This is a genomic window from Anaerococcus faecalis (assembly GCF_013371425.1).
GTDB classification, from domain to species: domain Bacteria; phylum Bacillota; class Clostridia; order Tissierellales; family Peptoniphilaceae; genus Anaerococcus; species Anaerococcus porci.
Window position 1 is genome coordinate 1 of record NZ_JABVBA010000001.1, and the last position, 57,671, is coordinate 57,671.

General features: G+C 29.1%; 57 protein-coding genes, 1 tRNA gene, 1 other RNA gene, 3 pseudogenes and 1 riboswitch (1 of these 63 running past the window's edge). Of the genes and pseudogenes, 50 read left to right on the top strand and 12 right to left on the bottom strand.

What is annotated here, in order from left to right; genetic code table 11:
• Positions 1-591 (top strand): annotated as a pseudogene (locus tag HV819_RS11920) (IS256 family transposase); the annotation flags it as partial.
• A 176-nt stretch (positions 592-767) separates the two neighbouring features.
• Here the strand turns inward: HV819_RS11920 and HV819_RS00010 are convergent.
• Positions 768-1,130 carry an IS3 family transposase gene (locus HV819_RS00010; protein WP_176269237.1) on the bottom strand — a complete coding sequence of 121 codons (363 nt, stop codon included), beginning with the start codon at positions 1,128-1,130 and terminating at the stop codon, positions 768-770.
• A 23-nt stretch (positions 1,131-1,153) separates the two neighbouring features.
• Entirely contained in the window at positions 1,154-1,747 is a 594-nt protein-coding gene (locus tag HV819_RS00015; protein ID WP_176269238.1) for a helix-turn-helix domain-containing protein, read from the bottom strand.
• A gap of 561 nt (positions 1,748-2,308) precedes the next feature.
• Between HV819_RS00015 and HV819_RS00020 the strand changes: the two genes are divergently transcribed.
• Positions 2,309-3,148 (top strand): PrsW family intramembrane metalloprotease, encoded by an 840-nt coding sequence (locus HV819_RS00020; RefSeq protein ID WP_176269239.1) that lies wholly within the window; start codon positions 2,309-2,311, stop codon positions 3,146-3,148.
• Positions 3,149-3,613: 465 nt separating this feature from the next.
• On the opposite strand, the gene HV819_RS00025 is transcribed toward HV819_RS00020, so the two are convergent.
• Positions 3,614-4,072: a MaoC/PaaZ C-terminal domain-containing protein gene (locus HV819_RS00025; protein ID WP_154538946.1), complete on the bottom strand. Its 459-nt coding sequence runs from the start codon at positions 4,070-4,072 to the stop codon at positions 3,614-3,616.
• Positions 4,073-4,179: 107 nt separating this feature from the next.
• On the opposite strand from HV819_RS00025, the gene HV819_RS00030 reads away from it, so the two are divergent.
• The 15 genes and pseudogenes from HV819_RS00030 (at position 4,180) to HV819_RS00100 (ending at position 19,151) form a co-directional block, all read left to right on the top strand.
• Complete coding sequence (locus tag HV819_RS00030) at positions 4,180-4,953, top strand: DODA-type extradiol aromatic ring-opening family dioxygenase (RefSeq protein ID WP_176269240.1); 774 nt, start codon at positions 4,180-4,182, stop codon at positions 4,951-4,953.
• Positions 4,954-5,139: 186 nt separating this feature from the next.
• Positions 5,140-5,805 carry an L-serine ammonia-lyase, iron-sulfur-dependent subunit beta gene (gene sdaAB / locus HV819_RS00035; RefSeq protein WP_176269241.1) on the top strand — a complete coding sequence of 222 codons (666 nt, stop codon included), beginning with the start codon at positions 5,140-5,142 and terminating at the stop codon, positions 5,803-5,805.
• A complete protein-coding gene (gene sdaAA / locus HV819_RS00040) occupies positions 5,805-6,689 on the top strand; it encodes an L-serine ammonia-lyase, iron-sulfur-dependent, subunit alpha (RefSeq protein WP_176269242.1) in 885 nt (294 codons plus the stop codon). The genes sdaAB and sdaAA overlap by 1 nt, the downstream gene beginning before the upstream one ends.
• Before the next feature lie 258 nt (positions 6,690-6,947).
• Positions 6,948-7,634, top strand: coding sequence for a hydroxyacylglutathione hydrolase (gene gloB / locus HV819_RS00045; RefSeq protein WP_176269243.1), 687 nt, complete (start codon positions 6,948-6,950; stop codon positions 7,632-7,634).
• 313 nt (positions 7,635-7,947) lie between these two features.
• A riboswitch (Fluoride riboswitch) is annotated at positions 7,948-8,019 on the top strand.
• 47 nt (positions 8,020-8,066) lie between these two features.
• Positions 8,067-9,257 carry a cation:proton antiporter gene (locus HV819_RS00050; protein WP_154538942.1) on the top strand — a complete coding sequence of 397 codons (1,191 nt, stop codon included), beginning with the start codon at positions 8,067-8,069 and terminating at the stop codon, positions 9,255-9,257.
• 386 nt (positions 9,258-9,643) lie between these two features.
• On the top strand, positions 9,644-10,546 hold the full coding sequence (locus HV819_RS00055; RefSeq protein ID WP_176269244.1) for an alpha/beta fold hydrolase: 903 nt from the start codon (positions 9,644-9,646) through the stop codon (positions 10,544-10,546).
• 346 nt (positions 10,547-10,892) lie between these two features.
• Entirely contained in the window at positions 10,893-12,197 is a 1,305-nt protein-coding gene (locus HV819_RS00060; protein WP_176269245.1) for a citrate transporter, read from the top strand.
• Positions 12,198-12,205: 8 nt separating this feature from the next.
• Positions 12,206-14,335 carry a hydantoinase/oxoprolinase family protein gene (locus HV819_RS00065; RefSeq protein ID WP_176269246.1) on the top strand — a complete coding sequence of 710 codons (2,130 nt, stop codon included), beginning with the start codon at positions 12,206-12,208 and terminating at the stop codon, positions 14,333-14,335.
• Positions 14,335-14,952, top strand: a complete 618-nt coding sequence (locus tag HV819_RS00070) for a hypothetical protein (protein ID WP_176269247.1) — start codon at positions 14,335-14,337, stop codon at positions 14,950-14,952. Before HV819_RS00065 ends, HV819_RS00070 begins: the two co-directional genes overlap by 1 nt.
• Positions 14,942-15,955, top strand: a complete 1,014-nt coding sequence (yiaK, locus tag HV819_RS00075) for a 3-dehydro-L-gulonate 2-dehydrogenase (RefSeq protein WP_154538937.1) — start codon at positions 14,942-14,944, stop codon at positions 15,953-15,955. The genes HV819_RS00070 and yiaK overlap by 11 nt, the downstream gene beginning before the upstream one ends.
• The gene (locus HV819_RS00080; protein WP_154538936.1) at positions 15,948-16,229 is read left to right on the top strand and encodes a DUF1294 domain-containing protein; all 282 of its coding nucleotides are present in this window, start codon (positions 15,948-15,950) and stop codon (positions 16,227-16,229) included. Before yiaK ends, HV819_RS00080 begins: the two co-directional genes overlap by 8 nt.
• 675 nt (positions 16,230-16,904) lie before the next feature.
• Positions 16,905-17,180: pseudogene (locus HV819_RS00085) on the top strand (glycine betaine ABC transporter substrate-binding protein); the annotation flags it as partial.
• A 61-nt stretch (positions 17,181-17,241) separates the two neighbouring features.
• Positions 17,242-17,769 carry an NUDIX hydrolase gene (locus HV819_RS00090; RefSeq protein WP_176269248.1) on the top strand — a complete coding sequence of 176 codons (528 nt, stop codon included), beginning with the start codon at positions 17,242-17,244 and terminating at the stop codon, positions 17,767-17,769.
• A gap of 79 nt (positions 17,770-17,848) precedes the next feature.
• Complete coding sequence (locus HV819_RS00095; RefSeq protein ID WP_154538934.1) at positions 17,849-18,787, top strand: L-lactate dehydrogenase; 939 nt, start codon at positions 17,849-17,851, stop codon at positions 18,785-18,787.
• Positions 18,788-18,848: 61 nt separating this feature from the next.
• On the top strand, positions 18,849-19,151 hold the full coding sequence (locus HV819_RS00100; protein ID WP_154538933.1) for a DUF4298 domain-containing protein: 303 nt from the start codon (positions 18,849-18,851) through the stop codon (positions 19,149-19,151).
• A 616-nt stretch (positions 19,152-19,767) separates the two neighbouring features.
• Here the strand turns inward: HV819_RS00100 and HV819_RS00105 are convergent.
• The 3 genes from HV819_RS00105 to HV819_RS00115 all read right to left on the bottom strand — a co-directional run bounded on the left by HV819_RS00105 (position 19,768) and on the right by HV819_RS00115 (position 21,829).
• The gene (locus tag HV819_RS00105; protein WP_176269249.1) at positions 19,768-20,505 is read right to left on the bottom strand and encodes an ECF transporter S component; all 738 of its coding nucleotides are present in this window, start codon (positions 20,503-20,505) and stop codon (positions 19,768-19,770) included.
• Between the two features lie 297 nt (positions 20,506-20,802).
• Positions 20,803-20,878 (bottom strand) — tRNA-Lys (locus HV819_RS00110).
• A gap of 60 nt (positions 20,879-20,938) precedes the next feature.
• Positions 20,939-21,829: a C39 family peptidase gene (locus HV819_RS00115; RefSeq protein WP_176269250.1), complete on the bottom strand. Its 891-nt coding sequence runs from the start codon at positions 21,827-21,829 to the stop codon at positions 20,939-20,941.
• 630 nt (positions 21,830-22,459) lie between these two features.
• Here HV819_RS00115 and HV819_RS00120 point away from each other — a divergent pair.
• Entirely contained in the window at positions 22,460-22,960 is a 501-nt protein-coding gene (locus HV819_RS00120) for a QueT transporter family protein (protein WP_176269251.1), read from the top strand.
• A 97-nt stretch (positions 22,961-23,057) separates the two neighbouring features.
• On the opposite strand, the gene HV819_RS00125 is transcribed toward HV819_RS00120, so the two are convergent.
• The 3 genes from HV819_RS00125 to HV819_RS00135 all read right to left on the bottom strand — a co-directional run bounded on the left by HV819_RS00125 (position 23,058) and on the right by HV819_RS00135 (position 26,351).
• Positions 23,058-23,480, bottom strand: coding sequence for an Asp23/Gls24 family envelope stress response protein (locus HV819_RS00125; RefSeq protein WP_176269252.1), 423 nt, complete (start codon positions 23,478-23,480; stop codon positions 23,058-23,060).
• Between the two features lie 64 nt (positions 23,481-23,544).
• The gene (locus HV819_RS00130; protein WP_176269253.1) at positions 23,545-23,817 is read right to left on the bottom strand and encodes a metal-sensing transcriptional repressor; all 273 of its coding nucleotides are present in this window, start codon (positions 23,815-23,817) and stop codon (positions 23,545-23,547) included.
• Positions 23,817-26,351: a heavy metal translocating P-type ATPase gene (locus HV819_RS00135; protein ID WP_176269254.1), complete on the bottom strand. Its 2,535-nt coding sequence runs from the start codon at positions 26,349-26,351 to the stop codon at positions 23,817-23,819. Before HV819_RS00135 ends, HV819_RS00130 begins: the two co-directional genes overlap by 1 nt.
• 113 nt (positions 26,352-26,464) lie before the next feature.
• On the opposite strand from HV819_RS00135, the gene HV819_RS00140 reads away from it, so the two are divergent.
• Complete coding sequence (locus HV819_RS00140; protein ID WP_176269255.1) at positions 26,465-26,731, top strand: acylphosphatase; 267 nt, start codon at positions 26,465-26,467, stop codon at positions 26,729-26,731.
• A 165-nt stretch (positions 26,732-26,896) separates the two neighbouring features.
• Here HV819_RS00140 and HV819_RS00145 read toward each other — a convergent pair whose 3' ends face one another.
• Positions 26,897-27,250: a phage holin family protein gene (locus HV819_RS00145; RefSeq protein WP_176269256.1), complete on the bottom strand. Its 354-nt coding sequence runs from the start codon at positions 27,248-27,250 to the stop codon at positions 26,897-26,899.
• Between the two features lie 138 nt (positions 27,251-27,388).
• Between HV819_RS00145 and HV819_RS00150 the strand changes: the two genes are divergently transcribed.
• From HV819_RS00150 to HV819_RS00200, 11 genes are all read left to right on the top strand, one after another.
• Positions 27,389-28,078 (top strand): DeoR/GlpR family DNA-binding transcription regulator, encoded by a 690-nt coding sequence (locus tag HV819_RS00150; protein WP_176269257.1) that lies wholly within the window; start codon positions 27,389-27,391, stop codon positions 28,076-28,078.
• A complete protein-coding gene (pfkB, locus tag HV819_RS00155; protein ID WP_176269258.1) occupies positions 28,075-28,989 on the top strand; it encodes a 1-phosphofructokinase in 915 nt (304 codons plus the stop codon). The genes HV819_RS00150 and pfkB overlap by 4 nt, the downstream gene beginning before the upstream one ends.
• On the top strand, positions 28,980-30,857 hold the full coding sequence (locus tag HV819_RS00160; RefSeq protein ID WP_176269259.1) for a PTS fructose transporter subunit IIABC: 1,878 nt from the start codon (positions 28,980-28,982) through the stop codon (positions 30,855-30,857). The genes pfkB and HV819_RS00160 overlap by 10 nt, the downstream gene beginning before the upstream one ends.
• A gap of 108 nt (positions 30,858-30,965) precedes the next feature.
• Positions 30,966-32,342 (top strand): aldehyde dehydrogenase family protein, encoded by a 1,377-nt coding sequence (locus HV819_RS00165; protein WP_176269260.1) that lies wholly within the window; start codon positions 30,966-30,968, stop codon positions 32,340-32,342.
• A gap of 82 nt (positions 32,343-32,424) precedes the next feature.
• Positions 32,425-34,077, top strand: coding sequence for a DNA primase (gene dnaG / locus HV819_RS00170; protein ID WP_176269261.1), 1,653 nt, complete (start codon positions 32,425-32,427; stop codon positions 34,075-34,077).
• 26 nt (positions 34,078-34,103) lie between these two features.
• Entirely contained in the window at positions 34,104-35,966 is a 1,863-nt protein-coding gene (gene rpoD / locus HV819_RS00175) for an RNA polymerase sigma factor RpoD (protein WP_176269262.1), read from the top strand.
• Positions 35,967-36,674, top strand: a complete 708-nt coding sequence (locus tag HV819_RS00180; protein ID WP_176269263.1) for a tRNA (adenine(22)-N(1))-methyltransferase — start codon at positions 35,967-35,969, stop codon at positions 36,672-36,674.
• Positions 36,640-37,407, top strand: a complete 768-nt coding sequence (locus tag HV819_RS00185; RefSeq protein ID WP_154538918.1) for a Nif3-like dinuclear metal center hexameric protein — start codon at positions 36,640-36,642, stop codon at positions 37,405-37,407. The genes HV819_RS00180 and HV819_RS00185 overlap by 35 nt, the downstream gene beginning before the upstream one ends.
• 36 nt (positions 37,408-37,443) lie before the next feature.
• An RNA gene (gene rnpB, locus HV819_RS00190) (RNase P RNA component class A) lies at positions 37,444-37,777 on the top strand.
• 265 nt (positions 37,778-38,042) lie between these two features.
• Positions 38,043-39,839, top strand: coding sequence for a C40 family peptidase (locus HV819_RS00195; protein WP_154538917.1), 1,797 nt, complete (start codon positions 38,043-38,045; stop codon positions 39,837-39,839).
• 47 nt (positions 39,840-39,886) lie between these two features.
• Positions 39,887-40,684 (top strand): bifunctional 5,10-methylenetetrahydrofolate dehydrogenase/5,10-methenyltetrahydrofolate cyclohydrolase, encoded by a 798-nt coding sequence (locus HV819_RS00200; protein WP_176269264.1) that lies wholly within the window; start codon positions 39,887-39,889, stop codon positions 40,682-40,684.
• 284 nt (positions 40,685-40,968) lie between these two features.
• Here the strand turns inward: HV819_RS00200 and tpx are convergent, their stop codons facing one another.
• Complete coding sequence (gene tpx, locus HV819_RS00205) at positions 40,969-41,481, bottom strand: thiol peroxidase (protein ID WP_154538915.1); 513 nt, start codon at positions 41,479-41,481, stop codon at positions 40,969-40,971.
• Between the two features lie 154 nt (positions 41,482-41,635).
• Between tpx and HV819_RS00210 the strand changes: the two genes are divergently transcribed.
• From HV819_RS00210 to HV819_RS00270, 13 genes are all read left to right on the top strand, one after another.
• Positions 41,636-42,283: a 50S ribosomal protein L25 gene (locus tag HV819_RS00210; protein ID WP_154538914.1), complete on the top strand. Its 648-nt coding sequence runs from the start codon at positions 41,636-41,638 to the stop codon at positions 42,281-42,283.
• Positions 42,284-42,395: 112 nt separating this feature from the next.
• A complete protein-coding gene (tmk, locus tag HV819_RS00215) occupies positions 42,396-43,025 on the top strand; it encodes a dTMP kinase (protein WP_154538913.1) in 630 nt (209 codons plus the stop codon).
• The gene (locus HV819_RS00220; protein WP_154538912.1) at positions 43,022-43,351 is read left to right on the top strand and encodes a cyclic-di-AMP receptor; all 330 of its coding nucleotides are present in this window, start codon (positions 43,022-43,024) and stop codon (positions 43,349-43,351) included. Before tmk ends, HV819_RS00220 begins: the two co-directional genes overlap by 4 nt.
• 3 nt (positions 43,352-43,354) lie before the next feature.
• Positions 43,355-44,182, top strand: a complete 828-nt coding sequence (locus tag HV819_RS00225) for a DNA polymerase III subunit delta' (protein WP_154538911.1) — start codon at positions 43,355-43,357, stop codon at positions 44,180-44,182.
• Positions 44,157-44,969, top strand: a complete 813-nt coding sequence (locus tag HV819_RS00230) for a PSP1 domain-containing protein (RefSeq protein WP_154538910.1) — start codon at positions 44,157-44,159, stop codon at positions 44,967-44,969. The genes HV819_RS00225 and HV819_RS00230 overlap by 26 nt, the downstream gene beginning before the upstream one ends.
• 79 nt (positions 44,970-45,048) lie before the next feature.
• Positions 45,049-45,225 (top strand): indolepyruvate ferredoxin oxidoreductase subunit alpha, encoded by a 177-nt coding sequence (locus HV819_RS00235; protein WP_154538909.1) that lies wholly within the window; start codon positions 45,049-45,051, stop codon positions 45,223-45,225.
• Between the two features lie 117 nt (positions 45,226-45,342).
• On the top strand, positions 45,343-46,608 hold the full coding sequence (gene uraA / locus HV819_RS00240) for a uracil permease (protein ID WP_176269265.1): 1,266 nt from the start codon (positions 45,343-45,345) through the stop codon (positions 46,606-46,608).
• Positions 46,609-46,897: 289 nt separating this feature from the next.
• A complete protein-coding gene (locus HV819_RS11490; protein ID WP_235942745.1) occupies positions 46,898-47,137 on the top strand; it encodes a hypothetical protein in 240 nt (79 codons plus the stop codon).
• Entirely contained in the window at positions 47,130-48,440 is a 1,311-nt protein-coding gene (locus HV819_RS00250) for a hypothetical protein (protein WP_176269266.1), read from the top strand. Before HV819_RS11490 ends, HV819_RS00250 begins: the two co-directional genes overlap by 8 nt.
• The gene (locus tag HV819_RS00255; protein WP_176269267.1) at positions 48,437-48,622 is read left to right on the top strand and encodes a hypothetical protein; all 186 of its coding nucleotides are present in this window, start codon (positions 48,437-48,439) and stop codon (positions 48,620-48,622) included. The genes HV819_RS00250 and HV819_RS00255 overlap by 4 nt, the downstream gene beginning before the upstream one ends.
• 64 nt (positions 48,623-48,686) lie before the next feature.
• Entirely contained in the window at positions 48,687-48,998 is a 312-nt protein-coding gene (locus tag HV819_RS00260; protein ID WP_176269268.1) for a DUF6275 family protein, read from the top strand.
• Between the two features lie 24 nt (positions 48,999-49,022).
• Positions 49,023-49,190, top strand: a complete 168-nt coding sequence (locus tag HV819_RS00265; RefSeq protein WP_176269269.1) for a hypothetical protein — start codon at positions 49,023-49,025, stop codon at positions 49,188-49,190.
• Positions 49,191-49,258: 68 nt separating this feature from the next.
• Positions 49,259-49,987 (top strand): hypothetical protein, encoded by a 729-nt coding sequence (locus HV819_RS00270; RefSeq protein WP_235942746.1) that lies wholly within the window; start codon positions 49,259-49,261, stop codon positions 49,985-49,987.
• A gap of 208 nt (positions 49,988-50,195) precedes the next feature.
• On the opposite strand, the pseudogene HV819_RS11925 reads toward HV819_RS00270, so the two are convergent.
• Positions 50,196-50,488 (bottom strand): annotated as a pseudogene (locus HV819_RS11925) (transposase); the annotation flags it as partial.
• Positions 50,489-50,834: 346 nt separating this feature from the next.
• On the opposite strand from HV819_RS11925, the gene HV819_RS00285 reads away from it, so the two are divergent.
• The 7 genes from HV819_RS00285 to HV819_RS00315 all read left to right on the top strand — a co-directional run.
• A complete protein-coding gene (locus HV819_RS00285) occupies positions 50,835-52,277 on the top strand; it encodes a PucR family transcriptional regulator (RefSeq protein WP_154538904.1) in 1,443 nt (480 codons plus the stop codon).
• 79 nt (positions 52,278-52,356) lie between these two features.
• Positions 52,357-53,913, top strand: a complete 1,557-nt coding sequence (locus HV819_RS00290) for an OPT/YSL family transporter (RefSeq protein WP_268234508.1) — start codon at positions 52,357-52,359, stop codon at positions 53,911-53,913.
• A 9-nt stretch (positions 53,914-53,922) separates the two neighbouring features.
• On the top strand, positions 53,923-54,588 hold the full coding sequence (locus HV819_RS00295; protein WP_154538902.1) for an aspartate/glutamate racemase family protein: 666 nt from the start codon (positions 53,923-53,925) through the stop codon (positions 54,586-54,588).
• Positions 54,572-55,621 (top strand): S-methyl thiohydantoin desulfurase domain-containing protein, encoded by a 1,050-nt coding sequence (locus HV819_RS00300; RefSeq protein ID WP_176269271.1) that lies wholly within the window; start codon positions 54,572-54,574, stop codon positions 55,619-55,621. Before HV819_RS00295 ends, HV819_RS00300 begins: the two co-directional genes overlap by 17 nt.
• A 7-nt stretch (positions 55,622-55,628) precedes the next feature.
• Positions 55,629-56,561: a DUF1177 domain-containing protein gene (locus HV819_RS00305; protein WP_154538900.1), complete on the top strand. Its 933-nt coding sequence runs from the start codon at positions 55,629-55,631 to the stop codon at positions 56,559-56,561.
• Positions 56,562-57,230, top strand: coding sequence for an AroM family protein (locus HV819_RS00310; protein WP_154538899.1), 669 nt, complete (start codon positions 56,562-56,564; stop codon positions 57,228-57,230). It abuts the gene before it with no gap.
• Positions 57,231-57,234: 4 nt separating this feature from the next.
• Positions 57,235-57,671, top strand: the beginning of a protein-coding gene (locus tag HV819_RS00315) for an aminopeptidase (protein ID WP_216629198.1). 493 nt of this gene lie beyond the right edge of the window; only the first 437 of its 930 coding nucleotides appear in the window; the start codon lies at positions 57,235-57,237; the stop codon falls past the right edge of the window.

Here is a 57,671-nt window from a genome sequence, read left to right on the forward strand (position 1 = left end):
GAGAAAACGAATCAAGCAAATATTGGCTCTTAGTATTAAACCAGCTAAAAGAAAGAGGGCTAGAAGATGTATTAATATTCTCAACAGACAACCTTCCAGGATTTAGCCAAGCCATAGAAGCAGTATATCCAAAAGCCGAAATACAAAAATGTATAATCCATCAAATAAGAAACTCAACTAAATATGTATCCTACAAAGATATAAAAGAATTAATGAAAGACTTAAAAACAGTATACAAGGCACCAACAGAAGAACTAGCTTTAACAAACCTAGAAATATTTGAAGAAAAATGGGATAAAAAATACCCAATGTGTGTAAGCTCTTGGAAAAATAACTGGGCTTAAACTTCTCACATATTTCAAATACCCAGAAGGAATAAGAAAACTAATATATACAACAAACGCGATGGAAAACTTCAATAGACAACTAAGAAAAGTAACCAAAAATAAAACAATATTTCCAAATGACTACGCACTACAAAAAAGCCTATATTTAGCAATGGTAGATGCCTCAAGCAAATGGACAAGTAGAATTCGTGGCTGGGATCAAATCTTATCCCAATTATCAATATTTTTTGAAGGGAGGTTTTAAAAACAGGTAAAAAAACTATAAAATCAGCTGCAAATTTTCATGAAAATTTGACAGTTTATTAAGTTCGTATAAAATTAAGATAAGCTCCATTCCTATAGGAATGGACAGATATTGATACATAAAAAATTGTATCAACCCTTACCCTTTTTCAGGATTTGGTTGATACACAAAACTATTTACAGACCCTCTGTTGTGTCTGTTGTTATTTTTGTGTATGGTTTTTCTACTTTGAAGTTTCTTTTTATTTTGTTGTCTGATATTTTTCCTACCTGTCCTTTGTAGGATGAGTATTTTCTAGATTTTCGTGAATAGCTTTTTACTTGAAGTTTTAACTTTTGAACTAATCTTTGTACTTTCTTTTTGTTTATTATCAGTCCTGCTCTTTTTAACATGGCTGTTATTCTTCTGTAGCCATAGTTTGGATTGTCTTTTCTTATCTTAAGTATTTTCTTTTCTATCTCTATATCTTTATTTGGTATATTTAAGCGTTTTTGCCAATACATGTATGTTGATTTGGCAATATTAAAGTATTTTAACAAGTCTTTTAGTTTGTATTCACTTCTTAAGACTTCAATTGTTTCAGCAATTGTCTTATTTCTGTATCTGTCATTTGAGACAATTCTATCTTTTTTTTTATTGCATCATTTTCTAGTTGGAGCCAATAGTTTTTTTCTTCTAATTTCTTTATTTTTTCTTTTAGTTGTGCTTGTGTTAATGATTCATTTTCTAAATTAGTTATGTTTGCTGATGTTTCTATTTTAGTGTATTTTGATTTATTTGGGGATTTTGACATTTTTGAAGGTCTTCCTCTCTTTTTAGATTTCAGTCCTTCTATGCCTTTTTCTCTAAAGTCTATTACCCATCTTGCTATTATTGATGGGTTGTTTATCTTTAATTCATTTGCTAGGCTTTGATAGGACATTTCTCCTGTTAAATACAAGTTTACTACTTTTAACTTAAATTCCAAAGTATATTGTGTATTTTTTCTTTTTACTTTTAGTCCTTCATAGCCTAGCGACTTGTATGCATTTACCCGTCTTTTTACTATTTCCTGATGAGAAAGTTTATATTTTTCTGATAAAGATTTATATGAGATATTTGATCCTAAATATTCTTTTACTACTTTCATTTTGAATTCTGTACTATATTTTGCCATTTAAAAACTGACCTCCTTAAGTTAGTTTTTAGGTCTAACTTTTGGGGGTCAGTTCATTTTTCTTTGAAGTTTTATATAAAATATATAAATTATTATTTTAACTATTTATATTGGAAATAATAATTATCATATATTTTATTCTGCTTATAAGGAATAAGAATTTCCTTTAGGAATAAATCAAAAATAAGAAAGGCAGAATATTATTATTTGATAATTTAGTAAATTCTAAAATTAAGGATGTTTTTAAACAACACTAAAAAAATTTAGTCATTTTAAATATCAAAAATAAGATGTAGGTTTAGAAGACAAATCTTATTTAGTAAATATTTAAGTATATATTTTAGATTATATAGTAAAAATTTACTGATTTTTCTATTAAATACTCAATATATTTAAATAATCTGATGGTTGAAATAATATCTAAAAAATGATATAATTATTGTGAAAATTTTACTATTTTAATAAATAATATAATTCTAAATAATATATTTTTTACTATGAAATAAATTATATTATATTAAAAAATAATTCAATTATATTATTAAATATGGAGGATGATATATGAAAAAATTTATTAGTAAATATGGGCGTAATTTGTTAGTCGCGATAACTTTAGCATTAGTATTTGTGAGTTTTCGTGATTTTTTTATTCAGTTTTCAGAAAAAGATAAAGATGTAGCTTTATTTCCTAGCTTTTTAATTGCATCAAGTATAGTTTTATTATATGCTATACCAATTGCATTTTTAATATACTATTTAGTAAAAAAATTAAATGTTTCATGTAAAGTAGTTATGTTGAGCTTTATACTTGGATTTACATTGCCATTATATTTAGGAAGTCTAGGAAATTCCTTGATTTCAATGTTCTTATTTTTTATAAAAGCACCACAGACATTACTTGATGAGTGGGGAGCTGCTTTAACTGCTCCTTTTGCAGAAGAGATAGCTAAAGGTATAGTTGTACTTTTAGTATATTTATTGTGTAAAGGAATTTCATTGAAAGAAGCTTTTATATCTGGAATGATTTCAGGATTTGGATTTCAGGTTTTTGAAGATTGGGCATATATTTTTCAAAGTACTTTTGGGGAGACAAATAGTGGATTTACAATAGCTTTTGAGAGGGTTTCTAATGCCCTTGGTAGTCATATGGCTTTTGCAATAGTTTTTGGAGTTGGACTTATAGCTCTTATAAAAAAGAGTTCTGTAATTTCTAGACCTAAAGCTTTATGTTTTATTATAGCTCCAGTTATCTTGCATTTCATTTGGAATTCTCCACTTGAAGGTGATTGGGTATTTCTTTTGATTGGAAGTATAAATTTAAATCTTGCTTATTATGTATTTACAAATGTTAATAATTTAGATAATAATGATAAGCTACCTAGGAATGTGTTGGTTGAATAAAATTGCAATTTAATTACAATCAATAATATAAGTATTATATTTAAAATAATGATAGAAATAATAAAATGATTATTGATTATATATTAATAAATATATTTAATTAAGCAGATATCAATTTGATAAATGCTTATTCAAGAAACAGTAAATCAGATTAGTTTTACTGTTTTTTGTTGCTTAAAATTAACAAGATAGGGGAAGAAAATAGACATATTGTCAAAAATTAAATCTTTCAAAGACTATTTTATAAAGATAATAAATTTATAAAAGATTAATTATTAACTTAGCACATTTTAAAAACTATAAAATGAGTAAATCTAAGATAGTTAAATCTTGAAATAGTAAGTATTGATGATAAGATTTCTAAGTTAAGGTTAGATAATTATTAAGATAATAATTATCTAGCTTATCTTAGATAAAATATGGATGGAATTTTAATAATATAATGACTTACCAAAATATTGATTTTTAAATAGAATCTTGATTATTTGTAGAAGTTTTACTTTTAACTAAAATATTTGCCTCAAAGTATAAAACTTTCTGATTATTTTGGTTTGTGGTAAGATAAGATAAATTTACTATACCTTGCTTCTTTGTCTTAGATTTTCTCTTATCTAAAACTGTAAGAATAGACTTTAGTCTATCATTTGCATAAACAGGATTATACCATACAAGATTATTTAATCCAGCACCTGCAATCATTCCCTCTTCGTCTTTTTTTGTCTTAACCCACTTAGACCAAGAAAAGGCTAATGTAAAAAAACCTGATGCAATTATATCATTAAATCTGGTTTCTTTTGCACTATTTTTATTAAGGTGAAATGGCCTAGGGTCATATTTTTTTGCAAAGTCAATCATTTCATCAAAGTCTACTATTTCTTCATCTAGTAGATATTTATCACCTATTTTATAATCTTCAAAATACATAATAACTCCTTTTAACTCTTATAACATTATTATCCATTTATAGATAATTTAAACATTTATATAATAATTTGATTTTAGGGTATCTATATTTTTGTAAAGGAGATTTTATGAAATTACCAACATTATTTGTAGGTCATGGCTCACCTATGATCGCACTTGAAAACACAGAGATAACAAAGAATTTTAAAAAAATAGGAAATTATATAATAGATGAATATGAAAGGCCTAAGGCAATATTAGCTATATCTGCACATTGGTTTACAAGAGGGAATTTTACTCAAAATGAAGATAATCCTAGACAGATTTATGATATGTATGGATTTCCAAAAGAATTATATGAGGTCAAATACCATGTAAATGGAGACCATGTATTGACAGATAAGATTCTTAATCTTTTAAAAAATGATGATATAAAACTAAATCAACAATGGGGGATAGATCATGGTACTTGGACAGTTTTAGTTCATATGTTTCCAGAAGCTGATATTCCTGTTGTTCAATTATCAGTAAATGCTAGTATAGGAGAAAGAGAAGTATTTAAGATTGGAAAAAAATTAAAAGATTTAAGAGATGAAGGATATCTAATACTTGGAAGTGGAAATATTGTTCACAATCTTAGGTATGTTGATTGGGAAAAAAAAGATGCAAGTTTAGAAAATAGGGAGTTTGATAAGTTCATAGTAGAAAATGTCTTATCTAAAAACTTTGAGAATGTCATAAACTATGATAAAAACCCTTATTCATCCTATGCAGTCCCAAGCAAAGATCACTTTTATCCTCTTATTTATGTATTGGGAGCAAGTGATAATGATAAGGTAGAAGTTTTTAATCAAGTTGGAAGTTTAGCTTCTATTTCAATGACTTCTTTTATATTTAAATGATGATAAGTAAGACTTTTGTGCTTACTTTTTAAGTTCTCTTAATTAGTCAAGTAAAGGTATGAATTAATAATATATCAATATTTAATTATAAAAATATAAGAGTATTATACTATTGTAGATGTATTAAAATGATAAGCTTGAAAAGGTTTTATTTATATTTAAATTATAGTAAATAAAGGAGAAAATATGAAAGAATATGGAGTATTTGACATAATAGGACCTGTTATGATAGGTCCATCGTCATCTCATACTGCAGGAGCTGCAAGAATTGCTCAAGTAGCTATATCTATTGTGAAAAAAGGCTTCTATAGAGTGGACTTTCATTTACATGGCTCTTTTGCCAAAACTTATAAGGGTCATGGAACTGATAAGGCACTTTTGGCTGGTGTTTTAGGTTTTAAACCAAATGATAAAAGACTTAGGGATTCTTTTGCAATAGCTAAAAAAGAAGGTTTAGAATTTCACTTTATTAAAGATGACTTAGGCACTGTTCATCCAAATACAGCTAAGCTTGTATTTTATTATAAGGATGGAACTACATCATCTGTTACAGGATCATCAATTGGTGGTGGTAATATTGAAATTATTGAAATAAATGACGTATTAATCTCCTATAACGGAAAATTTCCTACAATTATACTTAAATATGGGGAACAGAAGGGTGTTATCTATGAAGTGTCTAAACTTCTTGCAACCAATAATTACAATATAGAAAGTATAAAGACCGTTAAACAAGATGAGGAAGTAACACTGATTATCGAGCTTAATGAAAGGCTTAAAAAAGATTTGATTGATAAAATTATAAATGATAAAAGATATGACTATGCAAACTATATAGAAGGGGTTAAATAATGTTTAGAAAGGCTAAAGACGTAATTAAAGAATGTGAGGAAAGAGGACTTCACATCCACGATTTAGTATTGGAAGAAGAATTAAAATCATCGCAAATTGACAAAGATGATATTTTAAATAAATTAAGAAAAATGTTTAAGGTAATGGAAAGATCAGCTCAAGGCAATCTAAATAATGAAACTAAGACCACTATGGGTATGATTGATGGATTTGCAAAAAAAATGAATGCATATTCTAAAGAAGGCAAGTCAATTACAGGTGATTTTATAACAGAAGCTATGGCTATGGCTTTTTCAACTCTTGAAATATCAGCCGCTATGGGTGAGATTGTTGCAAGCCCTACAGCAGGTTCTTCAGGTATTCTACCTGCGATTTTATATTCTTTAAAGAAGAGAGAAGGATTTTCAGATGAAAAAATTGTAGAAGCAATGCTTACAGCAATAGGTATAGGTAAAATGATTGGTTATTATGGATCATTTGCTGGAGCTGAAGGTGGTTGTCAGGCTGAAACTGGCTCAGGCTCTGCAATGGGAGCAGCAGCTGCATGCTATCTCTATGACCAATCTCCAGAAATATGTTTTCATGCTGCAAGTTTTGCTTTTCTTCATGTTTTAGGACTGGTTTGTGACCCCATAGCAGGACTTGTAGAGTATCCTTGTACTTTTAGAAACGCATCTGGTGTTGTAAATGCTTTTATTTCTGCTGATATGGCCATGGCAGGAATTACATCTATTGTACCATTTGATGAAGTTTGTAGGGCTGCTGGTGAAGTTGGATCAACACTTCCGGAAGCGTTAAGAGAAACAGGAATAGGTGGAATAGCAGGTACAGAAACAGGAAGAAGAATAAGAGAAAAATTCTTTGCACTTGGAAATGATGAATAAAAAATAAGACCTAGTTATATTTCTTACCTGTTACATTACTATATTAATAATATATTTTTGTAGACTTTATAGTACTAATATAAAATTATTCTAAATATCGATTGTGATTTTTAGAATTTAGAAATGAAGAAAAAAAGACAATTAGCTATATTAAAACTTTAAAAACAAGATCCAAATGTATAAAAATACCTTTTTCTTTATTAAATAATTAAATTTGTGGTATAAATAATAATAACTACTAATAAGAAGGGATTGTGTATGAAAATTAAATATATAAAAGCTTTAAAAGATAATTATATATGGGCTATAGAAAAAGCTAATGATATTATTATAATAGATCCAGGGGAAACAAGACCTGTTTTAGAATATATCAAAGGTAAAAATCTTGTAGGAATTTTAATAACTCACAAGCATATGGATCATATAGGTGGAGTTTCGAGCTTGAAAGAAAAATATAAGAACTCTATTGTAATAGGACCAATTGAAACTGAAGATTTAAACGATAAGACAGTAAAAGATGGGGACGAGTTTGAGCTTTTGGGATTTAAATTTAAGGTAATAAAGACAGATGGGCACACTGAAGAGCATATATCATATCTTACTGAAAATAACCTATTTTGTGGAGATACTATTTTTTCATCAGGCTGTGGCAGGGTATTTACTAAAAAATATGATAGATCATTTAATTCTGTTAAAAAAATTAAAAACCTAAGCATGGATACTCTAATATATCCTGCTCATGAATATACCATAGATTGTCTAAAATCATCAAAGAAAATTATAAAAGATAAAATTATTGATGATGCTATAAATGAAGCTCAAGAAAAAATTGATAAAGGACTTCCAAGCTTACCTACAAGTGTAGAAAAAGAATATCGTATTAATCCATTTTTTATGGCTAAAGATCTTAATGAGTTTAAAGAATATATTAGGATAAAGAATTAGTTAAGGATTTAAATAATGATTATGATAGTGAAGATATAAATATTTCTAAAATAATTATAAGTGGTAAAAATAAAAACAAAGCTAGTATTATTTTGATAAGGCCTTATTTTATATAAGAGCTATCAGGGGCTGTTGCAAAATGAATTAATCGTTGCAATATCATTTCAAGTCCCTCTACGACAATTTGGCCTCCATGAGCCGGCAGGCTATTCTCAAATTGTCTAGGAGTAACTTGAAATGATGCAACGATAGAAATTCATAATTTTGCAACAGCCCCTTTAACTTCTTGACTTAAATTATAAATTTATATATAATAAATTTAGGGAATGAAGTTCTCCCTAAGATTAATCTTAAACCGCATTATGCTGATGACTTCTGTCTATATAAGGGACAGGACTCATCAGTTTTTTTGTCCCAAAAGGAGGATATATTATGTTATTATCACTAGGCCTCATTATACTTATAGGTCTTTTTCTTGGGGAGATTTTAAAAAAATTAAAGCTTCCCTCTCTTATTGGAATGCTTCTTACAGGCATTATACTAGGAACTTTTGGACTAAACATACTAGACGATAAAATTCTTTTGATTTCAGAAGATTTAAGACAAATTGCTCTAATAATAATTTTATTAAAAGCAGGATTTTCCTTAGATATATCAGATTTAAAAAGGGTGGGAAAATCTGCCATTCTTTTATCTTTTCTACCTGCAAGCTTTGAAATTCTAGCTTATTTTTTATTTGCAAGATTATTTTTTAATATAAGTCCTATTGATTCGCTTTTAATGGGGTCAGTTCTTGCCGCAGTATCTCCTGCTGTTGTAGTACCTAGGATGGTTAAGTTAATAGAAGAAAAGAGGGGAGTAGGAAAGTCTATTCCACAAATGATTATGGCTGGCTCGTCTTGTGATGATATATTTGTTTTAGTTTTATTTTCGATTTTTCTATCTATGGCTAAGGGAGAAGGTACAAATTTCATATCTTTGCTAAATGTTCCTGTGTCTATTATTTTAGGAATATTACTTGGGTGTATAATAGGATATTTACTTGATAGGATATTTGAGTTTTTTTATAGTAGAGATTATCTAATAAGAAATTCTATTAAGTTACTTATATTTTTGGGTATTTCCTTTCTTCTAGTATCTTTTGAAAATATTTTGAAGGGAAAAATTCCAATATCTGGACTTTTGGCAATAATATCTATGGCAAGTTTTTATAGGCTTAAAGCAAAGGAAATTGTATCTAATAGGCTTTCAGAAAAGTTTGGAAAAATTTGGATTTTTGCAGAGATTCTTTTATTTGTTCTAGTAGGTGCAGAAGTTGATATAAGATATTTGTCAAATATTGGACTTTTAGGGATAGTTATGATATTTATTGCTCTTTTATTTAGATCTTTTGCTACTTTAATAGCTGTAAAAGATGCAAAACTTAATAAGAAAGAAAAGATATTTACTATTGTATCATATATGCCAAAGGCAACAGTTCAAGCGGCTATTGGTTCAATTCCCATGGCAAATGGACTATCATCTGGAAATGTAATTTTGTCTATTGCAGTCTTAGGTATTTTAATAACAGCACCTTTAGGAGCAATATTTATTGATAATCTTTATAATAAGTTATTGGATTAATTATAGTCTAAATAAAAAACTCGTATAAATCATTGGATTGCTTATACGAGTTTTTATATTTGAGAGAAATCTTTGCCTAGTATTTTATTTAAAAATTTTACATATGTATTTTCTTAAATTTATATCTATTGAATCTTAATATATCATTATAGATAACTTTTTATCTATTTTTTTAATATACAACAACTATAGGTTTTTATTAGTAAGAATACTACATTTATTATATTAAATAAGTTTTTTTCTTAATTGCTTTCTATATGAAAAAATATCTGTTTTTCTAAAATTTTTTATTAGATATAAATTAATAGACTTATCTATATAAATATATTATTTTTAGTATATAATAGAATTGTATAATTATATAAGAGTGAGATAGAAGGTGCAAAATGAAAGAAATTGAATTTAGTAAAATTAAATTAGAAAATGGCGAAATAATGGCTTATAGACATGTTGGTAAAGGAGACAATGTGCTTATTCTTGTACATGGTTTTCAATCTTCATCTAGTTTTTTTGAAGATTTGCTAGAATCATTTGATCAAGATATAAATGTCTATGCACCTGATTTGATAGGTTATGGAGACTCAACATATAAAATTAAACATAAAGAGATGAAAGATTGGGCTTTTGATTTATATTATTTTTTAAATGCTTTAAAGATTAATAGGATAAGTCTTGCAGGTTGGTCTTTGGGAGGATTAGTCTGTATGGATTTTGCAGGATTATACCCAGATTTTGTTAAAAATCTTATCTTAATAGCATCTGTTGGAAATGAAGGTTTTATTATGCCTGATAAGAAAGAAAAAAAAGATGATCACTTTAAATTAAAGCTTCCAAACTTTTTAAAAGATTTTAGCTTAAAGCATGATGAATCTTTTACTATTCCAATTTTAAATGGGATAAAGGATAAGGATATTGACTTTTTTAAAGACCTTTTAAGTCAAACTATATTTAATGTTAATGATCCTGATCCTAATGATTTAAGAAAAATGGCAGAAGACTTTATAAAACAAAAATGTTTTCTAGAAGCCTTGCTTGCCATGGTTAAATATGATAATACTAAAAATGGTTCTGGTTTGATTAATAATATTATCATGCCAACAACTTGGATGCATGGGGATAAGGATATGGTTATTCCGATTGATAATGCTTATAAAAGTATAGAAAATTTTCCAAAAAAAGTTAATTTTATAGAGTTTAAAGATTCAGGTCATGCGATTTTTGTTGATGAAAAGGACAAATTTTTATTATCTTTATATAAAATTTTGGGAAAAGAGAATAAAAATAATTGACGAATTTTAAAATTAAGAATTCTATCTTTGCATAATACTCTAATATAATTATCTATTTTGCTTTGATAGATATGGGTAATAAATGGTTGTATTTTATTATAATCTATATTAGGATTTTTTAATGTAAAAGATTAGTAGCTAATTAATAATTTCATTTATCTTATATATTTTGATTAAGCTCTTATCATTCAATTTACTTAATGGTGTATAAAGTTTTATTTATAATAATTCTTATATTTAATTTATAAATAAAAATATTTTAATTGACTTTAGTAAAAAGTTTTCATATAATAGATCTTATGAATGTAAGCGATTACATTTTATTTTTTAAAATTAGGAGGTTAGTATGGAACTTGCTATTGGAATAGCACTTATTATTTCCTATATAGGTCTTGCGATTTATGCGGCAAGAGGAGGAAACCTAATGACTGGATTTTTTGTTATGGCAGTTATTTGGCTATTCTTTTGTATCTTAGGTGGTAAGCTTACTTGGGAAGATGGAATGAAAGATATTTTACAAGGTGGACCCGAATCATGGGGTGCCACAGCAGTTAATGTAATTTTTGGTTCTTGGTTTGGGAAAATCCTTGTTGATACAGGAATTGCATCAAAACTTATAAAATCTGTAACAGAGCTTGGTGGAGATGATCCTTTTATAGTTACTCTTTTACTTTCTATTGTTACAGGAATAATTTTCACAGCAACATTTGGAGCAGGAGCTGTAGTTGCTATAGGGGTAATTGTTTTACCTATATTATTATCACTAGGTGTACCTAAGTATTTAGCAGTAACTTCATATTTGATGAGTGTTGCAAGTGGTATGTATTTAAATCCTGTTTTATTTTCACAAATGCAAGCAATTTTTGAAGATATGACTTATAATAGTGAATATTTAAATTGGGCTTTTATTGCCATGGCTGTTCAACTTATAATTATTGGAATTATGCTTTTTGTTCATATGAAAGTTTTAAATAAAACAAAAAGAAGAAAATCTTGGGATCTTAATTTAAATGAAGAAAATGTGTCTTTAGATAATGTACCAGCTATAGCATTAATAACACCAATTATACCTACAACCTTATCAATAGCATTTTCGTGGGCATCTATTCCTGCTTTTATTGTAGGTTCAGTATTTGGTTTAGGAGTTTGTGGTAAATTAAAAGGTGGTTGGAATAATATTTCAAGAGTAGTATCCCAAACATTTTATGATGGGGTAATAGATGTAGCAAGCCTTTTAGGTTTCTTATTTATTCTACCTATGTTTAATAAAATAAGTGGTGTAGCAGCACCTTTCTTCGATCCTATTTTAGGAGATTTATTGCCAAAAACTACTTTGGGTTTAACAATTGCTTTTGTAGTAATTGCCCCTTTGGGATTATTTAGAGGACCACTTACAATATTTGGTGCTGGTGCTGCAACTGTGGGTGTACTTTCACAACTTGGATCATATTCTACACCATTTTTATTTACTCTTATGTACGTACCAACTATAGCAATGAACCTTGCAGCTTGTCCTACTCAATCTTGGAATTTATGGGCTTTAAATTACAGTAAGGTTAGTGTAAAAAGTTTTATGAAAACTGGAGTTGTATGGGCATGGCTTATATCAGCCATTAATTTATTCTTAGTTTTCGTATTTTTTGGATCATAGGAGGTATTATGTCAAGAAAAATTCGCGTAGGTATAGATGTTGGCGGAACAAATACGAAGGCAGTAGCCATTGATAATGAAACATATGAAATAGTCGGAGTAGGAATTATACCAACAACTCACGATCATGAACTTGGTGTAAGCCAAGGGGTAATAGATTCGTTTAAAAAATGTTTAACTGAAAATAATATTTCACCAGATGAGGTTACATTTATTGCACACTCAACTACTCAAGCTACAAATGCTCTTGTAGAAGGTGATGTTGCAAAAGTTGGAGTAATAGCTGTATCAGATGGTGGAATTGTTGGATTTTTATCAAAAATTCAAGCTAAAATTAAAGATATAGATCTTGATGAAGAGGGTAAAAGAAAGATAACTACTGCTTTTAGATATATCAATAAAAAAAATTTTAATGAAAAAAATATATCAGATGCGATTGATAGTCTTATAAGTGAAGGATGTGGGGTTATAGCAGCTAGTAAAACTTTTGGTGTTGATGATATAGAAGAAGAACTTTTAATCAAAAAGATTGGCAAAGAAAAGAATATTGAAGTATGTGCTGCATCTGAAATTTCAAAATTATATGGTCTTACAAGAAGGACAAGAACTGCAGTTATAAACGGTTCAATTCTTCCTAGAATGATTCAAACAGCAAATTCAACTGAATCTGCCGTTAAATCTGCTGGCATTAAGGCACCTCTTATGATAATGAGAGGTGATGGTGGAGTAATGGATATAGAAGAAATGAGAAATAGACCAGTTCTTACTATGCTTTCAGGCCCTGCCGCATCTACAGTAGGTGCTTTGATGTATCTTAAGGTTTCAAATGGTATATTTTTTGAAGTAGGTGGCACAACAACGGATATTGGAGTTATAAAAAATGGTAGACCTATGATAGATTATGCGGTTGTAGGTGGACAAAGAACGATGGTAAATTCTATGGACGTTCATACAGTAGGAGTTGCTGGAGGTTCTATGATTAGGGCAAATAATGGTAAAATTATAAAAGTAGGGCCTAGATCATGCCATATTGCAAATCTTGAATATGTTGTTTTTAATAAACCAGATTTATTCGATGGTGCAAAAATCAAGCAAATATCTCCAATAAAAAATGATCCAGAAGATTATATAGTTATTACTGCAAATAATGGCAAGGACTATGCATTAACAACTACTTGTGCAGCAAATGCCTTGGGAATTATAGAAGAAGGAGACTACTCATTTGGTTATGTAGAAAGTGCAAAAAAATGTTTTAATCTTCTAGGGGAATTCTTAAATATGTCTGGAAAAGATGCAGCCCAAGCTGTTCTTGATGATGCGGCCAATACAACTAATGAAGTTATTTATGAGCTAATGGATAAGTATAAAGTTGAAAAATCACAAACTACCATAGTAGGAGGTGGAGGAGGGGCAAAGGTGCTCCTACCAAATGCTAGCCGTAAGATGGATGTTAAATATAAATTAGCTGATAAGGCAGAGATAATTTCATCAATAGGGGTTGCACTTGCAATGGTAAGAGATGTTGTGGAAAGGGTAATACCACAACCAACTAATGATGATATAAGATTATTAAGAAATGAGGCAACAGATCAAGTAATAAAATCTGGTGCTACAGCTGAATCTGTAGAAATACAAATTGAAATTGACCAACAAACTTCAAAGGTTCGTGCTATAGCAACAGGATCTACAGAAATCGCAACTCAAGAACTATCAAAACATATAAGTGATGATGAGGCAAAAGAATTAGTAATAGATAGTTTTTCTGATACTAAGGGTGAGATAAAACTTGAAGCTAAAAATGATTATTTTAGAGTTTATACAAAAGAAGTAAATGGTAAGTCAGAGCTTAGGGCTATTGATAATAAAGGTTTTATAAAACTACAACGAGCTGATGCAAAGGCTTTAAAAACTTCTAGTGCAAGTATAAGATCTCTTGCAGATAAAATTTGGGAAAATTTATCAGTATTTAAATCAGATATTAAGCTAAACCCAGATCTTTATTTGTGTATTGGTGCAAAAATAGCAGATTTTGAAGGACTTACAAGTTTAGAACAGTTAAATATGTTGATAGATTCAGAACTATCAGTAAGGGATACAAATGAAGAGGTAATCTTAATTGGAGCTAAAAATGATTTATAATGGATATAATAAAAGATATTTTACTAATAGATGATAAAACTTTTGCATTATTTTTATTAGATCAAGATTTCTTATCAAGAAAAATTAAAAATAAAAAGGAAATCATAAGAAAATCCATGGAATGTGGGTTTTCTTTTGCTAATAAATATAAGAGTTATAGTATTAAAGATCTGTTAGAAAGATTTAATCTAAAAGTAGTTGAAGATTGTGGAAGTGAAAATTTTTCCTATTATGAGTTAGCCTTTTTTGAGAAACCTAACCAAATTCATCTATGCAAAAACAATATTAAAAAGGTAGAAGATAAGATTATATCTTTAGGCTTAAATATTAATGTAGAGGATATTGTGCTTGCTCATGAAATATTTCATAAAATAGAACAGGAAAATAAGTATGTATATACTGATAGTATTTATATTGAAAGTTTTAAACTTGGTCCCATTAAGAAAAAAAATAAATTAAAATCATCAAGTGAGATAGGTGCAATGGCATTTTCAAAAGAATTTTTATCACTTTCTTTTAATCCAGTACTGATAGATTATTTTCTTTCCTTAGCATTTAATAAAGAAAATGTATTCTTAAAAAAAATTAATTATTACAGGAGTAAGAATGAAAGTTAAATATGATATTTTAAAAAATACTATAAAATTAGCCCTATTAAAAAATTGTGTATCAGAAGAAGATGCTGAAATAATGGCTAAAGTTCATGCAGATTCAACACTAATAGGAGTAAATTCACATGGTTTAAATAGGATTCCTAGACTTATTAATTTTATAAATGATGGTTTAATTAATATAAATGGAAAACTCAAACTCATTAAAAAATTTGGAGCTATAGAAAATTATGATGCAAACTTGGGTTTTGGAGTTATAAATTCTATAAAAGCTTCTAAAAGAGCTGCAGAACTAGCAATAGAAAATGGAATAGGAATGGTTAGCGTTAAAAACTCCACTCATTGGATGAGAGCTGGAACTTATGGTGAGCTTATAGCAGAAAGAGGGATGATTGCTTTATGCTTTACTAATACTGAATCACTTATGCCTTTATGGGGTTCGGATGAAAAATCCATAGGAAATAACCCAATGTGTATAGCAATACCATCAAAAAGTGGAAATATAATCCTTGATATGGCTATAAGCCAATATTCATATGGTAAACTTGATTCGTCAAAAATAAAAAATGAGTATCTTCCATATCCTGGTGGCTTTGATAGTGAAGGCAATCTAACTAATGATCCTAATAAAATCATTGAATCTCAAAGACTTCTTCCAATAGGTTATTGGAAAGGCTCAGGTCTAAGTTTATGTCTTGACGCTATGGCATCATTGTTATCAACCGGAAAGTCAACCTACGATATGGATGAAGACAAAGCTTTTAACTGTACAGGATGTTCCCAAATATTTATTGCTATGAATCCAGAAGTTTTCTCCACTGAGCAAGAAAATGAAAAAGTAATCGAGAAAATAAAACAAAAAGTTCACTCTGTAAGAACTCTTGAAGAAAATTCATCTGTACGTTTTCCTGGGGAAGGAAGCATAAAAAGAAAAGATAAGAATCTAAAAGAAGGAATTGAAGTTGATGACTTCTACTATGAGAAAGTTAAATCTTTTATAAATGTTTAATTTAGGAATTTTAATTTACCTATTGATAATAAATCTTTTTTCTATAAATTTAACTTGCTATGATAAAATAGCTTCAAAAAAAATAAAAAGAAAAAGAATTAAGGAAAGCAAGCTTTTAACAATAGCTTTTTTAGGTGGAGCTTTAAGTATGTATATTTTAATGAGACTAATTCATCATAAAACAAAGCATAAAAATTTTATGATACTTCTTCCTATATTTACGCTTATACATTTATTTATAATATTGATATTAAAAACCAATCATATATTATAAATAATATCATTATGGATAAAAAACATTACAGATATTTGAACTTATTTTGCCAAAAAGTTAAATAAGCCTGTGAGAGAAAGAACATTTACTCGAATTTAGTCCGATTAAATATATTCTAGATTAATTCTTGCAGGTATTTTTAACTATCATAAATAAAAATATTTTATTATATCAAATTGCTTATAATTATAAATTTTTAACTAATAAAGCTGTCTTTGTAGTTATGGCTTCTTATGTAGTTTATTTCAAAAGAAGAACATGTAATATCAAGATTATTTTTTAATTTGATTCAGTTAAGATAGGAATTATGGCTAAAAATTCATATATGAAAGTAAATTTTAATACCAAGAAGTACTAGAAATTATTTAGAAAAGTTTGGAGAAGATTGTATAAAAGAATTTTACAAAAAATAGATGGGGTATACTTAGAGCAGTTATTATTAAACCCAAAATACTTCTAAAGGATGAGCCATTCTCCAAACTTGATCCAATTTCTAGAAATCAATTACAAGATTTGGTTAAAGATATTCATAAGGAGCTTTCCTTAACAACTATATTTGTAACTCATGATATGGATGGAAATAGGGGACTCAAATCTATATATAATCCTAATTTAGATGTTAAGACTATGGAGCCATCTTTAAAATATCAGGCAATTTAAAGTGGAGAGGTTAATTTAATTGAAATTTATTCGACAGATTCTGAGATTATTTCACACAACCTAGTTTTACTAGAAGATAACTTAAATCTTTTTCCACCTTATCAGGCAATAGCCTTTATGAGGGAGGATACATCAAAAAAACATCCTGATTTAGTTAAATCTTTGGAAAAGCTTTCATATAAAATCACAAATGAACAGATGCAGGAGATGAATTATAGAGTTGATGTAAAAAGAGAAAGAGCAAGTGATGTCTCAAAAGAATTTTTAGAGGAAAATAATATTTTAGATTAGCGGGTTTTAGTCCCGCTTTTTATTATTAATAGGGTATAAAAATAGATAAGAAGGAGTTTATATGATAGAATATGTAGATTTATATGATAATTTTAGAAATAAAACAGGAGATATTATTGAAAGAAGACAGAGGGTTCCAAATGGTTTATATAGACTTATAATCCATGTTTGTATATTTGATTCAAATGGTAAGATGTTAATTCAACAAAGAAGCTCTAATAAAAGTTCTTGGGCGAATATGTGGGATTTGACCATATCAGGTGCAGTATCAAGCGGAGAAACATCTCAAATCGCAGCAAATAGAGAACTCTTTGAAGAACTTGGGGTAGAATATGATTTCTCAAAAGATTATCCAAACCTTTCAGTTAAGACTAGGTTTAGAATAGATGATATATTTATAATAAATAATATGAAACTTGGACTTGATAGTCTGATTTTACAAAAAGAAGAAGTAAAGGATGCTTCATTTAAAACTCTTGATGAAATTCTTAGTTTGATAGATAAAAAAGAATTTGTACCTTATCAAAAAGATTACATAAAACTTTTGTTTTACTTAAAGGACAATAATAATTTATTTGATATGCGATAATATTTATCATTTCTCCTAAAAGTAGTATAATAAAATTAAAGTATAGTAAATTACTATAGATTAAAATAGAGGAGGAAAGATGAAAGATAGTAAAGTTATTTTAGTTGGTGATGGTGCAGTTGGCTCATCATTTGCTTATGCCTCTACAATTCTCGGTATAGGAAGAGAATTGGGAATTATAGATATAAATGAGAAAAAGGCAGAAGGAGATGCGATGGATCTTTCAGATGTCTTATCTTTTACTAATCCAAAACAAATATATAAGGCTGATTACTCTGATTGTGAGGATGCTGAAGTTGTTGTAATAACAGCTGGTATGCCACAAAAACAAGGGGAGACTAGGCTTGATTTAATAGAAAAAAACCTTAAAATCTTTAAGGATATGATAGGACAAATTGTAGATAGTGGTTTTGATGGAATCTTTTTAGTAGCATCAAATCCTGTAGATGTCCTAACCTATGCAACATGGAAATATTCAGGTTTTCCTGCAAATAAGGTTATAGGAACAGGTACAACCCTAGATTCATCAAGGTTTAAAAAAGAAATAGCTTCTCTTATAGGAATAGACCCTAGAAGTGTTGACGCTTTTATTATGGGAGAGCATGGAGATAGCGAATTTGCAGTATGGTCCCACACAAATGTTGGTGGTCTTCCTTTATATGAATGGGTTAAAAACCACTCAGACACTGATGAAGAAGCCCTATTAAATACATTTGATAAGGTTAAAAATGCAGCTTATGAAATAATAGATAAAAAGGGAGCTACATTTTATGGTATAGGAATGGCTTTAGCAAGACTAGTAGAAGCTATTATAAATGATACTAATAGTGTATTTTCAACTTCATCATACTTAAATGGGGAATATGGGCTTAAGGATATTTTCATAGGTGTACCGAGTGTTATTGGAAAAGATGGAGTGAAATGGGTTATTGAAGTACCTCTTACAGATACTGAAAACGAAAGAATGCAAAAAAGTGCTGAAATTCTTAAAGATATAATAAATAAATCAAAGCTGTAAAATAATCCTAGGTTTTAAAGCCTAGGTTTTTCTGTAGTAAGATTAAAAGGAGATTGTAATTATGAATATAAAAAAAATAAAGGATATGGAAGAAATTTTAGTTAGCCACAGAAAGATCATTGATGATTTTAATGATGCTTTAGATAAATTCAAAGAAAGTCAAAAATATTATGAAAAACTTAGTAATTACTACTCATCTAGTGCCTATATGGATGATTTAGAAGAGTCAAACCAAACTGAAATTTCTCCTAATATAAGTCAGGGTATCTATTCTGAAGACTTAGTATTTGACTTAATTGGAGACAATTATCAAACAGCAGTAAAAATGCTTGAGATTGGACTTGACATTATTAAAAAACATTAAAATAAAAATCCAAAAATTTACAAAATTAAAGTATACCAATTAAAATTCAATAATATTAATTTATTAGAACTGAACGCTATCCTACATTATTTAGGAGGTATAATTTTGTTTTTGATTGATTTTTTTCTCTATTATAATAATATATAGTCATATATTCCTTGTGAGAACCCATAAAAATATAGATTTATAATAGAATTCATTCTTTAATCTTGAAAATTAAGAGCTAAGTTTTATTAACTTTTCTCTTTAAGATTAATTAAATTTTTTATCTTATGGCTATTATCATTTTTCATTCTTGCTTTTTCAATCTTACAGACTTAATCAAGTTGCCTATAATTATATTAGGCGTCATTAATAATTTTTACTTGGAACTTAAATTAATGTTCTTGACATACATTAAAATCTCATGTATATTAAGTTCTTCAAACTATGCTCTAATCTAAAAATCTTATAAAAGCTCCCTTCCTAGACTCATTTAAGGGTTTACATTTCTATATAGTTTTATCCAATTTTTTGAACCCATAACTATATTTTATTAAAATACCCTCCTTACTGCTTATACAGTAAAGAGGGTATACATCGAAATAGAGTAACTTTTAGTAACTCTTTGGTTTTTTTATTTTTTCTTATAAGCTTTTATTATAGCTGATACCATAACTATTGACATAATAGCTTCAGGTAATCCATTTGTAATAATTGCTCCAAATATAGTACTTCTTGCTAGATCAGTTGAAATTCCTAAGGAAGTAACATATTTTTCTGCATAAAATAGGTATATAAAACCCATTACAAAAAGTGTATTGGTCATAGTGCCAACAAATGATGTTATTGCTACTGAAAGGTTAGAATTTTTATTTTTAAAGGTTAAATATAGCATAATCATGGCTATTATTTCAAAAATAATAGATAAAACTATTTGTAAGATATTAGCCTTATTACTAATGTTACTGTAAACTAAGTAAAATAAAAAAACTGTAAGTAATATCCATAATCCTAAGGATACGTATCTTATATTTGAAGTTTTCTTATTTTTTAAATATCTAAAAGTAAGTCCTGCAAAAACACCTATTAATATTCTTGGAAAGATTGATATTAAAGGATTATAAAATACAAAAGATATAGGACCTGGTCTTAACATAGCGTTGGCAAGTGAAGATAGACCGAAAATAAGTCCGACTAGTCCTCCAACCACTGGACCTTCTAATATTGCTGCTATAATTACTGGTATGTGCATGGTAGTTATATTGATTAAACCAAGGGGGATATATCCCATAGGAGTCAATCCTAAAACTATAGTAATAGCTCCTAACATAGACACAGTAACCATTTGTCTTGTTTTTTCTTTGTTATTCATTTTTACCTCCTGATGCAACTTCTTTTATGAATGTCGCTCAATTTAATAATATTATATACCTATTTTATAAAAAGTAAAAAAATAATAAAAATTCGAAAATAATTATAGGAGAATAAAAGAGGATAAAGTTCAAATTATTTATTTACAAGATAATTTTTAAAAATCAAATTCTTTGTTAGTAAATTTTTCGCATTGTTATTAAAATTTGTATGATTTTTATGTATTATAGAAATTAATAAAGCGTGGATTTTTGAAATCCACGCTTTAGACACCTTATAGATGTTTTTAAATATTCTATGGTGCGCCATCAGGGATTCGAACCCTGGACACCCTGATTAAGAGTCAGGTGCTCTACCAACTGAGCTAATGGCACTAACTTGCTGACTTAATTATAATACCATGAAATTATAATTAAGTCAACACTTTAAAAAAATTATTTAGAAATAGCCCAAATCTTTAAAATTTGGCCAGAAATATCATCAAAAGACCAGGTAATATTAGTATTTTTTATAGAATTTGGATCATTTATTAAGAATTTATCACCATCATATGAATCTATTACTAAAATATGACCACTTGTTGTGAAATATCCTGGAGTTACCGAAACTATTAGGGGCCCTTTATCCAAGGCTTTTATTAAATCATCCTTATTATTAGCAATTTCATTTATACTTAACTTATATTTATTGGCTTCATGGGAAAAAAACTCCCAAGCAATACCATTTTCTGTCATAAATTCATTGGCATCATTTGCTATTGTTTTTGGGTTTATAGAATCATCATCTATGAATCTTCTTATAGCCATAGACATAGAAGTTGGACCACAGCCAGCTATAGCTATGCAAGTATCAGATAAATTATTATAGGCCCATCTATTATCCCATTGAAGAAAAAATGGCGTTTTTCTATTTAACTTTATACTTTCTCCATCTTTCATCTTAAAATCAGTCTTATTATTGTGCCTATTGTAAATAAATTCTCCAGTGTCAGTATCATTTCCAACGAGCCTTTGCTCAATTTCATCAATTTTATCGAAATTTTCATATATCCAATTTAGTTTAAGGTCATTTTTCATATTTTCTTTAAGATAATTCTTTAGCTCTGTATAATCACTAGACTTGATTTTTGGTTTATATTCTTCATCTTGATAAGTTATATTTAAAATATCAGATTTAGCATTTGTATCATAATTTATGTATTTTTTTGTAATATATTCAATATCTTTTAAGGTAGTAGGTAAGTCTTTATCATCTATAGATTTTTTATTTTTTCCACATCCAGTAAGACTTAAACTTAAAAGAATTAAAACTAATATTTTTGTCATAATCCACCTTTATCCTCATATAATTATAGCAGAAATTTATAAAATAATTTAAATCAAATAAGTATTTTTAAAATTTTGATAAAATAAAAAATCAACTTACCTTTACCTAACATCAATAAGAGAAAAAAATTAAAGGATAATGTAAGTCAGTTATGACTGTAAAGAACTTAATCTATTTAACTTGTTTTGAAAATATATTTTAAGTATTCATATTATAAAATAGGAACTTTACTGGAAATGATTAAATTATACAAATTTAAACTTGAAAATTCTAATACATTAAATAGTTTATAAGTGTAAAAATTAATATGCTATTTTAATTATTGTTTGAGTACCTATATTAAGAAAAAGATGTGAATAATAAAGCAATCGAAAAACTTTTAGCTTTGTTCAATAGTTATATGTAAGGGCAAGAAAGAGTTAAGTTTTTCTTTTATATTACAAAAAGTATTAAAAAGAGAGTTAAATAATTAAGCGAGAAGTTACAAACTCTTTATTTTATCCTTAATAAATCGTGTGACATTTTGTCTATTTTTAATTTTTGGATATTGCCACAAATGGCTAAATATGCTACAATAAGTAAAGGATGTTTACTTGGGACCCATCCTAAAAAATATCAAGGGGGTATATATGTCAAATCAAACATATAATTTTAAAGATACAAATTTTTTAGTTAAGTCATCTGCTATAGCTGCCATTTATGCAGTTATAACTCTAATATATCCGGCACTAGCATATGGACCTATACAGCTGAGATTTAGTGAAATCTTGGTACTTTTAGTTTTTTATAATAAAAGATTTATACTTGGTCTTGTCTTAGGATGCTTTTTGGCAAACCTTGCTTCGGATATGGTCGTTTTTGATCTTATTTTTGGTACACTTGCATCATATTTAGCGTTTTCATTGATTAGAAAGCAAAATAATTTATTTATTGCTTCATTATTTCCAGTGCTTTTTATGTTTATACCTGCCATAGGAACCTACATATTACTTGACTCATCAACTGCATTTTTTATAATTCTAATTCAGTTTATGATATCTGAGTTTATAGTGGTAAGTATAATAGGTGTAATTATTTTTAAGATCTTGGAAAAAAATGAAGGTCTTATGAAAATAATTAAAAATTTTTAAAAAAAAGAGTTATTGTAAAATGAACTAATTGTTAAATATCATATAAGCAATGATAGACAAAATAATTCATTATATTGCAATAACTCTTTTAAAATTTTTATTTTTCTTCTTTTTTGTTTTCGTTTTTAGCTTTCTTTTCTCTATACTCATCTTTTGTAAGGATATCAACGATTTCAGCTTTAACTGCTTTTACATTAATTCCTGTAAGATTATTTACTTCTTTCTTTATATTTCTATCTAATGAAGCAAATACTTCTTGAGCTTTTTTACCATATTCAATAATGATTTTAGTATTTACTACTGCATTTTTAGCATCATCAACGTCGATTGTAATGCCTGCTGTATTTTCTCCATCAGAAAAATTATCAGCAAATGAACTTAGGATATTGCCCCTAAGTGCTAATACTCCATCTGTATTGTTTAAAACTTTTTTGGCAATTTTAGCTATTACATTATCATTAATTTTGTATTCACTTACTTCATTGGCAAATTCGCTTTGTACTTGATTTTTTTCTGTCATTATTCCTCCTTGTTTTATATTCCTACAGTATAATTAATACCCATAGATCAAGTTGGTAAACAAATCACTTTGAAAGCTTCTTTATTACTTGTTCGATTTCTTCAATCTTTTCTATCCCATCTTCTGTTGAACCTTTGTTTACAGCATCATATACACAGTGTTCAAGATGGGATGAGAGGACTTCAGTATTTATATTTTTAAGTATTGATATTGAAGCCATAATTTGATTTGAAATATCTATGCAGTATCTATCGTCTTCGACCATCTTGATTATTCCATCAAGTTGTCCTCTAACAGTTTTTAATTTTCTTAAAGTTTTATCTTTATTAGCTTGCATTATTTATGTTCGATACCAACAAATTCGTATCCAGCATCTTCAATTGCTCTTTTTATTTCATCTTCATCAATAGAACCAAAGTAAGCAACGTTAGCTAACTTTTCATCTAAGTTTACTTCTGCCTTTTCAATTCCTGCTATTTTTTTGAGTGCTTCTTCTACATGATTTTTGCAGTGATTACAACTCATTCCATTTACCTTTACAATCATTTTATTTAAATCTGACATTTTATTCTCCTTTATATTTTCTTTGTTTTTTATTTCTTCTATTTTTTTACTATTTTTAAATTCTGGTTTAAATCCTCTTAACCTAAGTGAGTTTAAGCATACAAAGACTGATGAAAAACTCATTGCAAAAGCTCCAAACATCGGAGAAAGCTTAATACCAAAGAAAGGATATAATAAACCTGCAGCAAGAGGTATACCAATTATATTATAAAAGAAAGCCCAAAATAGGTTTTCTTTAATTGTTTTGATGGTTTTACTAGATAGCTTTATAGCACTTACGATATCAAGAATATTGTTTTTTATTAAGACAATATCGGCAGATTCAATGGCTACATCTGTACCATTTCCTATAGCCATTGATACATTACTTCTTGCAAGAGCTGGAGCATCATTTATACCATCTCCAACCATCAATACTTTTTTACCCATATTTTGGAGGTTTTTAACTTCTTTTTCTTTATCTTGTGGCAACACTTCTGCATACTTTTCATCTATACCAAGTTTTTTTCTAATAGCTTCTGCAGTTTTTTCATTATCTCCAGTAATCATTATTACTTCATAGCCTAGACTTTTCATTTCATCTATAGCAATTTTAGATAAAGCTTTTGGTTTATCTTGTACTGCTATAAGTCCTATAACTTCGTTTTCATCTGCAAAATACATTGAAGTTTTACCTTCATTAGATAAAATATCAGCTTTTTGATCATATTCTTTTAAGTTGATATTTAACTCTTTCATAAGTCTTGAATTTCCAGCATAATATGTCTTGTCATTAAATTTTGCCTTAATTCCTTTTCCGCTCAAGGCTTCAAAATCACTTACATTAATTGGATTGATTCCATTTTCTTTAGCATATTCATTAATAGCATTTGATAAGGGATGCTCGCTTGCCATCTCCATAGAAGTAGATATTTTTATAAATTCGTTTTTTTCTATTTCTGTAAAAATATCAGTTACTCTTGGTTTACCTTCGGTAATAGTACCTGTCTTATCAAGTAAGATTATATCCACTTTGTGTAGGTTTTCTAAACTTTCTGCATTTTTAAATAGAAGACCGTACTCAGCACTTTTTCCGGTAGAAACCATTATTGCCATTGGTGTGGCAAGACCTAAGGCACATGGACAAGATATTACTAGAACTGAAATAGCAAGGTTTAGTGCGAATTCAAATCCATATCCTAAAATCATCCATATAATAAAAGTTATTATAGCTATGATAATAACAGCAGGTACAAATATAGAAGAAATTTTATCAGCCATTTTCGCTATAGGAGCTTTTGTTTCATTTGCCTCATTAACAAGTTCAATAATTTGAGCAAGGGTTGTATCTTCACCAACTTTAGTTGCTTTAAAAGTGAAAGTTCCTTGATTGTTTATTGTAGCTGAAATAACCTCATCACCAACCCCTTTATTAACTGGCATTGATTCGCCAGTTATAGCTGACTCATCAACTAAAGATGAACCCTTTTTTATAATTCCATCAACAGGGATTGATTCTCCTGGACGAACTATAATTAAATCTCCCTTGTTTAATTCATCTACTGAAACCTCTCTTTCTACTCCATTTACTATGACCCTTGCAGTTTTAGGAGCAAGATTCATAAGAGATTCTAAGGATTTTTTAGTTTCACCTTTTGATCTTTTTTCAAAGTATTTACCCAAAGTAATAAGAGTTAAAATCATTGCAGCTGATTCAAAGTAGAGATTATGTCTATACATTTCAACTATTTCTAAATTATCAAAACCTAATCCATAAGACATTCTCATTATGGCAAATATACCATATGACAAAGCTGCACTTGAACCTAAAGCAACTAAAGAGTCCATATTGGGAGCCTTATTTATAAGACCCTTAAATCCTGATACATAAAATATTCTATTTACAAAAATTACCGGAATAGTCAGTAAAAATTGAATAAAAGCGAAGTTTACACTACCCTCAGCACCGTCTAAAAAATGTGGTAGGGGAAGATTTATCATATGTCCCATAGAAACGTACATAAGTGGAATCATAAATAAAAATGATACTATAAGTCTAAATCTTACACTTTTTTCTTCATCCTCATATTTATCTTCTAGAACGGAAGTTTTTGCTCTTTTATCCTTAAGCCTTGCTCCGTAACCAACTTTCTCTACAGCTTTTATAATATCATCTTCGGAAATTTTATCTTTATCAAAATCAACATTCATTGTTTCTGATACAAGATTTACATTAACATCATTTACGCCTAGATTTTTAACGGCTCTAGTAACATTAGCTTGGCATGAAGCACAAGTCATTCCAGTAATATCAAATCGTTCTTTCATTTTACCTCCTTACTAACACCGGGTGGGGGTGTATATTTATATTATAATACAAATTTTAAATATGTAAAGGAAAATCAATTGGGTATTAATATAAAAAAGTTAGGAGTTAAAATATGAAAAGATATAATTTGATTTTTAAAGGAAGAGTCCAAGCGGTTGGTTTTAGATATAAGGCCTTGATGCTTGCAAATGAATTAAACTTAACAGGAAATGTCCATAATCTGTATGATGGTGATGTTGAAGTAAATATTCAAGGAAGTAAGCAATATATAAATGTTTTTATAGAAAAACTTAATAAGGATAAGTTTATTAGAATTGATGATATATTAATAAAAGAAATTGATCTTATAGAGGGTGAAGAAGAATTTAATGTAATATAGGGGATTTTGCAAAATTAGTTAATCTTTGCAAGGTCATTACAAGTTTTCAAAATTTTATATGCTAATTCCCTATAAAAATCTATCCAAACGATATTGAGATATGTTTTTAAAATGTTTAGGAATAACTTGTAATGATGCAAAGAAATACATAATTTGAAATAATACCTAATTTTTTTTGAATGAACTATCTAGTATTGGATTTATTATTGAAAGAATTATAGATGCAAAAATTGCTGTAGTAAATGAATCAATAAAAGCTCCACTAGATAGAGAAAAAGCTAGTTTTAATACAAATGCATTAACTATAAAAGAAAATAATCCAAAAGTTATTATAGTTAATGGCAAAGATAAGAGCTTTAAGATTGGTTTAATAAAGCTATTTACAATCATTAACATAAGAGCAGTGATAGCTAGTGATTTAATTTCTGTAAATGATATGCCAGTAAATAATAAATCTATTATATATAGGCTTATGCCATTTGTTATCCAACTTAGAAATAATCGACCTATAAAAAACATGTTTTTTTCCCCTTTCTTTTTGTTACATTATCTTTTATATTATATAAAAAAGCAAGTTTTAAGTCTTTTTGATTAAAAATGATAGATTTTGAAAGAAAATGATTGACTTTATTTTATTATGTGTTAAAATATATACAAATGATATTTGAAAAAAGGTTAGAGATTATTTTAGATACTCTAAAAGAGTTTAGACAAGTTTCTAATAAGATTTTGATAGATAAGCTTGATATAAGTGAATCCACCTTAAGAAGGGATTTAGATTTTCTTGAACAAAGAGGTGAGATTAAAAGGGTTCATGGTGGTGCGATTTTAACAAATGTAGAGTTTGAAGAAAAATCTTATGATAAAAATATTGTATTAAATATTGATAAAAAGTGTAATATAGCCAAAAAAGCTTCAAATTTAATAGGTAATTCAAAATATATATTTCTTGATGCAGGAACTACAACTAATTTACTAATAGATTATCTAGATAAGGATATTAATGTTGTAACTAATGGAATTATGCATATAGATAAGCTAAATAAGAAAAAAATAAAAACCATATTATTAGGTGGATTAGTTAAGTCAAAGACAAATGTGACTATTGGAGAGAAAACTATTTTAGAGCTTTCAAGTTTTAACTTTGATATAGCTTTTATTGGAGCAAATGGTTATGCAAATGGTGAATTTACTACTCATGATCCAAGCGAGGCGAAAATAAAAAGGCTAGCTATAGAAAGATCCAGAAAAGCATATATTTTAGCTGATAGTTCTAAAAAAAATAGAATATACTTTTCAAAAATATGTAGTATAAACGAAGTTGACTTAATAAGGGAGGACTTATGATTTACACTTTAACTTTAAATCCGTCAATAGACTATATATTAGGTATTGATAAATTTGTTGATGGGGAAACTTTAAGGAGTACCTATGAAGAAAAATATCCAGGCGGGAAGGGAATTATGGTTTCTAAGCTTCTTAAAAATCTTGGAGAAAGTTCAATTAATATTGGATTTTTAGGAGGCTTTACAGGAGATTATATTAAAAAAGAGCTTGATAAATTAGATATATTTCACAACTTTACTGAAGTTTCAGATGATTCGAGAATAAATGTTAAATTAAAATATGGACAAGAAACTGAAATAAATGCCAAGGGTCCTAATATTAGTGAAGCTGAAATAGTTAGCTTCTTAGACTTTATAGATGAACTTAATGAAGATGATTTTGTAATTATTTCAGGTTCTATACCAAAGAGCTTGGGAGATGATTTTTATAGGATAATTATTAATATCTTAGATATAAACAATGTAAGGTTTGCACTTGACACTAGTGGGAAGAAACTTTATGAACTTTCAAGCTATAAACCATTTTTAGTAAAACCAAATAAAGATGAGCTAGCAGATGTTTTTGATACATCTATCGATAATGAAGAAGATATAATAAGGTATGCTAAAAAGCTTTCAGATAGAGGGGCTGAAAATGTAATAGTATCTCTTGGTGCAAATGGATCAATTTTTATTGATGAAAATTTTGCTTATAAGGCAAATCCTATAAAAGGAAAGCTTATTAATTCAGTTGGTAGTGGAGATTCTATGGTTGGAGCCTATATTTATGGATATATGAGTGGACTTTCAAAAATAGATTCTTATAAGCTTGCAGTTGCAGCAGGCTCTGCTACAGCCTTTAGCCAAGATATAGCTGATAAAAAATTAATATATGAAATTTTAGACAAAGTTGAGGTAAAAGAATGGAAATAAAAGATTTATTAAAAAGAAATCTTATGATTATGGAGCTTAAAGCTTCTAATAAGATGGATGTTATTGATGAAATATCTCAAAAGTTTTTTGACGAAGGTATAGTTGAAAGTAAGGAAGAATTCAAGCAAGGACTTATAAAAAGAGAAGAGGAAACATCAACTGCCTTAGGTGAGGGAATTGCCATGCCTCACTCAAAAAATGATACTGTAAAAGAGCCTGCAGTTTTGTTTGCTAAAAAAGAAGAGGGGCTTGATTATGAGGCTCTTGATGGAGAAAAATCATATATATTCTTCTCAATAGCAGTACCAAATGGAGAAAACAATCTTCATGTTGAGACTTTGGCGCAATTATCTAAGATGATTCTTAAAGAAGGATTTATTGATAAATTAAAAGAAGCCAAAACTCCAGAAGATGTTTATAATGTAATTGACTGTTATAAAGAAAATGTAAAAGAAGAAATAGAAGAAGATAAAGAAGAAAAAATAAAAACAGACCAGAAATTTATAATTGGAGTTACAGCTTGTCCTAATGGTGTAGCTCATACTTATATGGCTCAAGAAGCTTTAGAAAAAGCAGGCAAGGTCAATAATGTAAGAGTAAAAATTGAAACTAATGGTTCTGATGGTGTTAAGAATAGACTTACAGATGAAGATATTAAAAATGCAGATGCTGTAATTATAGCTGCTGATAAAAAAGTAGAAATGAGTAGATTTGATGGTAAGAAACTAATCCAAAGGCCAGTATCTGATGGAATTAGAAAAAGTGATGAACTTATAAAAGAAGCTATATCAGGTTCTTTTCCAATTTATTATGCAGATAATCATGAAAAAGAATCAAATACCTCTTATAGTGAGAAAACAAATCTAAGATCTGAAATTTACAAAGATCTTATGAATGGAGTAAGTCATATGCTTCCGTTTGTCATTGGCGGTGGTATTTTAATGGCTATATCTTTTTTATTTGAAAGATTTTTTGGTGATTCATCAATTGCTTTCATCTTTTTAAATAAAATAGGAATAAGTGCATTTAACTTTCTCATTCCTGTTCTTGCAGGATATATTGCCTACTCAATAGCCGACAGACCAGCTTTAATGCCTGGTATGGTTGCAGGTCTTTTAGCTAGTGAGGGAGCTGGATTTTTAGGAGGACTTTTGGGAGGCTTTATAGCTGGTCTTGTGGTAAATACGCTTAAAAAAGTATGTAGAAACATGCCAAAGTCACTAGATTCTGTTAAACCAATGCTTATTTATCCTGTATTTGGTCTATTAATTACAGGAGTTATAATGTTCTTTATTGTAGATCCAATATTTACAGGAATTAACAACGGACTAAATAGCTGGCTTATGAATATGGGTACTACTAATAAGGTATTGATTGGTTCTCTTCTTGGAGCTATGATGGCAGCTGATATGGGTGGTCCTATAAATAAGGCGGCCTATACATTTGCAACAGGAGCTTTCATCGGAACAAATGATGGAGCCTTCATGGCAGCTGTTATGGCAGGCGGAATGGTTCCACCAATAGCAATAGCTTTAGCTTCAACATTATTTAAAAATAAATTCAATGAAAATGAAAGAAAGTCAGCCTTATCAAATTACCTACTTGGATTATCTTTCATAACAGAGGGAGCAATTCCATTTGCAGCAGCAAAACCACAACTTATAATTCCAATATCAGTTATAGGAGCTGGTATAGCTGGAGGATTAACTCAATTGTTTAATGTATCAGTACCAGCACCACATGGTGGGGTATTTGTACTTCCAGCAATGAGCTCTTTAAATCAGGCTATATTTTTTATTCTATCCTTTGTAATAGGTTCAATAGTTTCTGCTATACTCCTTGGTATATTTAAGAAAAAAGAAGATTAGTCAAAATATTAATTATTTAACTGAACCCCAAATCTAAAATACAGATTTAGGGGTTTTTTTAATTTCTAAAATTGGGTATTAATATCTTAAGGTATAAAGGAGAAAGTTATGAATGAATTTAAAAATATAATAAATGAACAAAAGATATTATTTAAATCTGATAGAACAAAAAATGAAGAATTTAGAATAAATACACTAAAAATTTTGAAAAAATCTATTAAAAATAATGAAAGTGAAATTATTCTTGCTTTAAAAAAAGATTTAAGTAAATCAGAAACTGAATCATATATATCTGAGATAGGTCCTGTATATAGTGAAATAAATTTTGCTATAGATAATTTAAAAAATCGGATGAAAAAGGAAAGAGTTCAGACAAATTCTATATCTATGCCTGCAAAAAGTTATATTATATATGAGCCTTTGGGACTTACTCTTATTATATCTCCTTGGAACTATCCTTTTATGCTTTCAATGGTACCTGTTATTTCGGCTATAGCTAGTGGAAATACTGTAATCTTAAAAACATCTAGAAAATCCAATCATACATCTTATATAATCAGAAAAATTATTAATGAAAGCTTCGATAGATCGTTTATATATTGTATTGATAATGAAAAAATAGATTATGATGAACTTTTAAGTTATAAATATGACCATATATTTTTTACGGGTTCATCAAAAGTTGGTAGGACTATAATGAAAAAAGCAAGTGAAAATCTTGTAAAAGTCACCTTAGAGCTTGGTGGAAAGAGTCCTTGCATAGTAGATGAAACAAGCAATCTAAGGCTTGCAGCTAAAAGGATAATTTGGGGGAAATTATTAAATGCAGGACAAACTTGTGTTGCACCAGACTACTTACTTGTGCATAAAGATGTTAAAGAAAAGCTTTTAATGTTAATGAAAGCTTATATTATAGAATTTTTTGGCGATTTTCCTTTAAATAATCCTGACTATCCCAAAATTATAGATACATATGCTTTAGAAAGGCTTGTTTCATTGATAAAAAATCAAGATATTTATAGTGGTGGTTTATATGATTTAAATCTTTTAAAGATTGAACCTACTATTATAGAAAATGTAGACTTTAATAATAAAATAATGAAAGAAGAAATTTTTGGACCTATATTACCTGTGATAGCATATGAAGATATGTTCGATATTATAAATAAAGTAAAGAATATGGATAAGCCACTTAGTATGTATATTTTCTCTGAGGATAATGAACATATAAATAGTTTTGTAAATGGTATTTCAGCAGGTGGTGTCTGTATAAATGATACTATTATGCATATAACAAATCCTAATCTAGAATTTGGTGGAGTAGGAGAGTCTGGTATGGGAGGCTACCATGGGAAATTTGGATTTATAAATTTTTCTAATAGAAAAGCTCTTATGCAGAGGTCAACAAATATTGATATTAAGGTAAAATATCCTCCATATTCTAATGGACAAAAAATTTTACTTAAGAAAATATTTGATAATTAGGATAACTACCTTATCCTTTTATTTTAATTATTGAAGAAAAAAATTATAAAAGTATAATAACTTAATATCAAGGGGTGGTTTAATGGTATTTATATCTGATGAAAAGAAGAATGAAATTTTAGACAATTCGGATATTGTAGCTATAATAGGAGAATATGTCGATTTAAAAAAAGCTGGTTCTTCCTATAAGGGTTTATGCCCGTTTCATCATGAAAAAACTCCATCTTTTACAGTTGATGACAAGAAACAATTATTTCATTGCTTCGGTTGCGGCCAAGGAGGAGATGTTGTTTCTTTTATTATGCAAAAAGAAGGTCTTTCTTATATTGATTCAATGAAATACTTGGCTAATAAGGCAGGTATTAAGATAGATAATAATGTTTCTTCTAAAAAGAACGCTATTTTGAATTCTTATTATGATATAAATAAAGAAATTATGATGTTTTTTTATAAAAATCTTTTAACAAATAAAGAAGCTCAAATTTATCTTAAAAATAGGGGATTTTCTTCTAGTGTCGTTAATACCTTTATGCTTGGATATGCCAAAAATTCTTGGGATGATTTATTAAATTTTGTAAAAAAGAAGGATTACCTACTTGAAGATATTCAAAAGCTAGGTTTAATAAAGAAAACTGAAAATGGAAGATATTATGATAAGTATAGAAATAGACTTATTTTTCCAATAATAAATCATTATGGGAAGGTAATAGGTTTTGGTGGAAGAAGTATAGATAATTCTATGCCTAAGTATCTTAATTCACCTGAAAGTGAGGTCTTTAAGAAAAGATATAATCTATATGGATTAAATATCTATAAAAAACAAAATACTAAAGATATAATTTTAGTAGAAGGCTATATGGATGTTATGGGACTTAATAACCAAGGTATAGATATTGCAGTGGCAAGCCTAGGTACAGCTTTAACTCATGATCAAGCGAAGCTTTTGAAAAGATATGCTGATAATGTCTATATCTGCTATGATCAAGATAGTGCTGGAATAAAAGCTACAGATAGAGCTATTGAAATACTTTTAGATGAGGATATTAAGGCGAGGGTAATAAAACTTGAAGATGGTCTAGATCCTGATGATTTTGTAAAAAAATATGGAAAAGATGTTTTTAAAGAAAGAATGGAAGAAGCTGATGATGTATACAACTATAAGTATAATAAAATACTTGATATTTATGCTTCAAGTAACAAAAATGAAAAACTTGATAAATTAAACTTATTTATTGAGTTTTTGGCATCAATAAGATCTGATTTAACTAGAGAAATATTTATAAATAATGTTAGTAAGCTTTTTAATATTGAAAAACAAACTTTAAAACAATCCATATTAAAGTATAATGAGAACTACACAAATAAAACAAATTCTAGAAACTTAAAAGAAAAATCTTTCAAGAAAAATAGAATTATTGACTATAAAAAATATACCATATCTACAAATGAACTTGAAACACTTAGGTTATTTTTAAACCAAAGAGATGATTACAATGATGATGCGGAATTTTTTGATAAGGTTTTAAAGGATGAAAGAGTAGAAAAGCTGAAAGACTACATCAAAAGTCATGATGATATAGTAAATATAAGAGATGATTTTACAAAAGATTACTATTTTATAATAGATTATATAGAAAACAAAGCAAATAAAATTGAATCCTTCGAATTAAAGGAAAAAATAAAACTTGAAAATAAAAGAAAATTACTTAAAAAACTTAGATCAAAGAAAGATTAATCACTTCAGAGCTGGAGGGGAGACTTATGACTAGTGATAATGATAAGATGCTGGAAGATGATCTTCTAAAGGAAATTATAGATGAATTTAAATCTATAAGTGAATCACAAGATGGAGTTGTAACTTATAAACAAATTTACACTTTTGAATCTATTAGTGAAATGGAAGATGAAGGCAAAAAGTACGTTATAGGCCAGATAATTTCTAATGGTATTGAGATTGTAGAAGAACAAAGAACTATACTAGATGAAGATGAAGATACAGAAGATGATTTGGAAGATGACTTAGATGATGATTTAGAAGATGAATTAGATGAAGATGAAGATTTTTCAGATGAGTTATTAGAAGATCATATGAAAAGGGCTAATGTAAAGGAAAAAATAGAAAAAAAGGCTAGTCAAAATGATGTCGTCGGAATAAAGACTGATGATCCAGTTAAGATGTATTTAAAGGAAATTGGCAAGGTTAAGCTTTTGGATGCAAGAGAAGAAATTTATCTTGCTAAAAAAATGGAGTTAGGGGACATAGCTTTAAGATCAAAAGCTGGGAAAAAGCTAACTAAACAAAACAAAACAAAGCTTGCTTTAGATATATTTTATGGGGATTTATCTATAACTTTGCTCAAGGCAAATAGCCTTACAAAAGAGGGAAAAGAGCTTGATGAAGATACAAGGGTAAATATATTATCCTTAATAGGTATTGGCAGTCAATTTCAGAATATGCTTAATCAAGAGCTTACAGAAGATCAACGTGATGCAATAAAATCAAAGATTTTAATATGTGATATAGCTCAGAAGTCGATTTTAGATAAGGAATTAAGCGAAAAAGAAGCTAATATCTTGTGTGATTTATTTGATAATTTTGGTAAACTTGTTGCGACTAAAGAATCAGATGATATAGTATCATTGATTTATCTTGCTTTTTCAGATCTTTATAAAAAAGGTGTAGAAGTTCAATCATTGAAAACAAATGATAGACTTTTAATTAATGATTTAATTAATTTTGGGAATAAGGCTAAACAAATTCTAGATAAAAAGACACTATCAGAAGATTCTATAAAAGATTTAGAAAGATTTAAAGCTATCAAATCTCTTTGTAATAAAATTTTCAGTGATAAGGGATTTGATTCAGAAGATGTAAAAAAACTTAATAAGGCAATATTTGATGCCAATAGAGCTAAACAAAAACTTGCTGAAACGAACTTAAGATTAGTAGTATCAATTGCGAAAAAATATGTAGGTCGTGGAATGAGCTTTTTGGACCTTATTCAAGAAGGAAATATGGGTCTTATGAAGGCTGTTGATAAATATGATTATAATAGAGGGTTTAAATTTTCAACTTATGCTACATGGTGGATAAGACAAGCTATAACTCGAGCTATAGCAGATCAAGCAAGAACTATTAGAATACCTGTTCATATGGTAGAAACTATTAATAAACTTGTAAGGATTCAAAGGCAATTAGTTCAAGATTTGGGTCGTGATCCTTCTAATGAAGAAATAGCTGAGCAAATGGGAATAGAGGTAGAAAAGGTTCAAGAAATTAGAAAAATTGCACAAGAACCAGTTAGTTTAGAGACACCTATAGGTGAGGAAGAGGACAGCCACTTAGGAGATTTTATAGAAGATGATACAGCCATAAATCCTGATGATGCTGCAAATTATTCGATGCTTAGAGACCAATTAAATGAAGTTTTATCGTGTCTTGGTGCAAGAGAGAAAAGAGTATTACAACTTAGATTCGGACTTATAGATGGTACACCTAGGACACTTGAAGAAGTTGGTAAAGAATTTGACGTTACACGTGAAAGAATAAGACAAATTGAGGCAAAAGCACTTAGGAAGTTAAAATCTCCTAATAAGAGTGAATTATTGAGAGACTTTTTATAAATGAAGATTACAAAAAGATTAAAAGAGATAGTAAATATTGTAGACTGTGGAAAGAAAGTTATAGATATAGGGACTGATCATGGATTGGTCCCTTTATATTTAGCAAAAACTGGTAAATCATATGATATACTCGCAACAGATATATCAAAAGCGAGTCTAAAAAAACTTGAAGATGAACTAAATGATGATTTAAGAAAGATAATAAAAACAAAAGTGTGTGATGGTTTTGAAGGAATAGATATAAAAGAAAATCAAATAGCGATAATAGCTGGTATGGGAGCTGTAAGTATAATTGAGATTTTAAAGGCTAATATAGATAAGGCAAGAAAGCTTGATTATGTAATTTGTGAGGGAAATATTGGTAACGAAAAGCTTAGGGAATTTCTTAATAATAATAATTTCTATATAGATAAAGACTTTCTAATTAAAGATGGTAGAAAACATTATGATATAATTAGATTTAAAAATGGAGCTGACAGAGTTTTAAAGCTTTCGGAAATTTATTTTGGTAAGTTTATATATGAGGAAGAAAATCCTTTACTAATGCCAAGACTTTTTAAAATTGAGAAAAAGAACTTAGCTTTTAAAAAGCAGATTGAGAACAATTCTATTAATAAGGAAGGGCTTGATTTAGTTCAACAAAGACTTAGAGCAATAAAAGAGGTAAAAGAATATGAAAATAAGAGAAGTAATAGAATTTCTAAATGAAAAATTTCCAGAAGATTTACAAGAAGATTGGGATAATTCTGGTCTTCAAATTGGAAATCTAGAAAAAGAACTTACAGGAATACTAGTATCCATGGACTTAAGTTATGAAACTATAATAAATGCTAAAATAAACAAATGTAATCTTATTATAAACCATCACCCGATGTTTTTTATCCCACTTAAATCAATAGATTTATCTACAAAATATAATAAAAATATAGAACTACTTATAAAAGAAGATATAAGTGTCTATGCTATGCATACTAATCTTGATAAGGCTGAAGGTGGAGTAAATGATAATCTTGCAAAAATATTAAGCCTTAAAGATGTCAAAAAATTGGATGATTACAATGAATACCCTATTGCTAGATTTGGAAATGTAGAAAAAATTAAAGCTAGAGATTTTGCACAGATTGTTAAAGAAAAACTAGAATGTAAGGGAATAATTCTTTATGGAGATCCAGATAAAGAAATATCAAAAGTTGCCTTATGTGGAGGAGCAGGAAGTGATTTTATAGAAGATGCCATTAAAAAAGAATGTGATCTTATAATAACAAGTGATGTAAAATATCATGAAGCTTTAGATAACTATAAGGATATAGTTATACTTGATCCAGGGCATTTTGCAAGTGAGAATCATGTGATATGGATGCTTAGAAAACTTTTATTAGATAATTTTGATACCAATATAGTATATTTTTCTTTTAATGAAAAATTTAGAGAGTTTATTTAATTTTGAAATTTATAAAAATATGGTAAAATACTAAATAGAGTAAATCGAATAATCGCGTCTTAGACGAGGAAAGTCCGTGCACCACAGAGCAAGGATGCTAGATAACGTCTAGTAAGGGTGACCTTCAGGCAAGTGCAACAGAAAGTATACCGCCAATTTATTTGGTAAGGGTGGAATGGTGAGGTAAGAGCTCACCAGGTGATTAGTGATAATTACGCTGTGTAAACCCCATCCGGTGCAAGAACAAAAGGGACAGTAGGATTGCTGCTCGTAACGGTCCAGTATGGTAGTTCGCTTGAGCTAATTGGTGACAATTAGCCTAGATAGATGATTATTTTAACAGAACACGGCTTATAGATTTACTCTTTTTTTATATATAATTTTATTAAAATAATTTTTAATAGTTACAAATGTTTCGTAAAAGTGAATAAAAAATTACGAAATTTATTTTTTTATTTTTTAATAATTTAAATTTATTGGGAATTATCATTCTAAATTATAAATATACATAAAAAAAGCTGCTAAAAGTGTAATTTTTTTGTAACTAATTGTTGACTATTTTATCAAAAAGATATATTATTATTCTAGATTTCATAACAGAATTTCATAACAGATAATAATAGACGGAGGATACAATGAGTAAGAAAAATATAGGATCGACAATTGGAGTATTAGCAGCAGTAACTATCGGGGCAACTGCTTATGCTTCTACAATGAATAATCTAGATAAAGAAGATCAATCAAAAAAGGTACTTGATAGCAACGTATCTTATGTGGACAGTAATCTTGCTTCAAAAGTAGAAACTGTAAAAAAAGACTATGCTAATGAAGTTAAGAATACTAAGTTTGCTGAAAAGGATAATAAAAGCAATAGAAAAAATGAAAAGATTGAAACATCTAGAAACTTAGCTGATCCTTCAATTCTTGAATCTTCAAGTGAACAAGCAATCGTAAAAGCTGTTGACAAAAAAATCAAAGAAAACGATGTAAAAAAAATTGAAGAAGATACAATTTCAAATGTAGTTGAAAAAAAGAATGATAAAGTAGATGAATCTGTAGTAGAAAAATATGTAAGTGTTGATTCTCTTAATATTAGATCATCAAAAACAGACCAAGAAAATAACATAGTAGGTGTTTTAAATAAAAATGATAAAGTTTCAGGTATTATAGAAGATGGTTGGCTAAAAACTGAAAAGGGATACATAAACTTAAACTTTTTATCTGACCAAATAGTTGAAGAAAAAGAGCCTGAAGAAGCTCAAAAGGTAGAAGCTGAGAAAAAAGCCGAAGAAGAGGCTCAAAAAGTAGAAGCCGAGAAAAAGGCTGAAGAAGAGGCTCAAAAAGTAGAAGCTGAGAAAAAGGCTGAAGAAGAGGCTCAAAGAAAAGAAGCTGAGAAAAAAGCTGAAGAAGAGGCTCAAAGAAAAGAAGCTGAGAAAAAGGCTGAAGAAGAGGCTCAAAGAAAAGAAGCTGAGAAAAAGGCTGAAGAAGAGGCTCAAAGAAAAGAAGCTGAGAAAAAGGCTGAAGAAGAAGCTCAAAAGCCAATTGCTTACACAGGATGGGTAAATATTGAAGCACTTAATGTAAGAAGTGGTGCAGGTACTAGTTCAAACTTGTTAGGAGCCGTAACTAAAGGTGATAAGTTAAGTGGAGAGCTTAAAGATGGTTGGCTAAAGATTTCTTACAATGGACAAACAGGTTTTGTAAGTGCTGATTATCTGTCAGATACAGAAGTAGCAAAACCAGCTCCAGTTGTAGAAGAAAAAGAAGTAAATGAAGAAAAAGAAGAAGCTAAGGCTGTTTATTATACAGGTTGGGTAAATACACCATCATTAAGAGTAAGAAGTCAAGCGAACACTTATTCTAATACTATAGGTAATATAAGTAAAGGAGATAAGGTAGAAGGACAACTTGCTAATGGCTGGTTACAAATTTCATATAATGGACAAACAGCTTATATAAATGCAAGCTATCTTTCAGATACAGAAGTAGCAAAACCTGCTCCAATAGTTGAAGAAAAAACAAATAATATAGTAGCAGAAAAAGCTTCATACCAAAATAACCAAGTTTCTGGAAGTGGGCAACAAGCTGCAAACATTGCCGCATCATTTGTAGGATATCCTTATGTGTGGGGTGGCTCAACACCAAGTGGATTTGATTGTTCAGGATTAGTTTATTATGCTTATAGACAAGTAGGAGTGAATTTAAATAGAAGTTCTAAAACTCAGTTTTATAATGGATATTCAGTAACTAATCTTCAAGCAGGTGACCTAGTATTCTTCTCATCTGATGGAGTTATAGATCATGTAGGAATGATTATTAATTCTAATGGAGATTTTGTACATGCATCTACACCATCAAGAGGAGTAGTTATAGATAATATCTATAGTTCATGGTATCAAAATTCATATGTTGGAGCTAAAAGAATATTTTAATATAAGTAAAGTACAAAACGTCCTTAGGGACGTTTTTTATAAATAATATGAAAATTATAAATTCAGATAAAATAATAGAAAATCTAATTAAAAAAATAAAAAAAAATAAATACAAAAAGAAACTTTTAATAATTTCTCAGATTAATAAGGGGCCTGTTTTAGCATATAAAAAGGCTATTTTAAAAAGATGTGAGGAATTTGAAATTGATGTAGTTGATAAGCTCTTTAGTAATGATCAAAATCATATAGATATAATTGAATATTGTAATAAGCTTAGTAATATTGATGGCTTTATAATCCTTCAACCTTTAGATTCAAATACTGATTTGAAATATCTTAGAAATAATATGCCTTTTAACGATTTAGATGGGTTTACTTATGAATCTTTAGGAGAAATTATGGATAAGGATTTCTCGCATATGCCTCAAACTGCAAGGTCTGTTATAAAGTTTATTGAATATATGAACATAGATTTAAGGGGCAAAGATGTAATTGTAGCTAATTCTAATAATGTTATTGGAAAGCCATTATTTATGTATCTAAATTCAAAAAAAGCTACGGTGACAATGTTTAATTCCAAGAGTGAGAATCAAATAGAAAAAGTAAAAAATGCTGATATATTTATAAGTGCTATTGGTATAGCTAATTACTATGATAAAAAATATTTTAAAGATGGGCAAATACTTATAGATGTTGGAACAAGTTATATTGATGGTGTTTTATATGGAGATATAGATTATGAAAGTATATCTTCACTAAATATTGATTTGGTAAGTTCTAAGAAAGGGGTTGCCTCTATAACAACCCTATCTTTAATTGAGAGTTTGCTTTATAAGAATAGTTAACTTAGATAATTAGAAAATATATTTTTGTGTATCATTCAATTATAGTGATTTTAAAACATATGAATAATATGTGATAAAGTTGCTATAATCTGACTTTTTGAAAGCTAATAAATTGTATTAATGATTTTTTAGCTTAAGAAAATGTAGATATAGATTAACTATTAGATTAGAGCATTATAAATAAAATTCAAATAGTTTTTAATATTACTTTAGAGTATTTAAAGGTATTAAGAATTTATATCTATCTAAAAAACATCCCGTTGGGATGTTTTTTGAATAGATATTTAAATTAAATTTTTAGCAGCTTCTATAGCAGCTTTATAATCAGGTAGAGATGTATTTTGTTCAAGATATTCAATATGAACTAATTTATTATCTTTATCTATTACAAAAACTGCTCTATTTTGTAATTTTAGCTCTTTAATTAAAGTTCCATATTTATCAGCAAAGTCAAGATAGTTATAGTCGGATACTGTTTTTACTTGGTCAATACCTTTAGCTGAGCAGAATCTTTCTTGAGCAAAAGGTAGATCGTTTGATATAGTAACTATAACTACATCTGGGCTTATATCAGCAGCAGCTTGGTTAAATTTAGTAGTTTGTATTTCACAAACTGATGTATCAAGTGAAGGAACTACTGATATAATTTTTATTTTTCCTTCTTCTTCTTTATAAAAGTCATATTCTGATAAGTCATTGTTTATAGCTTTAAAATTTGGAGCTGTATCACCAATATTAAGCTCATCACCAATAACGGTAACTATTTCTTCACCAAATTTTTTCTTTCTTTCTGTCATATATACCTCCTAAAATAAATCTTATCTATAATAATATACCCCAAATTTATGTTGTTATTATAAAAAATATAAATTTGATATTTAAATTGTCAAAATAAGTAAAATAAGGTATAATAAGTCAGTATGAAGTGATTATGAAAATAAGGAGGACACAATGGCAGATATAGTATTAGAAGCGAAAAAAAGAGATGCTGTTGGAAAAAATAAAGTTAATAAACTTAGACAACAAGCTATTGTACCAGGTGTTGTATATGCTAAAGATAAAGACAATGTAAATGTACAATTTACATCAAGAGATTTTGAAAAAGTACTTAGCCAAGCAGGAACATCTACAATTATTGATTTAAACATTGATGGAGAAAAAGTAGCGGTTTTAATTAAGGATTATCAAATGCATCCTTTTAAATCACAATTTTTCCACGTAGACTTTCAAGCAATCAATGCTAAGGAATCTATCAGAGTAAATGTACCTGTTTACCTAAATGGAAGAGATGATATAAGAGTAGAGCCTTCAGTTCTTGTTCAAAATATTGACACTGTAGAAGTTGAATGTTTACCTATGTATATACCACAATATGCCGAATTAGAAGTAGCTGAAATGCAAATAGGTGATTCATTCACAGTAGCTGATCTTGATATAGCTAAAGATAATAACATTACAATATTATTAGAAGATGATGAAGTTATATGCTCACTTCAAGAACCTCAAGAAGAAGTTATTGAAGATGAAGAAGAAGCTAATAGTGATGCAGCTGATGTTCCTACAGTTAATGAAACTGAAGAGAAAGAGAACGAAGAATAAAATTAAGGCCGAGTAAGGTCTTTTTTTTATACAAATTTATGATTAAAGTTTATAGATATTTTATATATAACATCTTGTTTTAATCTTTCCTAAATTAATGTATAATAAGGATATGAATGGTAAATTAATTGTATTTGAAGGTCCAGATGGTTCTGGAAAAACTACTGTCTTAGAAAAAATATATGAAAAATTATCTAAAAATGGGTATGAAGTATATAAGTTCAGAGAACCAGGTGGAACGCAAATTTCAGAAAAAATTAGAGAAATAATATTGGATAATGAAAATATTAATATGTCTGATAAGTGTGAAGCTTTGTTGTATGCATCTAGTAGAGCACAACTAGTTGATGAGAAACTAAGACCACTCTTAAAAAAGGGAAGTTTAATCTTATGTGATAGATATGTCTTAAGTTCAATGCTTTATCAAGGTATAGGAAGAAACTTAGGTATAGATGAAATAAAGAAAATTAATGATTTTGCTATAGGAGATGTCAGTGCAGATTTGACAATTTTTCTAAATATAGATTATAAGACTGCTCTTGATAGAAAGAGGAAAAACTTTGTTTCTGATAGGTTAGAGAATGAAGATTACACTTTTCATAAAAAAATATATGATGGATATATTAAACTTTCTAAGATGTATGAAGATGAAATTATATCAGTTGATGCTAATAAAGATGTTAATACTGTTATTAATTCATGTTTGAAAATTATTAATGATTATTTAAAGGAGATAAAATGAAACTTTTAATAGCTATAGTTCAAGATGCAGATGCAAACTTTTTGATGGACTCATTAACAGATAAAAGATATAGAGTAACTAAACTTGCAACTACTGGAGGTTTTTTAAGAGAAGGAAACACAACCTTACTTATAGGTATAGAGGAAGAAAAACTTGAAGAAGTTAAGAAAATTATAGAAGATAATTGTAGAAAAAGAACAACCCAATCTTCAGTTATAAATCCTACAGCTGATTCTCCACTTCTTGCTGCAAGTGCACCAGTAGATGTGAATGTAGGTGGAGCAACAATATTCATTTTAGATGTAGACCAATATATTAGAATCTAATTTATGGAAATATTAGGAAATCAATTAAAAAATAATAAAATTTTTAATGCTTACATCTTTGAAAGCATAAACAAAAAGTACACTTTAGAGAAGGCAATAGAGTTTTCAGAAAAAATTTTTAATAATTATGGTGTTGATATAATAGGTAATGAGAATCCTGATCTTGACATAATTAATAAGGACTTTGATCTTAAAAATATTCCTATAACTATTATTAGAGATATGATCAGAGATATGTATCTAAGACCATATAATGGAAAAATTAAAATCTATATAATAAATGATAGTCAAAATCTCACTTTAGAAAGCTCTAATGCCTTATTAAAGAGTATAGAAGATTCTAAAGATTATGTGGTAACTATATTTACGACAAATAATTCTTATAATTTACTTAAAACCATTAGGTCAAGATGCCAAATTATTAGTTTTGAAAGTAAAAACGAAAATGAATCAGTAGATTATGATGAACTTTGTAATATTTTAACAGGTATTATTAAGGGAAATCTTTCAATATTTTATAAAAACAAGGAATTCTTTAATAAGCTAAAGGATAAAAGAGAAGATTTGTTTGATCAAATATCAGTTTTTTTTAATAATTTATTAAGATATAAGTATTTTAGTAAAGATATGATAGAAGATAAGAATTCCATATTCTACTTTAAAAGAATAGAGGATTTGCCTTTTGACTCTATTGAAAGGATAGTAAAAAAAATAGAAGAGATTAAAAAAGGCTTTAAAAATAATGTTAATTTTGACATTTCTGTTGAAAATTTCATTTTTTTTATATATAGAGAGGGGAAAGAGTTTGAAAGTAGTAGGAATAAGCTTTAAAAAAGCAGGGAAAATATATTACTTTGATCCTTGTGATCTAGACCTTAATTTTAATGATCAAGTTATAGTTAACTCTAACTCATGCCTTGAAATAGGAATGGTAAAAGTGGTAAATAAGGAAATAAATCCAAAAGAATTTGATAAAGAATTAAGTAAAGTAATTAGAAAAGCTAATGAAGAAGATTTAATTAAAGACTACAAAAACAAAAAAGAAGCTAAAGAAGCAGTTCAAATTTGTCAAGAAAAGGCAGATAGACTAGGTCTTAATCTTCATGCCATAGATGGAGAATTTACATTTGATAGGAAAAAACTAATGATTTATTTTTCTTCAAATACTAGGGTTGACTTTAGAAAGCTTGTCAAAGAGCTAGCATCAATTTATAAAAATAGGATTGAGCTTAGGCAAATTGGAGTTAGAGACCATGCAAAACTTATTGCAAGTGTTGGAATATGTGGTCAAAAGTGCTGCTGTTCTAGATTCTTAAATGACTTTCAACCTCTTTCTATAAAAATGGCCAAACAACAAGAAATAACTCTCGATCCTAATAAAATTTCAGGTTTATGTGGAAGACTAATGTGTTGCCTTGCTTACGAAGATGAAAATTATAAAATTGCTAAAAAAAGTATGCCAAAACCAGGTCAAAAAGTAAAAACAGAAGATGGCATTGGTATAGTTTTAGAAAATAACTATGTAAAGAAAAAATGTAAGGTGAGAGTTAAACTAGAAGATGATGATTCTGAAATTATAAGAACATATTGCTCTAAAGAAATAAGTGAAATTAGTTAAAGTTGTTGATACTTACTATCATTTGACATAAATAAAGCTAACTACTATAATATAAATATAATAAATTAGGAGGTAAATTATGGCTTATAGAATAGATGAAAATACATGTATTTCATGTGGTTCTTGTGAAGGAGAATGTCCAGTTCAAGCTATTGAACAAGGAGATGCAGCTTATGTTATAGATGAAGATACTTGTATCGACTGTGGATCATGTTCAGCAGTATGTCCAGTAGAAGCAATCTCACCAGCAGAATAAGATAATACATAATTTAGCCCAGATTCTCTGGGCTTTTCATATGCCTATTTTTAAGATTATTATTGACAATATAATCTATATTTGTTAACATAACTCTTAGTAAAATATGGAGGTATTATGAAAAATTCAAAAAAAATTTACCAAGTCGAAGATAGAGTACCCTTTAAATTATTATTGCCCTTGTCAATCCAACATACCTTTGCAATGTTTGGAGCAAGTGTACTAGTTCCTATTTTATTTAAAATAAATCCAGGAATTGTGCTATTTATGAATGGTATAGGAACTTTATTATTTATATTAATTACAAAGAAAAAGGCACCAGCTTATTTAGGTTCTTCATTTGCATTTTTAGCACCAGGTACAGCTATAATTGCAAAAGATGGGTTTGAATATGCTCAAGGTGCTTTTATTGTTGTCGGACTTCTAGGTTGTTTATTAGCTTATTTTATTTATAAATTTGGTATAGGATGGATAGATTTAGTACTACCGCCTGCCGCAATGGGAGCAGTAGTAGCCCTTATAGGTTTTGAACTTGCTGGAAATACAGTAACAGGTGGTTCAATTGGTGCCAATCTAATGACAAACACAGCTACCACTAGTGACTTTTTTGTATTTGCCATAACATTATTTACTGCCATAATTGGCTCTGTTGCTTTTAAGGGATTCTTTTCAACAATCCCTATTTTAATAGCTATAATAGTAGGTTATATTTCTGCTATATTTTTTGGCATGGTAGATTTCACACCAGTAATAGATGCAAAAATTTTTACTATACCAAACTTCTCTTCACCTAAATTTTCAGCAGAGGCAATTCTATCAATGATTCCAGTAATACTTGTAATAACAAGCGAGCATGTATCTCATCAAGTTGTCACAAGTAATATTATAGGAAGAAATTTACTTGAAGACCCAGGACTTCATAGGTCAATATTTGCTGATAACTTTTCATCTGCGCTTTCTGGTCTTGTAGGAGGGGTACCAACCACAACCTATGGTGAAAATATTGGAGTAATGGCTATAACTGGAGTATATTCTGTTCAAGTTATAGGCGCTGCTTCAATTATATCAATCATTATGGCATTTTTTGGACCACTAGCTGCCTTAATTCAAACCATACCGGGCAATGTAATTGGTGGAGTTACATTTCTACTTTATGGAATGATTGGAACAAGCGGAATAAGACTTCTAGTTGATCAAAAGGTTGACTATTCTAAATCTGTTAACCTAATTCTAACTTCTGTAATTTTTATAGCGGGATTATCTGGATTAAAAATTAAATTAGCATCAATTGAACTTTCTGGAATGGTATTAGCATCAGTTGTAGCAGTACTTCTTTCCTTATTTATGACAATATTAAGAAAATTGAACTTAATAAATGAATAAGATGAAATTGAGACTTTCTTTAAGTCTCTTTTTTTGTAAGAAGAAAAATGATTCTTAAATCTTTAAATAGTATTAGTTATTATTAGTGATTCGTCAAAATATAGATTACCATAAATTCTGAAATTACTTCAGTCTAAAATGAAAATTATTATATACTATCGATGAACTAGGTTTTATTACTGACAATCCATCATCTGCTGAGGCTATTAAGGCAAGTCATGAGACTTTAAGGATTACTGCTAGAAAGGCTCAAAGATGTTTTGGAGCTGGGTTTTTAAATGTTGGCTATGTGGCAAGGTGTCTTGAAGATAAGCATCCATATTTAAGGAATCAGTTTTATTCTATTAAGCCTAAGTGGCAACCTGTGTTCGAGCCTGATGTGGCTACTCTTTCTGGGATTGGAGATGCATCTATTAAGATTAATCAGGCTATACCTGGATTTTTTGGCAAGGATAATCTCTCTGACCTTACTGGTTTTAATGCAAGTGAGAATCCTCCCGAAATAGATAAGGGCGGTTTAAATGGATAAGGATATAGTTCCTGAATTAGCTAAGGCTATAGATGAATCTTTTAAGCTTAAGACTAAGGAATCTAGGGTATTAAAAGATAAGCTTTTGAGGTTAAAAAAGAAGATGGCCAATCATGAGGATTCATCTCAATTTGCTAAGGAGCTTGGAGATATTTTAGCTGATGCTTTTAAAGACAATTTGAAAGATGGAGTTCTTCCTGATGGAAAGATGTATTATAATATAGCTGATAGACTTATTAATCCTAGGCTAAAGGAAAACTATAATATTATTAATGATTATGGAAAGGAAGTTCAAACTAGTCTAAATAAGGATGCAGGCATTAGCATAAAGGCTATAGACAGTGGGTATAACGAAGATAAGGTTCGTGGTATTGTAAATTATGTATCTAATAGTGATAAATATGAGGATGCAGCTGATACCTTTTATTCTTCTATAGAAAACTTCTCTATGTCTGTTATAGATAATCTTATTAGGTCTAATGCAGATTTTCACTATAAGGCAGGTCTTTCCCCTAAGATTATAAGAAAGAGTAATGGACATTGTTGTGATTGGTGTTCAAATCTTGTTGGTGTATATGATTATAAAGATGTCAAAGATAATGGTAATGCAGTCTTTAGACGTCATAGACATTGTGATTGTACTGTTATATATGACCCTAGAGATGGGGGTAAGAAGAGGAATGTTCATACTCATAAAGATTGGACTGATCCCGATAAAAATGATAAGATAAAGGAAAGAATAAAACTTAGCGAGAAAGAACAGAGCAATAAAGGTCTAAATAGAGAAACTAGAATAGACAAAAAAAAGATTTTTTCTAACGATTATGATAGAAAATTTAATAGTCTAGGAGAAAATAAAAGAGTTACTAAAGAATTAAGAAGTAAGTCAAAGGAAATTCTAAGACATAGAGATGGAACCAAGTTTGAAGACTTAGTATTTGTAGATAGTAAGACTGGGAGATCATTAGTTTCTAATAAATTTAATGTAGAAAATACAGCTTTTCAAACAAAAGAAATGAAAAAAATGATAAAATCTTTGGAAGAAGGTAGAGTAATTGCAATTCATAATCATCCAGGAAGTTTATTTCCTAGTGTGGATGATTTAAACGTATGTTACAATAGAAAGTATAAATATGGTTTAGTAATTGCACATAATGGAGAAGTTTTTAAGTATAGCGTTAATAATAATTTTGATATGATACTTTATAATATTGTTTTCAATAAAATAGGCATTAATGGTTATTCTGAAGAGTATAAAAACGAGTTAACAAAATTAGGTATAAGCATAGAGGTTTTGAAATGATAACAATTGAAGAAATTAATAAAAAACTAGGATTTAACTTTGATGAATATGAAATTAAAGAACTAAAAAATACTGAGTATGATCCAGATCCTAAAGAAGATCCATTTTCAAAGTTAACTCTCGAAGAATTAAATTTCATTTACGAAAGAAGAAAAAATAGAATAAAGTCTAAGCACAACTAATAGCTTACAGGTATAAGATATTAGAGGTGCTTTTTTAATGTTAATTTAAAGAAAGGAAAACAAAATGAAACATGAAGATTTTATAGAAATAGCAAAAAGAGAAGTGGTAAGTGTTGAATCTGTTTATCTTGATATTCCATTAGATGTTAGGGAAAAGTTGGATGTTAAAGATGTATTTGTTGTTTGGTCTTGTAAGACTTTACAAAATTCAAAGGCTCTATTGTCTATGCCACATAAGGGGGCCTTATATTATGAATTTACTTTGAATGGAGATAAAGAAGAAATATATATGAATGCATATAGGAAATTAGTTAATAAGAAATTAGATAAAAACTATATAAAATCAAATCATAAAGATATTTATGAGAGAACTTAAGGTTCTTTTTTTATTGGAGGTATTATGGAAACGAAGAGTAAAGGGGTTAATTTTTATGAGCTACTAACTTTGCTTTTTATAGGGTTAAAACTTACAGGCTTTATTGATTGGTCCTGGTTTTTGGTTTGGTTGCCTTACATTGTGGATCTTGTAGGTAGTGTTTTGGCTCTATATATAGATATTAATTTTTAAATTCGATTGACCTTAGTATGTCGTTAAACTGCTTTTTTTATTTGCAATTTTTTAAGGGGGTTTGTTATATGAATAGATTAGGTAAGCAGACTCCTACCCATAAAATAAGTCATAGTTATAGTAAGTCGAATTATAAAGAGGCTATTAAGCTTTATGAAGGATCTAAGAGAAAGACGATGGAGTGGCAGAGGTTACTTTTAAAGGATATCTTGGCCATTAATAAGGATGGGCTTTGGACTCATACTAAGTGTGGATATTCTTTGCCAAGAAGAAATGGTAAGAGTGAAATCTTAGTGATGAGGGAGATATATTCCCTTCTTAATGGTGAAGTTGTAAACCATACTGCCCATAGGACCAATACTTCTCATGCATCATGGGAGAAACTTTGTAGAGTGCTTGATGATGCTGGGATTGAGTATGAATCTCTTAGGGCTACTGGTCGTGAGAGAGTGGAGATTCCAGAAACTGGGGGAAGGGTTGAGTTTAGGACTAGGACTACTACTGGTGGTCTTGGAGAAGGCTTTGACCTTTTAATTATAGATGAGGCTCAAGAGTATACTGATGATCAAGAGTCGGCTTTAAAGTATACAGTTACCTCTTCTAAGAATCCTCAGACTATAATGTGTGGGACTCCTCCAACTCCTGTATCATCAGGTATGGTTTTTGTTAATTTTAGAAAACAATGTCTTTCTTCTCATCCTAATAATGCTTATTGGGCTGAGTGGTCAGTTCCTGAAATGAGTGATATACATGATATGGAGTATCTTGATTATGCTACTAATAAGATAATAATATAAGAAATTATTATTCTTTCTCAAGGTTTATTTCCAAAAAAGGATACAGGGAATTCATATATTTAAAGATAAGAATACCAATAAGTTAAATTTAATAAAAAATAGTCAAAGCCAAAATTTCGTGTAAAATTTACTAGTCCTTTATGAGTATATTATATTATCATTTAAGCACAGATAGGGCTTTAGCTTTTATATATTTGAAGAAATTTTACCATGAATACTTGCTTTCACTATAACTTAGGTCTAATCCTATGATTTTTCTATTTTCTTTTTCGTTTATTCTTATTGTAATATTGCAAGTTTTTGACACCACTCTATGATTTTGTCTTAACTTTATGTAAACCACGTCTAAAAGTAATTATGGATATTTTATTATACTTAAGTTACTATTCTCTATAGTTTAACTTCTTTATCAAGATTCTTGCTTAGTGTTGATATAAAAGATTTAGAATATGTTTTTGTGTACATATTCTCTATTACTTTAGATACTTTCTTAGTAGATACGTGCCCTATAGTTATGCAAAGAGTTCGACTAATGAAGATCTAGTTGGAAAGTAAAAATAGAAAAGTTTCAATAAAAAGAATTACATAGGCTATAGTCATGGAGCTCAAAGGATAATGAAAGGTATGTTTTGTGTAGTAATGGAACCAGCTTGTAGTTGATAAAAATTTTTTGTGTTAAATAGTCTGTGTTTCAGCTTATTCATGGTTGATGCAAACTGATATTTTTTGTTTAATTAAAAAGCAATCATCAATAGGTTTTTTAATTTATTCTTTTGAAAATTAGTGTTATTTGCATTTTTAGATGATAGTAAGTTAAAATATAGAAAACTTAAGAAGAGGTGATTTTTTGGAAAACTATTTAACTGTTAGAGAATTGGTTGATAAAAATTATATAAATAAGAGTACTTTAATAGCTGGACGAGATGGTTTAGAAAATAAAGCAAAGAATATTTTAATATTGGAAACTCCCGATGGAATGGATTGGCTAAAAGGAAATGAGTTAGTTCTTACTGCAGGATATGCATTTACTAGTAACGAGCAATATAAAGAAAATTTAATAAAAACTGCGCACGAAAAAAATGTTGCGGCAATAGGTATAAAAGTTGGGAGATATTTCGGCTCTATATCTGACGAATTAATAAATGAGGCAAATAAATATTGTATTCCTGTTTTTTTGTTAGAGCGAGAAACTGTTTACTCAGATCTTGTTAATAGATTTTATGATTTATTATTTAATAAAGTAAATGATAATATTCTAAATATATTAAAATCTTACTATAAATTATTAAGCAAGCAGACTGATGGAGTCTGCATGGAAGAAATAATAAGTGAAGTACGAAAATTAACAGGTCTAGATGTATGCTATGAGAAGTTTAGTGAGCTACTTGGTAATTCAATGATAAAAAGTAATTACTATATTCCTCTTAAACATAGGGGATATATATTTGCTTATCTAATAGTTAAGGGGAAAAACAAAGAAGATCTGACGGATTTTCAAGAAAGCTGTATTAATTATGCGATTTCACTATTGAAAAATATAGTGATTTCTGAACAAAATATTCTTTTAGCACAAAGTGCTAATAATAGAATCATTACGGAAATACTTTTGAGTGGACAAAAACTAGATGAACGTTTCAGAGATAGCATTTTGTCATATATGGGTTGGTATGAAGAAAGTTATTACGCTATATATTTCAAATGGTTAAATTCTAGAGAATCTAATTCTAGAATACGCCAAATAATGGAATTTTCTCTAAATGAAAAATTTCTATTTACGGAAGATGGAAATAATATGGTAACATTTGTATTTTCCAAAAATGATCCTATTTCAGATTTGATAAAAAGAATTGCAGCCACTTACAAAGATTTAAAAATTGGAGTATCAACTCTAAAAAATAGATTAGAGAATATTAATCAAGCATACAAAGAGGCTTGTAATATTTGCAATATTTCAAAAGAGCAAGTTGATACCTTAGATAACTCTGTAAACTTTAAAATATTACTAGAAATTCTAGAAAACGAAGAAATGAAGCTTTATCTTTTTGATATCTTAGAAAAACTTAAAAACTATGATGATGAGCACAACGCTGAATTGTTAAATACACTTTCGACATACATAAGAAATAATTTGAGCAAAAAAGAAAGTTCTGAAAAACTTCATATACATGTAGAAACTTTAAGATATAGACTGTTGAGAATAAGTAAGATAACAGGATTAGATACTTCAAGACTTGACGATTTGTTCATTCTTAAATTGATATCCCATTTGAGTATTTATGACTTTTCATAAAATATAACTTTAATATTCTTGTTTTTATATATATTAAAATTAAACAAAATGATTTATTATTATGTTTAAGGAGGGTAGTATGAAAAAACAAAGAATTAGTGCATTTGAACCTAAGGTGTTCATTTTAGGAATTATTCTATCTGTATTTTCTGCAATAATATGCATGCAGATAATTGCGAAAGTTGGTTTCACGCCAAATACTTCAATTATTGGGGCAATAGTAGCGATGGTATTAGCAAAAATACCTTTACAATACTTAAGCGGATTTAAATCCCTTGAGAGACAAAATTTGATACAAACGACAGTATCGGCTGCTGGTTTCTCTTCAGCTAATTGTACCTTTCTAGCATGTGCGATATTTTTTGTATTAGGAAAAGAAGAAATGATATTTCCAATGGCAATAGGAAGTGCTATAGGAGTAGTAGTTTCAATAGTAATAGTTGGAAAATTGTATGATACGCCTGTTTTTCCAGCTAGCGCAGCATGGCCTCCAGGAGTTGCTACTGCCGACGCTATAATTGCTGGCGACCAAGGTGGAGATAAAGGAAAAAGATTACTTGAAGGGTTAATTGTAGGGGCTGTTGCTAGTCATTTTGGTTTACCTGCAGCAGGTATAGGAATTGTATTTATTTCAAATATATTTTCCATGGTAGCATTAGGAGTTGGATTGTTAATAAGAGGATATTCTGAACAACTTTTCGGATTTAATTTAGGAAATACTTATATTCCACATGGAGTGATGATTGGTGCAGGATTAATGGCGCTTATTCAATCTATTTTAATTATAAGCAAATCTGATAAAAAGACTAAAACAGAAAATAATGAAAATATTAAAACAACAGTCAGTGCGTCTCAAACAAAGAAAGTAATTTTAGTGGCAATAATTGTATATTTAATATCTTCATTAGCACTTGCGGCGGTTTCTGGAATAATTACTAATATGGGAGTTTCTCAGTTGATATTATGGGTATTGTGGACAACATTTTCTGCTGTTGTTGCTATGATTCTGGTAGGGATGGCTGCTATGCACTCGGGATGGTTTCCGGCGTTTGCAATTACAACTATATTTATGACCATAGGTATGTTCATGGGATTTGAAGTAGTTCCTTTGGCATTATTGACAGGATTTGTTTCATCAGTAGGTCCATGTTTTGCAGATATGGGATATGATTTAAAAACTGGATGGATATTAAGAGGAAAAAGCGAAGATATAGAATATGAATTATATGGAAGAAAGCAACAAGTTATAATAGAAGCAGTTGGTGGATTAATCGGTGTGGTGGTTGTAGCTTTAACCATGTCGGTATATTTCAATCAAGATTTAATGCCACCTGTAAGTAGAGTTTTTGCAACTACTGTTCAGGCTCAAGCTGATACTGAATTGATCAAAACGTTGTTGATTTGGGCAATACCAGGCTTTATTATACAAGCTATTTCTGGAAGCTCAAGAATGGTTGGAGTATTGTTTGCAACGGGTCTTTTAATAAATAATCCAGTGTATGGAATAGGAGTAATTTTAGCTGTTATTGTCAGATTGGCAATAGGAACTGAATTTATGGAAACTAGGGATGCAGGATTAATCGCAGGAGACGGTATTTATGGATTCATTGCAGGATTAATTAATTCGATATTTTAGGAATTTATTATGTATAAAATAGGATTGGTAAGAGTTTTATCAAACTTTGACAAAAATTTTATGAACTCACACGGAAGAATTATAGAAAAAAATTTCCCTAATATTGAAGTTGAATCTATGGCTATCAAAGATCAGTCAGAAGGTATACATGACGAAGAAACCGAAATAATTGCTATACCAAAAATAATTGAACTTGTAAAAGAAAATTACACTGACAAAGATGCAGTGATTATTAGTTGTGCTGGAGATCCTGCTTTACAAGAGTTAAGAAAAGAGGTTAAAGTTCCGGTAATTGGTGCGGGAGAAAGTGCTTCATTGGTTAGTAAAATTTATGGAAAAAAAGTTGGCGTTGTTGGAATTACAAAAAAAGTTCCAAAGTCTTATAAAATGATTATTGGTGATGACATTGTGGGTAAGCCATATATCGAAGGAATTGAAAACACACTAGATTTAATGAAAGACTTTGGTAGAGAAAGAGCATTGAAACATTGTCATAATCTAAAGTCTTTAGGTGCAGAAGTTTTGGTTTTTGCCTGCACAGGACTTTCAACAATAAAGATTGCTCCGTATATAGAAAAAGAAATTGGGTTAAAGGTTGTCGATTGTGTTTACGCTGAAGGGTTAATGGCTTATGGTGCTTGTATTAGGAGGAATTTTTATGAAAAAATTAAATGAAATTGATGTTGAAAAAGCAATCATAGGTGGTAGTGTCTTAGGAGGCGGTGGAGGAGGATCAAAAATTCAAGGTAAAAAAATCGGACTTTTGGCTCTTGAAAAGGGTGAAGTAAGGTTATCTGACATAAATGAATTTGATGATGAAGATATAATTGTTTGTACATCACTTGTAGGAGCTCCATCTTCAAAAGAGCAATATGTAAGTCAAGATGATTATCTATACACAATCAGCAAAATGAGTGAAGAATTAGGAAAAGATATAAAAGGTGTAATAACAATAGAAAATGGTGGTGGTGCTACAGTGAACGGATGGATGCAAAGCGTTATTTCAAACGTTCCTGTTGTAGATGCACCAGCTAATGGAAGAGCTCATCCTACTGGAATAATGGGTAGCCTTAATCTCCATAAAGTTGAAGGTTATGAAAGTATTCAGGTTTATGCTGGTGGAAATCCAGAGAAGAAAATGAATATTAGAGGAGTTGTTAGAGGGGATATTAATAACTGTGCAAAACTTGTAAGAGAGGCTGCGGTTCATGCGGGTGGCTTAGTTGTTGTTGCTAGAAATTCAGTAAAAGCAAGTTATTTGAAGAAAAACGGAGCTATTGGTGCCATATCTAAAGCATTAAGTCTAGGAGAAAAGATGCTTGAAGTAAAAGAAACGAATGGAAACCCTATTGAAACAGCAGTTGAATTTTTAGGAGGTGAGATAATTACTGAAGGAAAAATCGAAAACTTTAAATTGGATATGAAAGAAGGATTTGATATTGGTTCCTTTAATGTTGGTGATTATCAACTAACGTTTTGGAATGAATATATGACTATTGATAAAAAAGAAAAAAGACTTTACAGTTTCCCAGATTTAATAATGACTTTCAATAAAAAGAATTATGATACAGTAACAACTGCTGAGGTCGAAGAAAATATGAAAGTGGTTATTATAGGCGTAAAAGCAGATAAGTTAATTTTGGGTTCGCCAATGCATGAAAGAACACTGCTCGATGAAGTATCAAAAATAATTGGGAAGGAGATATGAACAAGATATGCTAATTAAACAAATAATCGATGTGTATAATTTAGTAGATTCATCAGATATAACAGGAGAAAAGGTTGCGGAATATTTAAAATCAATAAGAGATACTGAAATAGAAGTACATACGATTTCAGGAGAAGAAGGCTCAACCGATTTTATTAGGATAAAAATTAAAGGTAAAAATGGAAAGTCAGAAGGGGGAAACGCGCCAACTTTAGGCGTTTTAGGAAGACTTGGAGGTATCGGAGCTAGACCAGAAAGATTGGGAATAGTTTCTGATGGAGATGGTGCACTTGTTGCTTTATCAGTTGCTGCAAAATTACTTGATATGCAAAACAAGGGTGACTTTTTAAATGGAGATATTATAGTTTCAACCCATATTTGCCCTGACGCACCTACTCAACCACATGAACCAGTTCCTTTTATGGGTTCTCCAGTCGATATGCAAGTGGTAAATGAAGAAGAAGTAAGAGGAGATTTTGATGCTGTTTTATCCATTGATACTACAAAAGGAAATAGGATAATTAACTATAATGGGTTCGCAATTTCTCCAACAGTTAAAGAAGGATATATCTTAAAAGTTAGTGATGATTTGCTAGATTTAATGGAGATAACCACAGGACAACTTCCAAAAGTATTTGCATTGTCTGAACAAGACATTACACCTTATGGAAATGACTTATATCATTTGAACAGCATTTTACAACCTGCTACAGCTACTGAAGCACCTGTTGTTGGTGTCGCAATTACAACAGAAACAGTGGTTCCAGGATGTGCCACAGGCGCATCACATCCGAGTGTGTTGGAAACTTGCGGAAGATTTGTAGTCGAAGTTGCAAAAGCCTATGGTAAAGGAAAAATAAATTTTTACGACAAAATAGAATATGAAAAAATTTTACAAAAATATGGTTCAATGAAAAAGTTTCAAACACTAGGTGATTAAATGAAGACGTTGTTATGTATAACGATAGGTCAAGCGCCAAGGAATGACATTATATCTTCAATGGGCAAATACCTGAAAGAATTTAATATTATTCAGCGAGGCGCATTAGACGGTTTGTCAAAAGACTATATTGAGAAAAACTTTTCTCCCAAAGATAGTGATTATGTTTTAGAGTCAAAACTTAAATCTGATGAATATGTTCAGTTTGCAGAAAAATATATTTTGGAAAAAATACAAGATATAATTTACAAAGAAGAAAAAAATGCCGATTTAATTCTAATGCTTTGCACAGGAGTTTTTGAACATAAATTTATTACAGAGAAAAATATTATTTTTCCACAAAGATTAATTTTTCCAGTAGTTAAAGAATTGGTTGGAAATGGTTCGCTATTGATTTTAGTTCCGGATGAATTACAAATTCCACAATCAAAGGAGAAGTGGGGAGCGATAATTGAAAAATTATATTGCATAAACGTATCTCCATATGCAAAAAATCAAAAAGAATTTTCAAACGCAGTAGAATATATTGAAAAAATAAATCCAGATGTTGTTTTTATGGATTGTATGGGTTATTCAAAGGAAATGAGAGAGTTTTTTGTTGAGAAAACAGGAAAAAGTGTTGTATTGGGTAATAACTTGATTGGCAAAATAATAAGTGAAATGGGGTGATTTTTTGAACAGTTACAAAAAGGTTTTAATTGATGCAATGGGTATAAAAGAACAAGAAAAAGTTTTAATATTCACTGATGACAACAAAATTAATATAGCAAATAAATTGTATGAAGAAGCAAAAAACATAGCGAAAGAATCTTATCTATTTGTTATGAAACCAAGAAGAGTAAGTGGGGAACAATTACCTTTAGAAGTTGAAGAACTAATGAAATCGGTAGATGTCGTTATTGCAGCTACTACAGTTTCAATGACGCATACAAATGCAAAAGTAAATGCATTAAAATCAGGTACAAGAGTTGCAAGCATGCCTGGAATTACTGAAGATATGTTCGAAAACGGTGCAATAAATGCCAATTATGATGAAGTTATCAAGTTAACTGAGGTAATTACAGAAAAACTTACAAAGGCAAAATATGCAAGAATAGAAAAAGATGGCTA

What these genes read in the sequence shown, in the direction of transcription:
- HV819_RS00070 (WP_176269247.1), top strand. Translation starts at nt 14,335, where the DNA reads ATGGATATAATAAAAGATATTTTACTAATAGATGATAAAACTTTTGCA.
- tpx (WP_154538915.1), bottom strand. Translation starts at nt 41,481, where the DNA reads ATGACAGAAAGAAAGAAAAAATTTGGTGAAGAAATAGTTACCGTTATT.
- sdaAB (WP_176269241.1), top strand. Translation starts at nt 5,140, where the DNA reads ATGAAAGAATATGGAGTATTTGACATAATAGGACCTGTTATGATAGGT.
- HV819_RS00180 (WP_176269263.1), top strand. Translation starts at nt 35,967, where the DNA reads ATGAAGATTACAAAAAGATTAAAAGAGATAGTAAATATTGTAGACTGT.
- HV819_RS00225 (WP_154538911.1), top strand. Translation starts at nt 43,355, where the DNA reads ATGGAAATATTAGGAAATCAATTAAAAAATAATAAAATTTTTAATGCT.
- HV819_RS00200 (WP_176269264.1), top strand. Translation starts at nt 39,887, where the DNA reads ATGAAAATTATAAATTCAGATAAAATAATAGAAAATCTAATTAAAAAA.
- HV819_RS00160 (WP_176269259.1), top strand. Translation starts at nt 28,980, where the DNA reads ATGGAAATAAAAGATTTATTAAAAAGAAATCTTATGATTATGGAGCTT.
- HV819_RS00270 (WP_235942746.1), top strand. Translation starts at nt 49,259, where the DNA reads ATGAATAGATTAGGTAAGCAGACTCCTACCCATAAAATAAGTCATAGT.
- HV819_RS00055 (WP_176269244.1), top strand. Translation starts at nt 9,644, where the DNA reads ATGAAAGAAATTGAATTTAGTAAAATTAAATTAGAAAATGGCGAAATA.
- uraA (WP_176269265.1), top strand. Translation starts at nt 45,343, where the DNA reads ATGAAAAATTCAAAAAAAATTTACCAAGTCGAAGATAGAGTACCCTTT.
- HV819_RS00025 (WP_154538946.1), bottom strand. Translation starts at nt 4,072, where the DNA reads ATGTATTTTGAAGATTATAAAATAGGTGATAAATATCTACTAGATGAA.
- HV819_RS00115 (WP_176269250.1), bottom strand. Translation starts at nt 21,829, where the DNA reads ATGACAAAAATATTAGTTTTAATTCTTTTAAGTTTAAGTCTTACTGGA.
- HV819_RS00250 (WP_176269266.1), top strand. Translation starts at nt 47,130, where the DNA reads ATGGATAAGGATATAGTTCCTGAATTAGCTAAGGCTATAGATGAATCT.
- HV819_RS00130 (WP_176269253.1), bottom strand. Translation starts at nt 23,817, where the DNA reads ATGCAAGCTAATAAAGATAAAACTTTAAGAAAATTAAAAACTGTTAGA.
- HV819_RS00095 (WP_154538934.1), top strand. Translation starts at nt 17,849, where the DNA reads ATGAAAGATAGTAAAGTTATTTTAGTTGGTGATGGTGCAGTTGGCTCA.
- HV819_RS00310 (WP_154538899.1), top strand. Translation starts at nt 56,562, where the DNA reads ATGAAGACGTTGTTATGTATAACGATAGGTCAAGCGCCAAGGAATGAC.
- HV819_RS00050 (WP_154538942.1), top strand. Translation starts at nt 8,067, where the DNA reads ATGTTATTATCACTAGGCCTCATTATACTTATAGGTCTTTTTCTTGGG.
- HV819_RS00065 (WP_176269246.1), top strand. Translation starts at nt 12,206, where the DNA reads ATGTCAAGAAAAATTCGCGTAGGTATAGATGTTGGCGGAACAAATACG.
- HV819_RS00145 (WP_176269256.1), bottom strand. Translation starts at nt 27,250, where the DNA reads ATGTTTTTTATAGGTCGATTATTTCTAAGTTGGATAACAAATGGCATA.
- HV819_RS00195 (WP_154538917.1), top strand. Translation starts at nt 38,043, where the DNA reads ATGAGTAAGAAAAATATAGGATCGACAATTGGAGTATTAGCAGCAGTA.
- HV819_RS00140 (WP_176269255.1), top strand. Translation starts at nt 26,465, where the DNA reads ATGAAAAGATATAATTTGATTTTTAAAGGAAGAGTCCAAGCGGTTGGT.
- HV819_RS00135 (WP_176269254.1), bottom strand. Translation starts at nt 26,351, where the DNA reads ATGAAAGAACGATTTGATATTACTGGAATGACTTGTGCTTCATGCCAA.
- HV819_RS00090 (WP_176269248.1), top strand. Translation starts at nt 17,242, where the DNA reads ATGATAGAATATGTAGATTTATATGATAATTTTAGAAATAAAACAGGA.
- HV819_RS00305 (WP_154538900.1), top strand. Translation starts at nt 55,629, where the DNA reads ATGCTAATTAAACAAATAATCGATGTGTATAATTTAGTAGATTCATCA.
- HV819_RS00290 (WP_268234508.1), top strand. Translation starts at nt 52,357, where the DNA reads ATGAAAAAACAAAGAATTAGTGCATTTGAACCTAAGGTGTTCATTTTA.
- tmk (WP_154538913.1), top strand. Translation starts at nt 42,396, where the DNA reads ATGAATGGTAAATTAATTGTATTTGAAGGTCCAGATGGTTCTGGAAAA.
- HV819_RS00150 (WP_176269257.1), top strand. Translation starts at nt 27,389, where the DNA reads ATGATATTTGAAAAAAGGTTAGAGATTATTTTAGATACTCTAAAAGAG.
- pfkB (WP_176269258.1), top strand. Translation starts at nt 28,075, where the DNA reads ATGATTTACACTTTAACTTTAAATCCGTCAATAGACTATATATTAGGT.
- HV819_RS00265 (WP_176269269.1), top strand. Translation starts at nt 49,023, where the DNA reads ATGGAAACGAAGAGTAAAGGGGTTAATTTTTATGAGCTACTAACTTTG.
- HV819_RS00100 (WP_154538933.1), top strand. Translation starts at nt 18,849, where the DNA reads ATGAATATAAAAAAAATAAAGGATATGGAAGAAATTTTAGTTAGCCAC.
- HV819_RS00105 (WP_176269249.1), bottom strand. Translation starts at nt 20,505, where the DNA reads ATGAATAACAAAGAAAAAACAAGACAAATGGTTACTGTGTCTATGTTA.
- HV819_RS00260 (WP_176269268.1), top strand. Translation starts at nt 48,687, where the DNA reads ATGAAACATGAAGATTTTATAGAAATAGCAAAAAGAGAAGTGGTAAGT.
- HV819_RS00120 (WP_176269251.1), top strand. Translation starts at nt 22,460, where the DNA reads ATGTCAAATCAAACATATAATTTTAAAGATACAAATTTTTTAGTTAAG.
- HV819_RS00125 (WP_176269252.1), bottom strand. Translation starts at nt 23,480, where the DNA reads ATGACAGAAAAAAATCAAGTACAAAGCGAATTTGCCAATGAAGTAAGT.
- dnaG (WP_176269261.1), top strand. Translation starts at nt 32,425, where the DNA reads ATGGTATTTATATCTGATGAAAAGAAGAATGAAATTTTAGACAATTCG.
- yiaK (WP_154538937.1), top strand. Translation starts at nt 14,942, where the DNA reads ATGAAAGTTAAATATGATATTTTAAAAAATACTATAAAATTAGCCCTA.
- HV819_RS00210 (WP_154538914.1), top strand. Translation starts at nt 41,636, where the DNA reads ATGGCAGATATAGTATTAGAAGCGAAAAAAAGAGATGCTGTTGGAAAA.
- HV819_RS00080 (WP_154538936.1), top strand. Translation starts at nt 15,948, where the DNA reads ATGTTTAATTTAGGAATTTTAATTTACCTATTGATAATAAATCTTTTT.
- gloB (WP_176269243.1), top strand. Translation starts at nt 6,948, where the DNA reads ATGAAAATTAAATATATAAAAGCTTTAAAAGATAATTATATATGGGCT.
- HV819_RS00165 (WP_176269260.1), top strand. Translation starts at nt 30,966, where the DNA reads ATGAATGAATTTAAAAATATAATAAATGAACAAAAGATATTATTTAAA.
- HV819_RS00220 (WP_154538912.1), top strand. Translation starts at nt 43,022, where the DNA reads ATGAAACTTTTAATAGCTATAGTTCAAGATGCAGATGCAAACTTTTTG.
- HV819_RS00255 (WP_176269267.1), top strand. Translation starts at nt 48,437, where the DNA reads ATGATAACAATTGAAGAAATTAATAAAAAACTAGGATTTAACTTTGAT.
- HV819_RS00015 (WP_176269238.1), bottom strand. Translation starts at nt 1,747, where the DNA reads ATGGCAAAATATAGTACAGAATTCAAAATGAAAGTAGTAAAAGAATAT.
- sdaAA (WP_176269242.1), top strand. Translation starts at nt 5,805, where the DNA reads ATGTTTAGAAAGGCTAAAGACGTAATTAAAGAATGTGAGGAAAGAGGA.
- rpoD (WP_176269262.1), top strand. Translation starts at nt 34,104, where the DNA reads ATGACTAGTGATAATGATAAGATGCTGGAAGATGATCTTCTAAAGGAA.
- HV819_RS00020 (WP_176269239.1), top strand. Translation starts at nt 2,309, where the DNA reads ATGAAAAAATTTATTAGTAAATATGGGCGTAATTTGTTAGTCGCGATA.
- HV819_RS00030 (WP_176269240.1), top strand. Translation starts at nt 4,180, where the DNA reads ATGAAATTACCAACATTATTTGTAGGTCATGGCTCACCTATGATCGCA.
- HV819_RS00060 (WP_176269245.1), top strand. Translation starts at nt 10,893, where the DNA reads ATGGAACTTGCTATTGGAATAGCACTTATTATTTCCTATATAGGTCTT.
- HV819_RS00235 (WP_154538909.1), top strand. Translation starts at nt 45,049, where the DNA reads ATGGCTTATAGAATAGATGAAAATACATGTATTTCATGTGGTTCTTGT.
- HV819_RS00185 (WP_154538918.1), top strand. Translation starts at nt 36,640, where the DNA reads ATGAAAATAAGAGAAGTAATAGAATTTCTAAATGAAAAATTTCCAGAA.
- HV819_RS00295 (WP_154538902.1), top strand. Translation starts at nt 53,923, where the DNA reads ATGTATAAAATAGGATTGGTAAGAGTTTTATCAAACTTTGACAAAAAT.
- HV819_RS00300 (WP_176269271.1), top strand. Translation starts at nt 54,572, where the DNA reads ATGAAAAAATTAAATGAAATTGATGTTGAAAAAGCAATCATAGGTGGT.